51 protein-coding genes (1 of these 51 running past the window's edge) are annotated in these 57,671 nt (G+C 51.4%); 43 read left to right on the top strand and 8 right to left on the bottom strand.

Features of this window, described 5'->3' with window-relative positions:
- The 10 genes from rlmN to J0X21_RS08665 form a co-directional block, all read left to right on the top strand.
- Window positions 1-1,066, top strand: the 3' portion of a protein-coding gene (gene rlmN, locus J0X21_RS08710; protein WP_206811806.1) for a 23S rRNA (adenine(2503)-C(2))-methyltransferase RlmN. It extends 5 nt beyond the left edge of the window; 1,066 of the gene's 1,071 nt are visible here — the last part of the coding sequence; the start codon falls outside the window, past its left edge; its stop codon occupies window positions 1,064-1,066.
- Window positions 1,067-1,069: 3 nt separating this feature from the next.
- Complete coding sequence (locus J0X21_RS08705; RefSeq protein WP_206811805.1) at window positions 1,070-1,858, top strand: FhaA domain-containing protein; 789 nt, start codon at window positions 1,070-1,072, stop codon at window positions 1,856-1,858.
- Between the two features lie 10 nt (window positions 1,859-1,868).
- Window positions 1,869-2,312, top strand: coding sequence for an FHA domain-containing protein (locus J0X21_RS08700; protein ID WP_206811804.1), 444 nt, complete (start codon window positions 1,869-1,871; stop codon window positions 2,310-2,312).
- Window positions 2,299-3,018, top strand: coding sequence for a Stp1/IreP family PP2C-type Ser/Thr phosphatase (locus J0X21_RS08695; RefSeq protein WP_206811803.1), 720 nt, complete (start codon window positions 2,299-2,301; stop codon window positions 3,016-3,018). Before J0X21_RS08700 ends, J0X21_RS08695 begins: the two co-directional genes overlap by 14 nt.
- Window positions 3,019-3,023: 5 nt before the next feature.
- Complete coding sequence (locus J0X21_RS08690) at window positions 3,024-4,301, top strand: FtsW/RodA/SpoVE family cell cycle protein (protein WP_206811802.1); 1,278 nt, start codon at window positions 3,024-3,026, stop codon at window positions 4,299-4,301.
- Window positions 4,298-5,704 (top strand): peptidoglycan D,D-transpeptidase FtsI family protein, encoded by a 1,407-nt coding sequence (locus tag J0X21_RS15705; RefSeq protein WP_206811801.1) that lies wholly within the window; start codon window positions 4,298-4,300, stop codon window positions 5,702-5,704. Before J0X21_RS08690 ends, J0X21_RS15705 begins: the two co-directional genes overlap by 4 nt.
- 5 nt (window positions 5,705-5,709) lie before the next feature.
- On the top strand, window positions 5,710-7,614 hold the full coding sequence (pknB, locus tag J0X21_RS08680) for a Stk1 family PASTA domain-containing Ser/Thr kinase (protein ID WP_206811800.1): 1,905 nt from the start codon (window positions 5,710-5,712) through the stop codon (window positions 7,612-7,614).
- Between the two features lie 236 nt (window positions 7,615-7,850).
- A complete protein-coding gene (gene rsgA / locus J0X21_RS08675; protein WP_206811799.1) occupies window positions 7,851-8,789 on the top strand; it encodes a ribosome small subunit-dependent GTPase A in 939 nt (312 codons plus the stop codon).
- Window positions 8,790-8,791: 2 nt separating this feature from the next.
- Window positions 8,792-9,457: a ribulose-phosphate 3-epimerase gene (gene rpe / locus J0X21_RS08670; protein WP_407947637.1), complete on the top strand. Its 666-nt coding sequence runs from the start codon at window positions 8,792-8,794 to the stop codon at window positions 9,455-9,457.
- A 1-nt stretch (window position 9,458) separates the two neighbouring features.
- Complete coding sequence (locus J0X21_RS08665) at window positions 9,459-10,097, top strand: thiamine diphosphokinase (RefSeq protein WP_206811798.1); 639 nt, start codon at window positions 9,459-9,461, stop codon at window positions 10,095-10,097.
- 155 nt (window positions 10,098-10,252) lie between these two features.
- Here the strand turns inward: J0X21_RS08665 and J0X21_RS08660 are convergent, their stop codons facing one another.
- Both J0X21_RS08660 and rpmB read right to left on the bottom strand, forming a co-directional pair.
- Window positions 10,253-10,618 carry a response regulator gene (locus tag J0X21_RS08660; protein ID WP_206811797.1) on the bottom strand — a complete coding sequence of 122 codons (366 nt, stop codon included), beginning with the start codon at window positions 10,616-10,618 and terminating at the stop codon, window positions 10,253-10,255.
- 224 nt (window positions 10,619-10,842) lie between these two features.
- On the bottom strand, window positions 10,843-11,034 hold the full coding sequence (gene rpmB, locus J0X21_RS08655; RefSeq protein ID WP_206811796.1) for a 50S ribosomal protein L28: 192 nt from the start codon (window positions 11,032-11,034) through the stop codon (window positions 10,843-10,845).
- Window positions 11,035-11,342: 308 nt separating this feature from the next.
- Here rpmB and J0X21_RS08650 point away from each other — a divergent pair, with 308 nt between their 5' ends.
- The 8 genes from J0X21_RS08650 to J0X21_RS08615 all read left to right on the top strand — a co-directional run bounded on the left by J0X21_RS08650 (window position 11,343) and on the right by J0X21_RS08615 (window position 24,280).
- On the top strand, window positions 11,343-11,702 hold the full coding sequence (locus tag J0X21_RS08650; RefSeq protein ID WP_206811795.1) for an Asp23/Gls24 family envelope stress response protein: 360 nt from the start codon (window positions 11,343-11,345) through the stop codon (window positions 11,700-11,702).
- A gap of 86 nt (window positions 11,703-11,788) precedes the next feature.
- The gene (locus J0X21_RS08645; RefSeq protein ID WP_206811815.1) at window positions 11,789-13,321 is read left to right on the top strand and encodes a DAK2 domain-containing protein; all 1,533 of its coding nucleotides are present in this window, start codon (window positions 11,789-11,791) and stop codon (window positions 13,319-13,321) included.
- Between the two features lie 206 nt (window positions 13,322-13,527).
- Window positions 13,528-14,199, top strand: coding sequence for an L-serine ammonia-lyase, iron-sulfur-dependent subunit beta (gene sdaAB, locus J0X21_RS08640; protein ID WP_206811794.1), 672 nt, complete (start codon window positions 13,528-13,530; stop codon window positions 14,197-14,199).
- An 11-nt stretch (window positions 14,200-14,210) separates the two neighbouring features.
- On the top strand, window positions 14,211-15,074 hold the full coding sequence (gene sdaAA, locus J0X21_RS08635) for an L-serine ammonia-lyase, iron-sulfur-dependent, subunit alpha (RefSeq protein ID WP_206811793.1): 864 nt from the start codon (window positions 14,211-14,213) through the stop codon (window positions 15,072-15,074).
- A 44-nt stretch (window positions 15,075-15,118) separates the two neighbouring features.
- Window positions 15,119-17,503: an ATP-dependent DNA helicase RecG gene (gene recG / locus J0X21_RS08630; RefSeq protein ID WP_407947639.1), complete on the top strand. Its 2,385-nt coding sequence runs from the start codon at window positions 15,119-15,121 to the stop codon at window positions 17,501-17,503.
- A 171-nt stretch (window positions 17,504-17,674) separates the two neighbouring features.
- Window positions 17,675-17,794 (top strand): small, acid-soluble spore protein, alpha/beta type, encoded by a 120-nt coding sequence (locus tag J0X21_RS08625; protein ID WP_206811791.1) that lies wholly within the window; start codon window positions 17,675-17,677, stop codon window positions 17,792-17,794.
- 319 nt (window positions 17,795-18,113) lie between these two features.
- A complete protein-coding gene (gene gltB / locus J0X21_RS08620; protein ID WP_206811790.1) occupies window positions 18,114-22,778 on the top strand; it encodes a glutamate synthase large subunit in 4,665 nt (1,554 codons plus the stop codon).
- 17 nt (window positions 22,779-22,795) lie between these two features.
- Window positions 22,796-24,280 (top strand): glutamate synthase subunit beta, encoded by a 1,485-nt coding sequence (locus J0X21_RS08615; RefSeq protein WP_206811789.1) that lies wholly within the window; start codon window positions 22,796-22,798, stop codon window positions 24,278-24,280.
- Window positions 24,281-24,632: 352 nt separating this feature from the next.
- Here J0X21_RS08615 and asnB read toward each other — a convergent pair whose 3' ends face one another.
- Entirely contained in the window at window positions 24,633-26,468 is a 1,836-nt protein-coding gene (gene asnB / locus J0X21_RS08610; protein WP_206811788.1) for an asparagine synthase (glutamine-hydrolyzing), read from the bottom strand.
- A gap of 276 nt (window positions 26,469-26,744) precedes the next feature.
- Here asnB and glnA point away from each other — a divergent pair, with 276 nt between their 5' ends.
- Together glnA and J0X21_RS08600 are read left to right on the top strand one after the other, a co-directional pair.
- On the top strand, window positions 26,745-28,073 hold the full coding sequence (glnA, locus tag J0X21_RS08605) for a type I glutamate--ammonia ligase (RefSeq protein WP_206811787.1): 1,329 nt from the start codon (window positions 26,745-26,747) through the stop codon (window positions 28,071-28,073).
- A 31-nt stretch (window positions 28,074-28,104) separates the two neighbouring features.
- A complete protein-coding gene (locus J0X21_RS08600; RefSeq protein ID WP_206811786.1) occupies window positions 28,105-28,677 on the top strand; it encodes an ANTAR domain-containing response regulator in 573 nt (190 codons plus the stop codon).
- 41 nt (window positions 28,678-28,718) lie between these two features.
- Here J0X21_RS08600 and J0X21_RS08595 read toward each other — a convergent pair whose 3' ends face one another.
- Window positions 28,719-28,991 (bottom strand): hypothetical protein, encoded by a 273-nt coding sequence (locus tag J0X21_RS08595; protein ID WP_206811785.1) that lies wholly within the window; start codon window positions 28,989-28,991, stop codon window positions 28,719-28,721.
- Window positions 28,992-29,522: 531 nt separating this feature from the next.
- Complete coding sequence (gene gpr / locus J0X21_RS08590) at window positions 29,523-30,509, bottom strand: GPR endopeptidase (RefSeq protein WP_206811784.1); 987 nt, start codon at window positions 30,507-30,509, stop codon at window positions 29,523-29,525.
- Between the two features lie 227 nt (window positions 30,510-30,736).
- Here gpr and J0X21_RS08585 point away from each other — a divergent pair, with 227 nt between their 5' ends.
- The 3 genes from J0X21_RS08585 (at window position 30,737) to J0X21_RS08575 (ending at window position 32,638) form a co-directional block, all read left to right on the top strand.
- On the top strand, window positions 30,737-31,411 hold the full coding sequence (locus tag J0X21_RS08585) for a class I SAM-dependent methyltransferase (RefSeq protein ID WP_206811783.1): 675 nt from the start codon (window positions 30,737-30,739) through the stop codon (window positions 31,409-31,411).
- Between the two features lie 141 nt (window positions 31,412-31,552).
- A complete protein-coding gene (gene rsmD / locus J0X21_RS08580; RefSeq protein WP_206811782.1) occupies window positions 31,553-32,119 on the top strand; it encodes a 16S rRNA (guanine(966)-N(2))-methyltransferase RsmD in 567 nt (188 codons plus the stop codon).
- A gap of 36 nt (window positions 32,120-32,155) precedes the next feature.
- Window positions 32,156-32,638 (top strand): ATPase, encoded by a 483-nt coding sequence (locus J0X21_RS08575; protein WP_407947636.1) that lies wholly within the window; start codon window positions 32,156-32,158, stop codon window positions 32,636-32,638.
- Between the two features lie 36 nt (window positions 32,639-32,674).
- Here the strand turns inward: J0X21_RS08575 and ylbJ are convergent, their stop codons facing one another.
- Entirely contained in the window at window positions 32,675-33,829 is a 1,155-nt protein-coding gene (gene ylbJ, locus J0X21_RS08570; RefSeq protein WP_206811781.1) for a sporulation integral membrane protein YlbJ, read from the bottom strand.
- Between the two features lie 113 nt (window positions 33,830-33,942).
- Between ylbJ and J0X21_RS08565 the strand changes: the two genes are divergently transcribed.
- The 19 genes from J0X21_RS08565 (at window position 33,943) to J0X21_RS08475 (ending at window position 53,768) form a co-directional block, all read left to right on the top strand.
- Window positions 33,943-34,707 (top strand): patatin-like phospholipase family protein, encoded by a 765-nt coding sequence (locus tag J0X21_RS08565; RefSeq protein WP_206811780.1) that lies wholly within the window; start codon window positions 33,943-33,945, stop codon window positions 34,705-34,707.
- 132 nt (window positions 34,708-34,839) lie between these two features.
- Window positions 34,840-36,057, top strand: a complete 1,218-nt coding sequence (locus J0X21_RS08560) for an acetate kinase (RefSeq protein WP_206811779.1) — start codon at window positions 34,840-34,842, stop codon at window positions 36,055-36,057.
- Between the two features lie 51 nt (window positions 36,058-36,108).
- Window positions 36,109-36,618: a YceD family protein gene (locus J0X21_RS08555; protein ID WP_236006163.1), complete on the top strand. Its 510-nt coding sequence runs from the start codon at window positions 36,109-36,111 to the stop codon at window positions 36,616-36,618.
- Window positions 36,619-36,652: 34 nt separating this feature from the next.
- The gene (gene rpmF, locus J0X21_RS08550; protein ID WP_206811777.1) at window positions 36,653-36,832 is read left to right on the top strand and encodes a 50S ribosomal protein L32; all 180 of its coding nucleotides are present in this window, start codon (window positions 36,653-36,655) and stop codon (window positions 36,830-36,832) included.
- Window positions 36,833-37,054: 222 nt separating this feature from the next.
- Entirely contained in the window at window positions 37,055-37,639 is a 585-nt protein-coding gene (gene fapR / locus J0X21_RS08545) for a transcription factor FapR (protein WP_206811813.1), read from the top strand.
- Between the two features lie 4 nt (window positions 37,640-37,643).
- Entirely contained in the window at window positions 37,644-38,645 is a 1,002-nt protein-coding gene (plsX, locus tag J0X21_RS08540) for a phosphate acyltransferase PlsX (protein WP_206811776.1), read from the top strand.
- 27 nt (window positions 38,646-38,672) lie between these two features.
- Window positions 38,673-39,668 (top strand): beta-ketoacyl-ACP synthase III, encoded by a 996-nt coding sequence (locus J0X21_RS08535; protein ID WP_206811775.1) that lies wholly within the window; start codon window positions 38,673-38,675, stop codon window positions 39,666-39,668.
- Window positions 39,669-39,671: 3 nt separating this feature from the next.
- The gene (gene fabK, locus J0X21_RS08530) at window positions 39,672-40,619 is read left to right on the top strand and encodes an enoyl-[acyl-carrier-protein] reductase FabK (protein ID WP_206811774.1); all 948 of its coding nucleotides are present in this window, start codon (window positions 39,672-39,674) and stop codon (window positions 40,617-40,619) included.
- A 52-nt stretch (window positions 40,620-40,671) separates the two neighbouring features.
- Complete coding sequence (fabD, locus tag J0X21_RS08525) at window positions 40,672-41,610, top strand: ACP S-malonyltransferase (protein ID WP_206811773.1); 939 nt, start codon at window positions 40,672-40,674, stop codon at window positions 41,608-41,610.
- Between the two features lies 1 nt (window position 41,611).
- Window positions 41,612-42,355 carry a 3-oxoacyl-[acyl-carrier-protein] reductase gene (gene fabG / locus J0X21_RS08520; protein ID WP_206811772.1) on the top strand — a complete coding sequence of 248 codons (744 nt, stop codon included), beginning with the start codon at window positions 41,612-41,614 and terminating at the stop codon, window positions 42,353-42,355.
- A gap of 53 nt (window positions 42,356-42,408) precedes the next feature.
- A complete protein-coding gene (gene acpP / locus J0X21_RS08515) occupies window positions 42,409-42,636 on the top strand; it encodes an acyl carrier protein (RefSeq protein ID WP_206811771.1) in 228 nt (75 codons plus the stop codon).
- A gap of 122 nt (window positions 42,637-42,758) precedes the next feature.
- Window positions 42,759-43,703, top strand: coding sequence for an NAD(P)H-dependent flavin oxidoreductase (locus J0X21_RS08510; protein ID WP_206811770.1), 945 nt, complete (start codon window positions 42,759-42,761; stop codon window positions 43,701-43,703).
- 18 nt (window positions 43,704-43,721) lie between these two features.
- Complete coding sequence (gene fabF / locus J0X21_RS08505; protein ID WP_206811812.1) at window positions 43,722-44,963, top strand: beta-ketoacyl-ACP synthase II; 1,242 nt, start codon at window positions 43,722-43,724, stop codon at window positions 44,961-44,963.
- 110 nt (window positions 44,964-45,073) lie between these two features.
- The gene (gene rnc / locus J0X21_RS08500; RefSeq protein ID WP_407947638.1) at window positions 45,074-45,754 is read left to right on the top strand and encodes a ribonuclease III; all 681 of its coding nucleotides are present in this window, start codon (window positions 45,074-45,076) and stop codon (window positions 45,752-45,754) included.
- A complete protein-coding gene (gene smc / locus J0X21_RS08495) occupies window positions 45,744-49,355 on the top strand; it encodes a chromosome segregation protein SMC (RefSeq protein WP_206811768.1) in 3,612 nt (1,203 codons plus the stop codon). Before rnc ends, smc begins: the two co-directional genes overlap by 11 nt.
- Before the next feature lie 64 nt (window positions 49,356-49,419).
- On the top strand, window positions 49,420-50,343 hold the full coding sequence (gene ftsY / locus J0X21_RS08490; RefSeq protein ID WP_206811767.1) for a signal recognition particle-docking protein FtsY: 924 nt from the start codon (window positions 49,420-49,422) through the stop codon (window positions 50,341-50,343).
- 208 nt (window positions 50,344-50,551) lie between these two features.
- Window positions 50,552-51,589 carry an S-methyl-5-thioribose-1-phosphate isomerase gene (gene mtnA, locus J0X21_RS08485; protein WP_206811766.1) on the top strand — a complete coding sequence of 346 codons (1,038 nt, stop codon included), beginning with the start codon at window positions 50,552-50,554 and terminating at the stop codon, window positions 51,587-51,589.
- Window positions 51,586-52,224 carry a class II aldolase/adducin family protein gene (locus J0X21_RS08480; RefSeq protein ID WP_206811765.1) on the top strand — a complete coding sequence of 213 codons (639 nt, stop codon included), beginning with the start codon at window positions 51,586-51,588 and terminating at the stop codon, window positions 52,222-52,224. Before mtnA ends, J0X21_RS08480 begins: the two co-directional genes overlap by 4 nt.
- Before the next feature lie 248 nt (window positions 52,225-52,472).
- Window positions 52,473-53,768, top strand: coding sequence for an amidohydrolase (locus J0X21_RS08475; protein ID WP_236006162.1), 1,296 nt, complete (start codon window positions 52,473-52,475; stop codon window positions 53,766-53,768).
- Window positions 53,769-53,771: 3 nt separating this feature from the next.
- Here J0X21_RS08475 and J0X21_RS08470 read toward each other — a convergent pair whose 3' ends face one another.
- Window positions 53,772-54,689 carry a hypothetical protein gene (locus tag J0X21_RS08470; protein WP_206811764.1) on the bottom strand — a complete coding sequence of 306 codons (918 nt, stop codon included), beginning with the start codon at window positions 54,687-54,689 and terminating at the stop codon, window positions 53,772-53,774.
- Window positions 54,690-55,366: 677 nt separating this feature from the next.
- On the bottom strand, window positions 55,367-56,530 hold the full coding sequence (locus tag J0X21_RS16070; protein ID WP_206811763.1) for a M23 family metallopeptidase: 1,164 nt from the start codon (window positions 56,528-56,530) through the stop codon (window positions 55,367-55,369).
- 857 nt (window positions 56,531-57,387) lie between these two features.
- On the opposite strand from J0X21_RS16070, the gene J0X21_RS08460 reads away from it, so the two are divergent.
- Entirely contained in the window at window positions 57,388-57,633 is a 246-nt protein-coding gene (locus J0X21_RS08460; protein WP_206811762.1) for a hypothetical protein, read from the top strand.
- Window positions 57,634-57,671 lie beyond the last annotated feature (38 nt).

Raw genomic sequence — 57,671 nt, 5'->3', positions numbered from 1 at the left:
TACTATGAAAAGATTGGAATTACGGGCCTTAAGCGAGCAGGAGTTAACGGGGGTTTGCACCGGCCTGGAACTGAAAAAGTTCAGAGCGGGCCAGGTGTTTCAGTGGGTGCAGGGAAAAGCCGTGCAAACCTGGGAGGACATGAAAAACATCCCGGCCCAGGAACGCCTGCAATTGGCTGAAGGGTTGGATTTTCACCCTTTGGAGCTGGTGCGGGAACAGCGCTCCCATGACGGGACCCGTAAATATTTATTCCGGCTTCAGGATGGGGATACAATCGAATGTGTGCTGATGGAATATGAGCGTAAGTCTGCCCGCGACCGCCGTACCGTCTGTGTCTCAACCCAAGTGGGGTGTGCGGTGGGCTGCGCGTTTTGCGCCACCGGCCTTGGCGGCTTCCGGCGCAACTTGTCCCCAGGGGAAATCGTCGGCCAGGTTTTAGACATAACCCATCACCTGCGCCGGGAAGATCCGGAATTTAACGTCACCAATATTGTGTTCATGGGGATGGGGGAACCCCTGCTTAACTATGACAGCGTCATAAAGTCCATAACCCTCTTGAATGACGCCAAAGGGCAGAATATCGGAATGCGGCGCATGACCATCTCCACCAGCGGGGTCGCTCCCAAGATCCGGCAGCTGGCCCGGGATAACCCGCAGGTAGGGTTGGCGGTATCCCTGCATGCGGCTACAGATGAAGTGCGCGATGCCTTGGTGCCGATGAACCGCCGCTACCCGCTCAAGGAGCTGATGGCGGCCTGCCGGGAGTATTCAGACCTGACCAACCGCCGCCTTACGTTTGAAGTGGCCCTGACAGCAGACACTGCCCGGCGGTCTCAGGCGGAGGAATTGGCAGGCTTGCTTAAAGGACAGTTGGGGCATGTGAACTTAATACCGGTCAATCCGGTGGCAGAAACCGGGATGAAACGCCCCCTGGCTTCAGAATTAAAGACATTTGCCGAAGTGTTGGTAAGAAGCGGCTTAACCGTTACCGTACGCGAGGAACGGGGCACAGATATTGACGCAGCTTGTGGACAACTGCGTCGACAGTGGGAGAGTGAGTCATAGCTTATGAGCCTGTTGGAACGGTTTGAAGAGGCTGCCGAACGCTTATTTACCGGTCCGTTCAAAAAAAATCTCAGCCGGCTTCAGCCTGTGGAAATCGCCAAGGAATTAATTAAAGCGATGTACAAGCACAAACAGGTCAGTGTCTCCCGGGTGTATGTACCGAATGTGTACCGGGTTTTTCTTCATTCCGGGGACTGGGGGCCATTGGCCAGCTTCGGGGATGCTTTCCTGATTGAGCTTTCGAAATATGTTTATAAAGAAGGGAGTCAGGCGGGGTTTACGTTTCTAACCAAGCCGGCGATCGAACTGCATGCGGATGATACGGTCAAAGCCCGGGAAATGTTCATTGAAACCGATTTTGACGATTCGGTTGAGGTCAAGTGGGAGGATGACCGGGACGAGGAAGCGGATGATTCCAACTGGCCCGAAAGAACCAATGTCATTCATCATGCGGTGCAGGCAAACTTGCACTTGGCCGAGGATCAAAGCAGGAATTTAGATTACTTTCTCGAAATCATTGAAGGACCGGATACAGGAAAGATTTTCCCGCTCACTGAGGGCAGCTTTTATATCGGGAGGCATACCCAATGCGAACTGATCCTGTCCGACCCCGAGGTGTCGCGCCGTCATGCGGCCTTAACTCAGAGTGAACAAGGGTGGATGCTTGACGATCTTGGCAGTACCAATGGCACCTGGGTTAATAATCAACGGATTACCCTGAACGCAGTGGCGCCGGGGGACCGGATTCAGCTCGGACAGACGGTTATGGTGATAAAGCGCAGGACTGCATGAAGGTGGTTTTATGCAAAGTATTTTAGTCATTGGGCGGCTGGTTTTTGTTGCCCTTATTTATCTTTTTCTCTTCAGAGTTTTGACGGCGCTCTTGGCCGATCTCCAGGTCAAAGGGTTTTTTAGCCGGCCGGAGCGGGAATTCGGCCGCCTGGAAGTTTTGACCGGAAGCGAGAGCCTGCCGCGGGGCAAAACCTTTCGCGTGGACGGCAAAGGCCTCCGGATCGGGCGCGGCAAAAATAATGACATTATCCTGCCTGACCATTTTGCTTCGATGGAGCACGCCTATTTTCGCCAGTATAAAGGAAAGACGTTCATCGAAGATCTGGGGAGCACGAATGGAACCTGGGTCAACGGAGAACGCATCAACTCTCCGGTGCAGCTCGTTGTTGGAGACTATGTGAAAATAGGAAGTATTACTTTCCAGTATTCGAGGTGGCAAAATGAGAATTCTTAGTTTCAGCGAAACCGGGTGTGTGCGCAAAAATAACGAAGACGCTTACCTGGTGCTGTCAGAATACGGACTCTACGCGGTGGCAGACGGCATGGGGGGCCATTTGGCCGGAGAAGTGGCGGCGCGCACGGCGCTTCAGGAATTGGAACGGATCGCTCCCGAACTGGCTGAGCTCGCTGACGCTGAAGTGGAATCCTGGCTCATGACGGCCTTAACCCGGGCGAATACCTTGGTCTTTGAATCCTCCAGCCGCCTCCCTGAGACAGAGGGTATGGGCACGACCTTAACCGTGCTGATCGTACGCGGCTCTTTGGCCGTGATTGCCCATGTCGGGGACAGCAGGGCCTATATCTGGCGGGAGGAGAGGCTGGAGCGGCTTACAGATGACCACTCCCTGGTCGGAGAACTCCTGCGCCTGGGCCAAATTTCCGTTGAGGAAGCGGAAAACCATCCGCGCCGTCATGTTCTCATGCGGGCCATCGGGGCCGAGGAGAAAATTCAAGTGGACTGCCGCAGCCTGGAAGCGAAAGCCAAGGATGTCTTTCTCCTGTGCACAGACGGGTTTTCCAATATCTTAACGGAAGAGGAAATCGGACAGGAATTTTTAGAAGAGAGTTCGTGGGAAGAACACTTGGAGAACTTGAGGCAATTAGTGTTGGAGCGGGGAGCGCCGGATAATTTCACGGCTCTCTGCTGCATTGTGGAGTGATTGGTATGCAGCGATTGACACTCCGGATGATTATCCTGGCTATTCTCTGGGTGGGTTTGGGCCTGCTCAAACTCCAGGGCAAACTGACCCCCGACATCGTGTGGCAAGCGGGTATTTTTTCGTTCTTGCTGGTTGCAGGCAGTTTGCTGGAATACCTGCTGCATTACCGGGGGGATCCTTTTATTCTCCCTGCGGTCGAAGCGATTGTGGCGATTGGACTGGTGTTTCTGGTAAGGATCAGCCCGGAAACAGGGCTGCGCCAGTTTTTGTGGGCCAACCTGGGGCTGGTGGTGTTCTATGGCATGCTCTGGATTTTGCGTGATTACCGGCGCCTCAGCCGCTTAACCTATCTCTGGGGTTTAGCGGCGGTGGGACTGCTGTTTCTGACCCTGGTGCTTGGGGTGAGCAAAGGGGGGGCGACCAGCTGGCTGGAGGTGGGCGGCCTTACCTTTGAACCGGAGGAATTGGTCAAAGTGGCGGCTTTGCTTTTCCTGGCATCCTATCTCGGGGAACACAAGGAGCTTTTGAAAATCGGGACGGTGCAAATAGGGCGTTTCTCCATCCCGGATATCCGGACCTTGGGGCCGTTTGTGATTATGGCCGGGGTTTCTTTAGGACTGCTCGCCGCTCAGAAAAGCTTAGGCACAGCCCTGGTATTCTATACCTTGTTTGTGCTGCTGATTTATGTGGTGACTGAGAGACCCTTATATCTGGGCATCTCTCTGCCTATGCTCCTGCTCACGGGTTCTTTGGGGTATTTCTTGTTTGGGCACGTCCAGCGCCGGGTGGAAGTCTGGCTTAACCCCTGGCAGGATGTATCCGGCAACGGGTTTCAGATTGCCCAGTCTCTCTTTGCCATTGGCGGGGGCCAGGTGATTGGAACGGGCTTGGGGAACGGGATTGGCGCTTTTACCGTGCCGGCCGTCAGTACGGACTTTATTTTCGCGGTGATTGCGGAAGAACTGGGGTTTGCGGGAGCGATGGCCTTATTAAGCTTGTTCCTGGTGGTCGTGATGCGGGCCTTTGTGGTCAGCCTGAGTGCCAAAGACCAGTTCGGCCAGATTCTGGCTGCCGGGATCGCGATCTTAATCGCCACCGAGACCCTGATTATCCTGTTGGGGGTAACCAAGCTCCTACCCCTGACCGGGATTCCTCTTCCCTGGGTCAGCTATGGCGGCAGCTCCCTTTTAACTCATTTTCTTTTGTTGGGGCTTTTGGCCAACATTTCTGAAACAGCGGCCGTTCATGCAGCGCGCGCTCCGAGAAGGGAGTATGCCGCATGATCAGAGGGTTGCGCCAAGTGGCTTTGGGAATCGCCTCCAGCTTCATCCTGCTTAGTCTTGGTCTGGTTTACTGGCAGGTGGTGAAATCAGACGCCCTTTTGCAGAATCCGGCCAATCGCCGTTTGGTCATGCTGGAAGGCAGGGTGCTAAGGGGAGGAATTTTTGACAGAAATGGCGAAGTATTAGCGCAAACCAAGAAAAACAACGGAAAATCTGAACGGGTCTATCCCAAGGGTGAGGCCTTTGAACCGTTGCTTGGGTATGCGACTTTGGCTCACGGGTCTGCGGGCTTGGAAGCGGGTTTGGCCAACTGGCTCCTGGGCATGAAAAATGCAACCCCCGCGCAGGAACTGCAGCGGATGTTTAATCTGCCGCGGGCGGGGGATGATGTGGTCCTGACCCTGGATTCCCGCCTGCAAAAGACGGCCTATGAAGCTCTTAAAGGCAAGGTCGGGGCGGCAGTGGCCCTTGATCCACGCACAGGGGCGGTTCTGGCTTTGGTCAGCCAGCCGAGCTATAATCCGAACACCTTGGAAGAAAAGTGGGATGCCATCTCCAAGGGCAAGGACGGCCCGCTGCTGAACCATGCTTTTGCCTTATTCCCGCCGGGGTCGACCATGAAGGTTGTGACTTCGGCAGCCCTCCTGCGTTCAAACCTGAATGTGAGTGATCTTTACCAGTGCACCGGCTCAACGGTCATTAACGGCCAGGTGATCCGGGAACAGAATGACCGCGCCCACGGCTGGGTTAATTACAACATGGCCCTGGCGGCTTCCTGCAATACCTATTTTGCGACGCACGGGGTTGAGGCGGGGGAAGAGAGATTCCTGACCGCTGCCAAAAACTTCGGTTTTGGGCAGAAGATACCGTTTGAACTTTATGTTCCGCCGAGTCAGATCACAAACGGGGAACTGGTCCCGAAAACACTGGACCGCAATTTGCTCGCTGCCAGTACCTTCGGGCAGGGTGAGGTCTTGGTCAGCCCGTTTCATATGGCCCTGATTGCTTCGGGAATTGCCAACAGCGGGCAGATCATGACCCCCTACCTGGTAGAACGGGTTCTGGACAGCGACCAAAATATCTTATATAAGAACCAGGCAAAACCCTGGCTTACAGCCTTATCCCCTGAGGAAGCGGACAAGGTCAAGAGCGCGATGATTTCAGCGGTGAATGACGGGACGGCGGCGCCGGGGGCTTTGCCCAATGTGCAGGTGGCGGCCAAGACCGGATCGGCTGAGCCGGGCGGAAATGTTCCGACCCATGCCTGGTACATTGCTTTCGCACCGGCGGACAAGCCCACGATTGCAGTGGCAGTCTTAGTGGAACACGGGGGCACCGGAGGAGGAGCGGCTGCTCCGATTGCCCAGGCGATGATAGCCCAAGCATTATCAGAAGGCAGGTGATCAAGGTGAGCAAAATATTTGGAGGGCGTTACGAAGTTCTGGAACAGATTGGCACCGGGGGCATGGCGGTTGTCTATAAAGCGAAAGACGTACTGCTCAACCGGATTGTCACGATTAAAGTGCTGCGTGAGCAGTTCGGGAGTGATGAGGAATTTCTGCGCCGTTTCCGGCGGGAGGCTCAAGCCGCCGCCAGCCTGTCCCATCCCAATATTGTTTCAATCTATGACGTGGGCAAAGATGGGGAAATCGAATATATCGTGATGGAATATATCGAGGGGCGCAATTTGAAAGAAATCATCCGCAATTATGCTCCGCTTTCACCGGAACAGGCCATTCTCATTGCCAAGCAAATCGGGGAAGCGATCCATCATGCCCATGAGCATCATATCATTCACCGGGATATCAAGCCCCAGAACATTCTGGTGACAGCGGACGGCCGGGTGAAAGTCACGGATTTCGGAATTGCCCGGGCTGTGTCTTCGGCCACGGTGACCCATACCGGAAACATTGTCGGTTCGGTGCATTACCTGTCTCCGGAACAGGCCAAAGGGATTCAGAGCAATGAACAGTCTGATATCTATTCTCTGGGCATCATTCTGTATGAGATGGTGACGGGAAAAGTCCCGTATGACGGGGAGACCCCGATTGCCATTGCCTTAAAACACCTGCAGGAGCAGGTCGTTCCCCCGATCAAGCTGAATCCGCGGATTGGGCAGGAACTGGAGCATGTGATCATGCGGGCGGTGGCTAAATCGCCGGAGACCCGTTACCCGAGCGCCCGCGAACTGCTGAAAGATCTGGAGCGGGTTCAAGCCGGGCGCCCGGTGGAGCGGCCGCTGCCGGATCCTCCTGACATCGAAGCGACCATTGTGCACAAATCTCTGAGTAAGGAGATTGCGGAGGCTGCCCAGGGAGAAGCACCCAAGCCAAAGAAAAAGTTGAATAAGCGCCGGGTTTGGGCCGTCGTGCTGGGGGTGTTTATTGTTCTGGCAGGGGCCACAACCCTATGGGCCCGCAGTTATTTTGGAGGGGCGAGCGTGATCGTGCCCCCGTTGGAAAATTTAACGGTGCGGGATGCGGGTATCGCCTTGGAAAAACTCAAGCTCACTCTGGCGCCGAACCCGGAGCAAGAATTTAGCGATAAGGTGGAAGAAGGGAAAATAATCCGACAGACACCAACCGCAGGCTCAACTTTGAAGGAAGGAAAGGAAGTTGCGGTTGTTGTCAGCAAAGGAGCGGATAAAGCTGAATTTCCTGATCTTCTGAGCCGCGCCTTTACGAAAGACCAAGCCATCTATATGCTGCAAACGGCCGGGTTTACGGCTACCCCCACCATTGAAGAGCGTCCGGGCCAGGACGTTCCGGAGGGAGTCGTGGTGGCTCAGGACCCCGCGCCCAAAACTCCGTGGCCGAAAAGCGGGCCGATTCATTTGACTGTCAGCGGCGGACCGCTGGTGCAGACAATCCCTATGCCTAACATTGTGGGTTGGGGAGTGGAGGATGCGCAGAAAGAAATAAAAGATAAAAAGCTCGTTTGGGGCTCGGTCTCCAGTGAACCGTCTAACATTTATCCTCCCAATGTCGTAATCAGCACGACGCCTAAGGCCAATGAACCCATCGCCCAGGGAAGCGAAGTTACCGTGGTCATCTCCAGAGGACCCGGACCGGTGGCGCGTGAACTCGACCAGCGAATGATTCTAGCCAATTTGCTGCATGCGGTGCCCAATGATGGGAAAACTCATAATGTGGCCATAAAACTAAATGATTCCCAGGGTCAGCATGAGGTCTGGCAGGGAAATTACCAGGTCGGGATGACGGAAGGCGTTCCCGGTGAGGTGCGCTACTATCCGCCTGCCGTTTTGCAAATCCTGGTGGACGGAACGGTTGAATATGAGAACGAAGTCAGTTGATTTTAATTCAGGTAACTATTTGGGCAAGGTAGTCAGGAACGTTAGTCTCCAGTGGAGACTAACGCCGTTCGGCCAAGCAGCAGAGAAATTCTTCCGGCCGAACGGATCAGAAGACAGGAGTCAGAATAAGGATCCGATGTATTCTGAATTCTGACTCCTGAATCCTGAATACCTGAATAGTTTATAATTCAGGATGGTAAATATGTCTGGATCGGGAACTATGATTGAGGGAAAACATGATTGAAGGAATCTTACTTAAAGGGTATGGCGGGTTTTATTATGTGTACGCGGAAGGCCGGGTATGGGAGTGTTCCCTGCGCGGTCGCTTTCGTATCCGGGATCAGGAGTTCTTTCCCGGAGACCGGGTAGAGATTCTGCCGGCAAAGTCTGACAAAGCAGTGATTGAGAAGGTCAAGGAACGGCGCAACTCGCTTGTGCGCCCCACCATTGCCAATGTGGATCAGGCTTTCCTGGTCTTTGCCCTCACCTCACCCAAACCGGACCTGAATCTGCTTGACCGCCTCTTAATCCAGGTGACGGACGCCGGGGTCAGCCCGGTGATTGTCTTTACCAAGCTGGATTTATGGAAAGAAGCAGAGAGCCTTGAGGGGGAAGAAGTACGTTCCGGAAAGGAAAAGAGCCCGGGAACAGAGGATAAAGGGATTCAGGAAAATGTAATGGGAATATACGAAAATATCGGGTATAAGGTTCTGGCCGTATCGAATACAACCAAGCGGGGAATACCCGGGGTGGTTGCGGAATTAGCGGATAAGATCAGCGTGCTCGCCGGTCCGTCCGGTGTCGGCAAGTCGAGTCTGCTGAACGCTCTCTCTCCGGAGCTTGCACTGAAGACAGGGGATGTAAGCCGCAAGCTGGCCCGGGGACGCCATACCACCCGGCATGTGGAATTGATGGTGGCTGGCGGGGGGTTGGTGGCAGACACGCCCGGATTTTCCGTGCTTAATCTTCCGGCCATGAAGAGAGAGGAATTGCCGCACTTTTTCCCGGAGTTTGAAGCGTTCCTCGGACATTGCCGTTTTAAGAGCTGCCTGCATGATCAGGAACCGGACTGCGCTGTCAAAGAAGCCTTGGCTCAAGGAAAAATTGCGCCGTCCCGCTATGAGCATTATCAAACATTTTTGCATGAAGTGATTGCTGCTGAGAGGAGATACTAACCGTGATTGCACCTTCGATTTTATCGGCTGATTTTGCCCGCTTAGGAGAACAAGTGCGCCTGGTGGAAAAGGCCGGGGCGAAAATCTTGCATATCGATGTCATGGACGGGCATTTTGTACCCAACATCACCTTCGGACCGGCTTTGCTTAAAGCCTTGCGCCCACACTCCAGGATGCGTTTTGACGTCCACCTCATGATCGAGGAACCGGAACGTTATGTGGCGGATTTCGCAGCGGCAGGGGCTGACCACATCACCGTGCATTGGGAAGCCTCCCGGCATGCCCACCGCCTGATCCAGCAGATCAAAGGCCTTGGAGTTACAGCCGGGCTGGCGCTCAACCCTGCCACTCCGGTGGAAATGCTTCACGATATCCTGGAAGACCTGGACATGGTTTTGCTCATGAGTGTAAACCCGGGTTTCGGGGGCCAGCAGTTTATCCCCGGGGTTTTGCGCAAGCTTGAAGCCGTACGCCGTCAATTGGAGTCGAGCAAGAACCAAGCCTGTGAGATTGAAGTAGATGGGGGAATCCATACCGGGACCGCTCCTTCAGTCATTCAAGCCGGTGCCCAGATCCTGGTCGCCGGGGCAGCCGTCTTCGGTGCTCCAGACCCTGCCCGAGCTTACCGCGAGTTAGAATCCCTCAGCGAAGGCTTTGGGGGCGATTGAGTTGAGAATTGCGGTGATTGCCGGCGGGGAATGGGATGCGCGCTGGGGCAAAGAAGAATTGCAGAATATACACTTTTTAGTGGCGGCTGACCGGGGCGGAGATGCTGCCCTGGCTGCCGGGCGAGTCCCGGATCTTCTGATCGGAGATCTCGATTCTATTTCTGAGGCCGGTTTGAATCAGATCAAGAGCTCTGGGGTTAAGATAGAACAGTACCCGCAGGCAAAAGATGAGACGGATTTGGAACTGGCACTGAATCGAGCCATTGCCAAAGCCCGGGCAGCCTCTGAGACGGATATTATTCTTTACGGAGCCAGCGGCGGCCGCATTGACCACTTTATGGGAAATGTCGCTCTAATGCTTATGACTGCCCGCCAAGGTCTGCGCCTCATCTTAAAGGACAAGCAGCATGAGGCCTGGGTCATGAACGGACTTAATCATATTCAAGGAGAGCCAGGACAAAAGATTTCTCTGATCCCGCTCACGGAAAAAGCCGTGGTAACTACGGATGGATTGGCATATCCGCTCAAGGCGGAATCTCTGTGGCAGTATTCCCCCAGAGGAGTCAGCAATGTGTTTCTGGAGAAGGAGGCCACGGTCGAGGTGAGCGAAGGGTATGTCCTTGTTGTGCTGGTGAGATAACTCCCGGCAAAGCTGCTAGCCGGGGGATTCAGAGTAAAAAGCGAAGGACTGATCAGATGAACGCAGACGAACTGTGTGCCATGAACATTATCAGTTTACAGAGATGGAATTGCAGGAGATCTTGGAACGAACGCGTAAATAGACGTTTTATAAGTCTAATGTTCGTTAGTTTCAAGCAAGCTGGAGACCTGCTCGACTAAGGTTTCAATCTTTATGGGTTTGCTTAAGATCCTGGTTACTCCTAGAGCCTGATAGTGGGGAAGATACTCGGATTCCAGATAGCCGGAAATCACAAGCACAGGAATCTTTTGCATCTCAGGAACTTGTTCGAGAATAGAGAAACCGTGCATATCCGGAAGACGGTGGTCGAGGATGAGAAGATCAGGGTGAAAACTGGCGATCTCTTGGACAGCGGAAGAACCACTGGCATATTCATAGATTTCAGCTTCCATTGGTTCCAGGGCATTCTTATAAAGCTTTCGAATCGCCGGGAAATCTTCAACAATGGCAATTCTTCTCATTATTACACCTCCGACTTGTATTAAGTTAGGGAATTCGAGTTTCTTTAACAATATTCCTGCAGCGTATTATCACTAAGAATGTCGCAAAATAGAAAAACACGTCGTTTAGACGGGAAAATGATATAATTTACCTCAAAAATGCTTAGATGCATCCATTTAGCCTTCGACAGAGGAGATTAATGAAGAAAAAAAGCCCGGTAAAAACCGAGCTTTTCATTCGCTAATTATACTGCACGTTGAACTTTGCCTGACCGCAAGCACCTGGTGCAAACTTTGATCCGGGTGGGAGTACCGTTTACAAGGGCGCGCACCCTTTGCAAGTTAGGTTGCCAAGTCCGCTTGGTCCGTATATGAGAGTGGCTGACTTGAATCCCAGTGGTAACTCCTTTACCGCATACAGCACAAACATTTGCCATACTTTACGCCTCCTTTGCACCACAAAATGACACTTATATATTTTATCAAAAGATATTAATCTTGGCAAGGTTTTACCATTTATTTTGATATAGTTTGAAGTTTGATTTTTTGCGGTTTTATTTTTGCTGGAATTCAAGTTGTCTGAATTCAGCACTCAGAATGATTTTTCAAAGGATATTAGTTCAATTAATTCAATTGCTCTTGAATTTACCGCAAAATCTTTTGGTTTTTAAGCTTTTTTCTTTGAAGAAATTTCATTTCCTTGATAGAATGTTGGTGGACATAGCAAGCGGGGAGGTTCCGTTCAATGGGTAAAGAAATCAATAACAGTCTGGGGAAAATTGACATATCCGAAGAGGTCATCGCAACGATTGCCGGAGCTGCTGCGATTGAATGTTATGGATTAGTAGGGATGGCTTCCCAAAAGAAAATCACGGACGGGGTTGCGGATTTATTAGGACGGGAAAACCTGGCCAAAGGGGTTCAAGTCTCGATCCAAGACGACGTTGTCGTGATTGACCTTTTTATTATCGTAGGCTATGGCGTGAGAATCTCTGAAGTCGCAAGCAATGTGATGGAACGGGTGCGTTACACGACTGAGAACTTTACAGGTTTAAAGGTTAGCCAGGTAAACGTTAATGTGCAGGGAGTACGCATTCTGGACTAGGAATATTCGAAACAAGAGTAGGAGGATATATTTTGATACCAGATACGGACTCGGGTAAGAACATAACCGGCCGGCAATGGAAGCAAATGATTGCCGGCGGGGCCAGGGCTTTGGAACAAAAAAAGCAGGAAGTGGATGCCCTGAATGTATTTCCTGTGCCTGACGGAGACACCGGCACCAATATGTTTTTAACCATCCAGTCGGCGGCCCGGGATGCCGAGCGGACATCGGGGGAATCGGTGTCTGAAGTCGCGGCGGCGGTCTCGATGGGCTCTTTAATGGGAGCCCGGGGGAATTCAGGAGTAATTCTGTCCCAGCTTTTACGGGGGATTGCCAAAGGAGTCGAAGGGCTGAAAACAGTGAATGCCGCTCAGTTGGCTCATGCCCTGCAAACCGGAGTGGATACGGCATATAAGGCGGTTATGAGGCCGGTGGAAGGTACGATTTTGACAGTATCCCGGGAGACAGCACGGGCAGCCCTGTCCAAGGCCAAACAAGGTGGTTCCCCCCTGGAGACGTTAATGGAAGGTTATCGCAAGGGCCAGGAGGCTTTGGCGAGAACTCCGGAACTTCTCCCGGCTTTAAAACAGGCTGGGGTGGTTGATGCCGGCGGGCAAGGGTTCTTGATCATATTAGGTGGTTGGATTGCCGTGCTCGAAGGCAAGGCGCTTCAGCCCGAGAGTTTTACAGCAGCGCAGCCGGTGCAGGAACCAGTTGCTCAGGGGATTGCCCGGGTTGAAAATTTAGAGTTTCCCTATTGTACGGAGTTTCTGGTAAAAGGCAGTGCCCTTAATCCTGAGCAAATACGCCAAGACCTAAAGGACTGGGGGGATAGCCTGCTCGTGGTCGGTACGCCGGAAGTGGTGAAAATCCATAATATGCTGGCCCAGAATGAAGCTGCGGCTCATGCCCAGAAAGAACCGCCGGCACCCGTCGAAAGTGCTCCTGGAGTGCCGGACAAAGAAAACGGCCTGGTCGCTGTGACCATGGGGGAAGGGATCAGCGAGATTTTTAAGAGTCTCGGCGTGGATGAACTGGTTGTGGGCGGCCAAACCATGAATCCAAGTACGGAGGATCTGGCTGAGGCTGTGAGAAAGGTCAGAGCGAAAAACATCTACATTCTGCCGAATAACAGCAATATTATGCTGGCTGCCCGCCAAGTGCAGGAAGTTGTCCCAGAGCGTTCCGTGAGCGTGATTCCCAGCAAGTCCATTCCCCAGGGGATTGCGGCCTTAATGAATTTTAATCCGGAAGGAGAAGCTGAGAATAATCTCATGGCAATGGAAACCGGGCTGGCATCTGTAAAATCCGGAGAAGTGACTTATGCGGTCAGGGATTCTCAGTGGGATGATCTTGAGATTAAAGCAGGGGATGTCCTAGGTCTAGTGGAGGATAAAATTGTGGCGACCGGAACCAGCTTAATGGCGGTAGCTCAGGCAACTTTGGAAAAAATGGAGTGGCGGACACGGGATTTGGTTACTATATTTTATGGACAAGAAGTGGAGCCACAGGAAGTGCAGCGTTTGCAGGACTGGCTGGGGCGCGAGAATTCCGGTGTGGAAGTCGAAACCCATCCGGGCGGACAACCCCTCTATTACTACATTTTTGGCGTAGAATAGTCTTCAGCACCCTCCGGTTGAACGAGACTTCATTCAGAGGGGGATTCAACCCCCTCTGAATGTTAGTCGAGTCCATACTGGACTTAACCGCCCTTTGCTATCTTTATAGGCAGGGGACTTAGGGCGGATTAGTTCAGTGCTTACCGGAGGGTTTTATCTAATGCTGGCGGGGTACAAGCGAAGTCTATTAGGGAGGAATCCAGAGCATGGGAAAAGCGAATGTGTTTGATTTATTAGGGCCCGTTATGGTCGGGCCTTCCAGTTCCCATACCGCTGGGGCAGTACGCTTAGGTGCAATGGCTCGTAAAATTTTTAACGGTGAGTTTACTCAAGTACATATTGTGCTGCACGGCTCTTTTGCGGAAACGGGTAAAGGGCATGGGACTAATCTCGCGCTAGTTGCCGGTCTTTTGAATATGAAGCCGGATGATGAACGGATTAGCCGTTCTTTGGAACTTGCAGATGAGCGTGGATTGAAGCTGGATTTTGCTCAAGCGGATTTAGGGGATGTCCATCCCAATACTGTGAAGTTTATTCTTAAAAGTACAGATGGGCGCCAAATGGAGATTACGGGATCTTCCATCGGAGGGGGAAGAATCGTCATCAAGGAAATTGATCAATTCTCGGTCGAGATTCCGGGAGATTATCATACTCTGGTGCTCTTGCACCGGGATTTGCCGGGGGTTGTGGCACAGGTGACTAATCTGCTGGCAGCGGCCCAAGTGAATATTGCCCAGATGCGGGTTTCGCGTGAAAAAAAAGGAGCTCAGGCTTTAACCGTTGTTGAAGCCGACCAGAAGATCGATCAGGATGCCTTGGCTTTGATCAGAAAGTTGCCGAGCGTTGTCCAGGCTATGGCTATTGAACCTTTGGAATAGGGGGAATCCTCATGCTTTCGTATGAAGACTTGGTAGTACAGGCTGAAAAGAAAAACCTCAAAGTAGGCGAGATCATCATTCTGGATCAAATGGAACAGTTAGAACAAACGGAAGCACAATTGCGCAGGCGTATGAGTGAGAATCTTCAGGTCATGCGTGACTCTGTTGCATCCGGTCTTACCGGAGAGCGCAAGTCCCTGTCCGGCTTGATTGGAGGAGATGCAGCCAAGGTTGAGGCCCGGCGCCTTAGGGGAGAAAGCTTGGTGGGAGAAACCGTCAGCAAAGCGATTGCACGCGCCCTGTCAGTCTCCGAGGTCAATGCGAGCATGGGTAAAATTGTGGCTGCGCCTACGGCAGGCTCGAGCGGGGTCTTGCCAGCGGTGCTTTTAACGGTTGAGGAATTATACCAGGCTGCGGAAAAGGATGTGATCACCGCCCTTTTTACTTCAGCGGGCCTGGGCATGGTGATTGCCGACCGGGCCAATGTCTCCGGAGCGGAAGGCGGGTGCCAGGCTGAAATCGGTTCGGCTACGGCCATGGCGGCTGCCATGGCCGTGGAGCTGGCCGGAGGGACTCCGCGTGCGGGTGCGCATGCAGCGGCTATTGCTCTCAAATCCATGCTCGGGCTGGTATGTGACCCGGTGGCCGGGCTGGTGGAAGTGCCGTGCGTGAAGCGCAATGCAACCGGGGCCACTCTGGCCCTGGCAGCGGCAGAAATGGCCCTGGCCGGAGTCAGGAGCGCCATCCCGATTGATGAAGTAATCGACACCATGGAAGCGATCGGGCGGCAAATGCCCTGTTCTTTAAGAGAAACGGCCCAGGGAGGGTTGGCCGTTACTCCGACTGCCCGAAGGATTCACGCGGATTTTCTGTAGCATCATCTGGTAATGCAAAGTTTTCTTTTTGGTTGATTTGAGGGATTCTGATGAAGGCGGAAACATTAATTATCAATAACTTAAAGAAAGCCCTGCGGGCTGAGGAAAGACATGGGTTTACCAATTCCGGAGCCCTCGGAGGTTTTTCATCATTCCTTCAGGGATTGGCGGCCAGGCTGGAACGGCTCTCCCCGGAAGGAGACTGGTCGGCGCTGCGCCGGATTGCCGAAGTGTATCAGACTTCAGGGCCCAGCAGCCGGCGGGCGCTGGTCGGGGAGCTGGTTTCTTACATTGCAATATGGGAACAGTCATCGCCTGTATCAGCGTCTTCTTCCGATAATCCTGCTCCTGAGCCGGTTCTATCAGAATCTGCTTCAGTTAAAAGTATAAGAGGCTCCGCAGCAGGAGGCCAACGTCCGGCTGCCTCTGCCAACAGCAGTTTGCGCTATGTCAAAGGGATAGGACCGGAAAGAGTGAAACTACTGGCCAAGCTCGGGATCAACACCCTGCCGGAGCTCTTTCTTCATTTCCCACGGCGCTATGAAGACAGAAGACCCAGAAGCATTGGAGACCTAAAAGACGGAGATTATGCCACGGTTATCGGTACGGTCACGGCGTCCCAGGTCAGCCAGGGCAGAATCAAGGTGATTAAGCTCAGCCTCGAACAAGAGGGGAGATTGATTTATGCTGTCTGGTTTAATCAGGCGTATATCTTAAAGCAGTACCCGGTCGGCACATCTTTGGCAGTGAGCGGGAAAGTGCGCTGGAACTATAAAGTTCCGGAGATTCTGGTGAGCGACAGTGAGATGGTGGAGGGGGGCTTAAGCCCGGCTGCGATCCTTCCGGTCTATTCGGAAACAGCCAAGCTTTCGTCTAAAGTCTTGCGCAAGTTCATCCAGAGCCAGCTGGAAAAGGTAACAGACTGTTTCCCGGAATACCTGCCGCCTGAGCTCAAGGGGAGCTGGATGGCCCGGGATGCAGCTTACCGCGAAATGCATTTTCCCTCAAGCTTTCCCTCTTTGGGCAAGGCGCGTGACCGCCTAGTTTGGGAAGAAGTTCTCTTTCTTCAGCTGGCGGTAGCCCGCCTGCGCCAAACACCGCGTGAATTCAAGAGCCCGGTGCTGGCGGGCGGGAATGAGTTGGTGCAGCGGTTCCGAGCCGGACTTCCCTATAAACTGACCCAAGCCCAGGAGCGGGTGCTTGAAGAAATCTTCCGGGACATGGCTCAGCCCCGGGGCATGACCCGCCTGGTGCAGGGAGATGTTGGCTCCGGCAAGACCGTAGTCGCGATGGCAGCCCTGCTCCAAGCCGCAGGCAGCGGCTACCAGGGGGCCATGATGGCGCCTACGGAAGTACTGGCTTGGCAGCATTATCAGTCGTTAAGGGAAGCGTTTACCCCCTTGGGAATCACGGTGGTTTCCCTGCTCGGGAGCCACAGCCGGGCGGAACGGGAAGAAAATTTGGAGTTAATCGCTTCGGGCCGGGCACAAATTGTAGTGGGAACACATGCCCTAATCCAAGAAAATGTGAAATTTTACGCTCTGGGCTTAGCTGTCACGGATGAGCAGCACCGCTTTGGAGTGCGCCAGCGTTCCCAGCTCCAGGAGAAAGGGGCGTATCCTCATGTCTTGGTTATGACGGCTACCCCCATTCCCCGGACCTTGGCCTTAACATTATACGGCGATCTCCAGATTTCAGTGGTGGATGAAATGCCCGCCGGACGCAAGCCTATCATCACCCGCAAGCTCTCGGAACGGTCACGGCCCAGCATGGAGCGGTTTTTAGCCCAGGAGTTGGAGCGGGGGCGTCAGGTTTATGTCGTTTGTCCTTTGGTGGAGGAATCCGAAGCACTCGATTTAGTCTCAGCCACGGAGCAATCCGAGGATCTGAAAGCCAAGTTTCCGGACAGACGGGTCGAACTTCTGCACGGGCGCATGAAAGGTTCTGAGAAGGAGGAGATAATGCGCGCTTTTCAGGCCGGAGAGATCAACATTTTGGTCTCAACCACGGTTATTGAGGTAGGGGTTAATGTCCCCAATGCCACCGTGATGGTGATTGAGCAGGCGGAACGCTTTGGGCTCGCTCAGCTGCACCAGCTCAGAGGCCGGGTGGGGCGCGGTTCGGAACAGTCCTATTGTATTCTCATGACGGAATCCCCCCGCAGCAAGCGTTTAGACATCCTGTGCCAGAGCCAGGACGGTTTCAAAATCGCTGAAGAAGACCTGAAACTGCGCGGACCTGGAGAACTTTTAGGTACAAGACAGCACGGGCTTACAGAACTGAGGCTGGCGGATTTGGCGCATGATGGCAGGCTAGTGGAACAAGCTTATGTGGCCGCCCAAAAAATACTGGCCCAGCCTGAGAATTATCCTGAGGTATGGCGGGAAATGGAGCGTTTTCACGACCCGCGCAAAGCGGGGATCAATTAAATTTATAAAATTCTTTTCCTAGTGTGGAATTTATTTGCGGGGATAAAAAGAGCTGTTTGTTTGATACTATCTTTAGAAATACAAGCTAAAACGTAAACGGGCGGCGATGAAGGCCCGCCCGCTCAACACAAAGCGATTAAGGAAAACTAAAAACAGAGGAGGTGTAAGCACGTGGCTGACAATAACAAAACGCAAGTTAAGCTCACACCTGAACTGGAGAAGTTTAAGTATGAAGTGGCGCAGGAAATAGGGATTGCAAACCGCAAGCATAAGAAATTCCCGAACACTTAAGGAAAGATTTTCAGTCAACTATGTGGAAACTAACCCTTAAGAAATGGAACATCCAAGCCTTGTATAAGCTAATTGCGGTAAAAACGGAGTCAATGTGAAAGAAGCAGGATAAAATCCTGCTTCTTTCGCTTATATTGTATACATTCGCTAAAACAGTTGAATTTTTTAATGGTCTTTGTTAACTTTAGAATGAACTAAATATTGAAGAGCAAAGGCGCTCAAAAAGTTTTTGTACTTTAAAGGCAGTACATTCTTTTTGGAGCACTTTTTTCTTTTGCTAAATACCAAATTCTGACTAATATTGAAGAGGGTGAGTGAAATGCAAGGTTACGGTTTGCCGGAAAAACAAGGCCTTTACGATCCGGCCTTTGAACATGATGCCTGCGGTATGGGATTTGTAGTGAATATCAAAGGTGAAAAGTCGCATGAAATTATAGATGAAGCCTTAACCGTCCTGGAGAATTTAAGCCACAGGGGGGCAAGCGGAGCGGATGAGCAGACAGGGGACGGGGCCGGAATCCTGGTTCAGATCCCGCATGATTTTTTCAAAAGGGAATGTGATGTCCTGGGATTCGAGCTGCCTGAACAAGGCAGCTATGGCGTCGGGATGATCTTTGCTCACAGGTATGATGACTTCCGGAAAACCCAGATAGAAACCTTTGAAACAATCGTTCGGGAAGAAGGCCAAAAGATTCTGGGCTGGCGGGAAGTTCCCATTGATAAGACCACTATCGGAGAAGGGGCAAAAGCCGTCATGCCCCGATTCATCCAGGTTTTTATTGGCAAGGGCAGCGGCATTTCCGATGCCATGGATTTTGAGAGAAAGCTTTATACCATCAGAAAAAGAGCGGAAAAAATAATTGTCCCGATGTGCGAAGACAAGGGCGGCACCTTTTATGTACCGAGCCTTTCTTCCAAAACTATTGTCTATAAAGGGATGCTGACAGCAGAGCAGCTGCGGAATTTTTATCTTGACCTATCAGACCTTGATTTTGTCTCCGCTCTGGCGATGGTGCATTCAAGGTTCAGTACGAATACTTTCCCCAGCTGGGAGAGAGCGCATCCCAACCGCTATATCGTGCACAACGGTGAAATTAATACCATTCGCGGGAATGTCAACTGGATGAAGGCGAGACAAAAATGCATTGATTCCCCGTTGTTTGACGATCTTTCTAAAGTCTACCCCATAATAGACGAGTCAGGCAGCGACTCGGCCATGTTCGATAACAGCCTGGAATTTCTTCACCTGACCGGAAGATCACTGCCCCACGCTGTCATGATGATGATTCCTGAACCCTGGGAAAAAAATGAGCTTATGTCTAAGGAAAAGAAGGAGTTTTATCAATTCAACAACTTCTTAATGGAGCCTTGGGACGGCCCTGCGGCCATGGGCTTTACGGATGGTGTAATCATCGGAGCCGTGCTGGATAGAAACGGGCTGCGACCCTCTCGTTATTATGTAACGAAAGACAATAAGGTCGTCTTAGCTTCAGAGGTTGGGGTTATTGACATTAAGCCGGAAAAGGTGAAGTATAAAGGCCGCTTGGAACCGGGGAAAATGCTTCTGATCGATACCCAAGCCAAGAGAATTATTGCTGACGAAGAAATTAAGAAAAGTGTAGCGATGCTGCATCCCTACGAAGATTGGAATAAAAAGCATATTGTCAAGCTCAGTGACTTGCCTGTCAAGGGCGTTCATCCAGTCAACGAATCCAAGGAAACTAAAGAAGCTAATGAAAGCAAGGAACTTGAGAAAACTAAAAAAGTGAAGCAGTTAAAGATCCCTCGGGTAGAACAGGTTAGAGAAGATCTTTTGCAGCAGCAGAAAGCTTTCGGCTACACGTTTGAGGATATTACCAAAACGATTCAACCCATGGCCCTTGAAGGAGCTGATCCAGTGGGTGCGATGGGTATGGATTCTCCTTTGGCTGTCTTATCGGAGAAGCCCCAGATGTTGTATCTTTATTTCAAGCAGCTCTTTGCCCAAGTGACCAATCCCCCGATTGACGGAATTCGGGAAGAAATTATTACCTCAAGCAGTATGCTCTTAGGGGATACGGGCAATTTGCTCGATCCCAACCAGAAGGATTCAGCCAGTTTGTTTCTTGAACATCCGATTCTAACGGATGAACAGTTGAATATTATCAAGAATCTTAATCATGGCAAGCTAAAGTCAGCTACCATTTCCATGCTTTATAAAGTTTCCGAAGGAGTAAAAGCGTTGGAGCGGGCTTTGGAGCGGGTTTTCAGAGATGCGGACAAAGCCATCCGGGACGGAGCCAACATCATCATCCTCTCAGACCGGGGTGTCAATGAGGAAATGGCTGCAATACCCGCCCTTTTGGCCTCCTCCGGGCTTCATCACCACCTGATTCGCCGGGAAATCAGGACTAATTTGGGAATTGTCCTGGAATCCGGGGAGCCGAGAGAAGTTCATCATTTCTGTACGCTCATTGGTTATGGAGTCACGGCTATAAACCCGTATTTGGCCTATGAAACCATCCGGGATCTCGCTGCCAAAGGCTTACTGGACGGCCTCAGTTATGAAGAAGGGCAAAAGAACTTTATAAAGGCTTCGGTGAAAGGGATTCTTAAAGTCATAACCAAAATGGGAATTTCGACCATCAGGAGCTATCATGGAGCCCAAATCTTTGAAGCTATCGGTCTGAGAAAAGATCTTGTCGACAGGTATTTCACCCACACACCTTCTCGGCTGGACGGCATAGGGCTCGAAGAAATTGCGCTGGAAAACCAGATGCGCCATGAAAGCGCCTATGCTGAAAGCTCGCCCTATGCAGATACCTTGGAGGTTGGCGGTCACTTCCAGTACAAAGATGACGGAGAAATTCACCTCTACAATCCCGAAACCATTTATCTTCTTCAGAGAGCCTGCAGGGAAGGGGACTACTCCCTCTATAAGAACTATTCTCAAAAGATTAATGATGAAAAGATAGTTACTATAAGACACCTATTGGATTTCAAGGTGAATCCCGGTGACACTATTCCGATTGAAGAAGTGGAACCGGTGGAATCGATCGTCAGAAGATTTAAGACCGGAGCCATGTCTTACGGTTCAATCAGCAAGGAAGCTCATGAATGCCTTGCCATTGCTATGAATCGCCTGGGAGGAAAAAGCAACACGGGTGAAGGGGGAGAAAACAGCGAACGCTTCACGGTAATGACCAATGGGGATTCGAAAAACAGTGCCATTAAACAGGTGGCTTCAGGACGGTTTGGAGTAACCAGCAACTATCTGGTGAATGCCCAGGAACTTCAGATTAAAATGGCTCAGGGAGCAAAACCCGGGGAAGGGGGCCAGCTTCCGGGACGCAAGGTTTACCCGGAAATCGCTAAAGTCAGGCATTCAACTCCCGGTGTCGGGCTTATCTCCCCCCCGCCTCACCATGATATCTATTCAATCGAAGATCTGGCCGAACTGATTCTTGACTTAAAAAATGCCAATAAGGACGCGCGCATCAGCGTCAAGCTTGTATCAGAAATTGGAGTAGGAACCGTTGCGGCAGGGGTAGCCAAAGGAAAGGCGGATGTCATTCTCATCAGCGGCTATGATGGGGGAACCGGGGCTTCGCCCAGAACGAGCATCCGCAATACAGGTCTCCCATGGGAGCTGGGTCTGGCTGAGACGCATCAGACCCTGGTTCTGAACAAGCTGAGAGACCGGGTGGTTCTGGAAACGGACGGCAAGCTGCTTTCCGGCCGGGATGTTGTCATTGCCGCCATGCTGGGGGCTGAGGAGTTCGGATTTGCCACCACTCCGCTGATTGCCATGGGATGTGTCATGATGAGGGTTTGCAATCTTAACACCTGTCCTGTGGGAATTGCGACTCAAGATGCAACCTTAAGGAAAAACTTCACAGGCAAGCCCGAGCATGTGGAAAACTTCATGCGCTTTGTTGCTCAGGAAATGCGCGAGATTATGGCTAAACTCGGCTTTAGGACGATCAATGAGATGGTGGGACGGACTGACCGGCTCAAAACAAAGGAAAATGTGAGGCACTGGAAAGCCTCCCAGCTTGATCTCGCTCAGATTCTATATCAGCCATACGCAGGAGCTGATGTTGGCCGTTTCAACACCCAAGCCCAGAATCACCGGCTGGAAGAATCCATGGATATGAAAAAACTGCTCAGAATCTGCCAGCCTGCCCTGGAACATCAGAAACCGATCCGGGCCAAACTCAAGATAAATAATGTGAACCGCGTCGTTGGAACCATTGTCGGCAGCGAAATTACCAAGCGCTATGAAGAAAATGGACTTCCTGAGGATACAATCAGGCTTTCCTTTGTCGGTTCGGCGGGACAGAGCTTTGGAGCCTTCATTCCCAAAGGATTGTCACTGGAACTGGAAGGTGATGCCAACGACTATTTAGGGAAAGGCCTCTCGGGCGGCAAAATGATTGTGTATCCTCCAAAATCAGCCGACTTTGAGCCGGAAAAAAATATCCTAATCGGAAATGTTGCCTTCTACGGGGCGACTTCCGGAGAAGCCTATATCAACGGGATTGCCGGGGAGAGATTCTGCGTTAGGAACAGCGGCTTAAAAGCGGTGGTAGAAGGTGTGGGTGACCATGGATGTGAATATATGACCGGAGGGAAAGTGGTGATCCTAGGCAGAACCGGCAGAAACTTTGCGGCCGGGATGTCCGGCGGGATAGCCTATGTTCTCGATTTTAACGACATTTATTGTAATCAGTCCATGGTGTCCCTGGAGAAAATCGAAATAGAAGAAGAAATGAATGAAATCCGGGCCATGATTGAAAAACACGTGCACTATACCGGCAGCCCCCTGGGTAAAAAAATTCTCGATGACTGGAAAGCGTATGCTTTGAGATTCACCAAAGTGATACCCACAGACTACAAGCGAATGCTTGAAAATATCGATAAGGCTTACCAGACGGGCTTAAGCGGGGAAGAAGCGATAATGGCGGCTTTTGAAGAGAACTTTAAAGTGGCAGCCAAGGCTTAAGGCAAGGGGGGACTGAAATGGGAAAAACGACCGGATTTTTAGAGTATCAACGAATCGATCCGAAGAAGCGGCCTCCGCAAGAACGAATAAAAGATTGGCTGGAACTAAGAGTTCCTCAGGAACCTGAGGTTGTACAAACCCAGGGTGCCAGATGCATGAGCTGCGGCATTCCTTTCTGCCACGGCGGAGTCCTATTGAATGGTATGGCCTCGGGATGCCCGGTGCATAACCTGATACCGGAGTGGAATGAGCTCGTTTACCGGGGGCAATGGGAAGAAGCTTATAGAAGGCTGGTACGAAACAATCCTTTTCCGGAATTCACTGGAAGAGTATGCCCTGCGCCCTGTGAGGGCGCCTGCACGGAAGGGTATATCATGAAGCCGGTTGCGATCAACGGGATTGAATACGCAATTATCGAGAAAGCTTTTGCGGAAGGTTGGGTAAAACCCAGACTAGCCCAAGATACCGGAAAGAAAGTTGCGGTCGTTGGTTCCGGACCATCCGGATTGTCGGCAGCTTATTATCTGAATGCGGTCGGGCATCGTGTCACAGTCTATGAGCGGGAGGACAGAGCCGGCGGGCTGATGATGTACGGGATTCCGAACATGAAGCTTGATAAACGCATTGTTGAAAGACGGCTTGAGCTCTTGAGGGAATCCGGAATTCAATTCGTGCTCAACACTGAAGTAGGTAAAGACATTCCGGCTCAAGAACTAATAGAAACCTATGATGCGGTGGTACTCTGCACAGGAGCGACCAAAGCCCGGGGGCTTGAAGTTGAAGGAAAGGATCTCAAGGGGGTTCACTTGGCTGTTAATTTCCTCAAGGCCAATACCAAAAGCCTCCTGGATTCTAATCTGGAAGATGGCAGCTTCATTAGCGCCAAGGGCCAAAATGTCATTATCATTGGGGGGGGAGATACCGGAACGGACTGCGTCGCGACTGCACTCAGGCATGGCTGCGAGAGTGTTTATCAGTTTGAGATCCTGCCTGAACCCCCTGTTAAGAGAGACGAAAGCACGAATCCATGGCCGGAGTGGCCCAAGAAGCTGAAAGTGGACTACGGCCAGGAAGAGGCTATCCAGCGTTTCGGAGATGACCCGCGCCATTATCTGATCTCCACCAAACGGATTGTGGGCAACGAAAAGGGTGAAGTGAAGGAAGTTCACACCGTCGAAATTACCTGGGGTAAGGACCCCTCAGGCCGAATGGTCCCTCAGGAGGTCCCAGGCACTGAAAAAGTATGGCAGGCTGATTTGGTGCTTCTGGCCATGGGATTTGTGGGCCCGGAAGATACGATACCGAACGAGCTGAAGCTGGAACGGGATTTCCGCAGCAATGTCAAAGCGGAATACGGAGTCTTCGAGACCAATGTAGAGAAAGTCTTTGCCGCCGGGGACATGAGGAGGGGCCAGAGTCTCATTGTCTGGGCTCTCCAAGAAGGAAAGCTTGCTGCCCGGGCAGTGGATCAATATCTGATGGGGAGAAGCGTGATCAAGTAAAGTAGTCAGAATTCAGGAGTCAGACTCCCATGCCGCTATGCGGCACCACTGATGGATGAAAATAGCCAAGGTGCATTACCCGCTCACCACGCGCCGGAGCTGTTCGCTTGTTGATTCAGCTACAGCGCCAAACCTTAGGGTAATACCTGAAGTGAACCGTGACGCTGCTTAACGCTGAATCAACTGCGCTCTCGACGCTCCTCTGCTCTACGGTTCGCTAAGTAATTGCCCCTCGTCTATTTTCAGGGCAGAATTCAGTAGGGATTTTCTTGAAATCTCTTCGGGGTCTTATACCCTTGATCTGTACTCCGAAAATATTCTGACTACTGACTCCTGACTCCTGAGCATAAATTTACAGCTCCAGATTTACTTTGTACTCATCAAACCAATAATCAAGCTGAACGAGCCAGGCAATTAACTGCGGGGTTCCCATTAGCTGGCCGAACCAGGTCTTGTTCCCGTGACTCATGAGGCGATCCAGGACATTATTCTGCAAAAGTTCAGAGAGCGGGCTGTTTCCCGAGGCAAGGCGCTGCTGCAAGAGCTTGAGCACCAGCTCTTCATACCGGGGATTATGAGTTTTCGGATAAGGACTTTTCTTGCGCTGCAGGATCGTTTCGGGAAGATAATCTTTCATGGCTGCGCGCAGCAGGGATTTTTCCACTCCGTTTTTGAACTTGATTTCCCAGGGGACGTTAAAGACATATTCAACCAGGCGGTGATCGGCAAAGGGAACTCTGACTTCGAGTCCGGAGGCCATGCTCATTCTGTCTTTGCGTTCAAGCAAAGAAGTCATAAAGTAGTTGATGGAAAGCCAACTGGCAATCCTGGAGTTTTTCATGGTCTCTGACTCCCCGGGAAGAAGAGGGCAGGCCTTGACACTCCGGTTATAAATGTCCGACGTATATTCCAAGCCCTCGGAAGGCCGGACGATTTCAGGCCTGAATAATTGAATCCGGGTATTAGGCTCGTGAATCCAGGGGAAAAAGCCGCGGGTTAGCATTTCGGGTCGATAAAACCAAGGGTAGCCGCCGAAGACTTCATCCGAACATTCTCCGGATAAAGCAACGGTATGTTGCTTCTTCACTTCCCGGCAGTAATAGAGAAGGGAAGAATCGACATCGGCCATCCCCGGATAATCTCGATACTTCACCGAATCCGACAGCAGCATGACCAGTTCTTCGCTGGTGGCCGTAAGGATGGTGTGGCCGGTACCGAGGTGTTGGGCCAGATAAACGGCGTAATCATCATCGCTTTGCGGTTGGAAAAGGGTCTGGCTGAAATGCTCCCGGTTTCCTTCATGCTCGAAGGAATAAGTAGAAAGGGTTTTGCCTTCACGGCGGTATTTCTGTGCAGCGACGGCAGTGATGACAGAAGAATCCAAACCTCCGGAAAGGAACGTACAGAGGGGAACATCTGAGACCAGCTGCCTTTCGATGGCATCTGCGAGCAAGCCACGGGTTGTTTCAATGATGGTTTGTTCGTTGTTGGGATTCGAGTATGCCTGTAAAGCCCAATACTTGGATATTTTCAAACCTTCCTCACTGAAAAAAGCATGGGCGGCAGGGGGGAGCTCATAGATATCTTTGAAAATCGCCGAACCCTCCTCTTTTACTGGCATCAGATAAAGAAGCTGCCATAACCCATAGTAATCAAGCTGATGCTTTACTCTAGGGTGCTTAAAGAGTGCCTTGATTTCAGATGCGAACACAAGGGTATCCTGAACAAAAGTATAGAAGAGGGGTTTGATGCCAAAACGGTCTCGGGAGAGATACGCTTGCTTTTTTTTGCCGTCATAGACGGCAAAGGCGTAAATCCCATTGAGTTTCTCAGAACAAGCCTCTCCCCAGATAATGTAAGCATAGAGAACAACCTCTGTATCACAATAGGTTTTAAATGTTACTCCATAAGTACGAAGTTCGGTGCGCAGCTCTTCGGTATTGTAAAGCTCGCCATTATAAACAATGGTATACTCAAAACCACCGAAAATAGCGGACATGGGCTGCCTTCCGTTTTCAATATCAATGATTGCGAGCCGGTTATGGTGGAAGGCAAACCAATCCCCGAAAGCGGTTCCGCTTTGATCGGGTCCCCGGTGTACCAGCTCTTTGCCCATGGCAACAACGATCTTAACATCATCTGGAGTGAGCTTTTTCTTAAAATCCAGCAAGCCTGAAATCGAACACATATTCTTTACACCCCGCATCTCAAAAATGACAAAGAGGTACTCGTGCAGAGTACCTCTTTGTCTCTCTTACACGATATGCAAAGCAAAGGAGAAAGGTTCCGCCGGCATGTATACATTGACAGAAACTTCCTCCGGAGTTATGATTACAATAAGTAAGAGGCATTATCCTAAGGCATCAAAATGTTTGGTATGATAGGTATAGAACAAAGGCGTTCTAATGACCCTAAGTAGTGGTCTTAGTACGTCTTTTATTATATTGAAGAAAGGAGTACTCATATGCAATTTACCAAGGAAGATTGTCTTAAGTATGTGGAAGATAACGATGTCCGGTTCATTCGCCTGCAGTTTACGGATATTTTCGGGCGCATGAAAAACATTGCCATCACGAATAACCAGCTTCGTCATGCCTTCGAAAACGGAGTGATGTTTGACGGTTTTGCGGTGGCAGGGTTTACGGGGGTAGAGGCTTCCGATATGTTTCTCTTCCCTGACCCTGCTACCTTCTCGGTGATTCCTTGGAGACCCCAACAAGGGAAGGTGGCGCGAATTATTTGTGATATTAAAAACCATGACGGGTCCCAGTTTGAGGGAGATCCTCGCTATGTTTTGAAGCGGATATTGCGCAAGACTTACGAACTGGGCTATACCTTTCAGGTGGGGCCGGAATGTGAATTCTTTCTGTTCCATACCGATAACCAGGGGCAGCCCACGACCAGTTCTCATGATACCGCCAGTTACTGTGATTTAGCCCCTTTTGATCAGGGGGAAAATGCCCGCCGGGAGATTTGTATGGTCTTAGAAGAGATGGGATTTGAAATAGAGACCTCGCATCACGAATCAGCTGCCGGACAACACGAAATTGATTTTAGATACACGGATGCACTGACGGCAGCCGATAATATCATGACCTTCAAAATGGTCGTAAAAATCATAGCCCAGCGCAACGGCCTTCATGCCACCTTCATGCCCAAACCCCTGCCGCATGTCAATGGCTCCGGGATGCATATCAATATGTCGTTAGCTCGAGGGGGGCATAACGTTTTTATGAGTCAAGAGGACCCCGGAGATATCTCAAAGACGGCCAAGCATTTTGCAGCCGGACTCTTAAATCATGTCAAAGGAATTACCGCAGTCGCCAATCCGCTTGTGAATTCCTATAAACGCTTGAGACCCGGCTTTGAAGCGCCCGTCCATATTGCCTGGTCACATATGAACCGGAGTCCCTTGCTGCGTGTTCCGGCTCCCCGGGGCGAGGGAACGAGACTGGAACTCAGAAGCCCGGACCCGGCCTGTAATCCATATTTGACCTTAGCCTTAGTCTTGGAAGCGGGGCTTGACGGAATCCGGAATGAACTGAAATTAGCTCCCCCTGTTAATGAAAATATCTATAGTTTAACTCCTGAGCAACAAGCACAGCTAAAACTAGAGCGGCTGCCCTCTAATCTTTTAGCTGCCCTGGAAGAAATGAAGAAAGATTCACTAATTCGAACGACCTTGGGAGAACATATTTTCAGCAAATACACCGCAGCCAAGGCCTTGGAATGGGAGGAGTACGACAACTCGATTCACTCCTGGGAAATTGACCGCTATCTCAAATCTTTTTAGAGCCGTATTCCCTGCACGAAGGGGTGATTAAATGAGCGCAGGGAGTGTTCTCATTGTCAGTGGTAAACCAGAGAGTGCCGGCAGTATGGAATCGATGCTGGTCAAAGAAGGATTTTATCCGGTGTACTGCGCTCATTCAGCCAATGAAGCGCGCAGGCAGTTTATAAATATGCAGCCGGATTTGCTGATTATCAGCACCCCGCTTCCGGATGAGCAAGGAATAGACCTGGTTTTTGATGCCCATGAAAGAACTTCGGCCGGAATCGTTGTCATCGCCCGGCCTGAGCATCTGTTTGATATGCAGGCGAGCTTGGAAAAAACGGGTGCCTTGATTTTGCCCAAACCCATCAACCGCCTCACTTTGCTGCAAACGGTGCGGTTTGCCCTGTCCGTACGCAATTCTTTAACCCAGCTGAGAAGTGAGCGGGATAGTTTGAAAAAGCGAATGGATGAACGCAAGGTGATTGAGCAGGCCAAGTGGACGCTGGTGGAAAAGTTAAGTATGAGCGAACCTCAAGCCGCTCGGCTCATACAAAAGAGGGCAATGGACTTGCGGCTTCCGCAAATTCAAGTGGCGGAAGAGATTATTAAGAAGTATGAGTAAGTACGAGGAGTCAGGAGGGAGTTAAAAAGCACCAGATATCCCTAGTAGTGATGTCTGTGATGAATTTTAAGCGGCTGGGTTTTATCATGGTCCTGAAAAAAATGGGTTCCGAAGGATACTTTCGGGATGTACCCGCTTTGGGTGTAGCCTAGCTCTCCCAAGATGGATACCTGATTGATCTCCGAAAAAGAGACAAAACGGCGATAGCTCTCAATCTCTCTGACTTGAAATACGACATTGTCGCCCATGCGCAAATATTGGATTACTTCATCGAGCGCTTCCAAGCCGGTGCTTACCCGTTCGGGGTGTTCCATCAGCTGCACTCCTTTCCGACAATGCGTTTTGGTCTCTGAAGTATTTGCAGTGCTTAAATGCAACGAGAAATGGCGGTTCCTGTAAGCAATAAAAAATGGCGCTTCCGAGACGCTCTGAAAGAGCGGTCTCAAGCGCCATTGCTTTTAACCTAATGCTATTATTTATATCCCAAGCTAATACTACCTGATGGATAGGCCTGTATTCAAGAGAACAGGCCAAAGAATAGTGTATGCTTATTCTGAGTTCTGACTTCTGACTTCTGACTTCTGCCCTGTAACATGCCGGCAAGCTACCTTGCCCGCTCACCACGCGCCGGAGCTGCTCGCTTGTCGACTCGCTACCGCGCCAAACCTTTGGTAATACCTGGAGTGAACCGTGGCGCGGCTTCACGCTTCGTCGACTGCGCTCACGACGCTCCTCTGCTCTACGGTTCGCTCCGCAAGGTAGCTTGCCTGTTACATTCATCAGTGGTGCTGCGTATCAGCATGGAATTCTGACTTCTGACTCCTGTCTCCTGTCTCCTGCTCTTGCTATTGCAGATACCGCTCATACTCTTCCCGGCTGATTCCCGGATGCAGGCAGATGCCCAAGGCTCCTGCAATAATGCGGGCGGTTGTTTGAATTAAGGTATCAATTTCTTTCGGGGTCACCATTAAGTTTTCATTGTAGGGCGAGAGAACCTCATTCATGATATGATGCACGGCCTGAGGGTTAAGTCCTTTATACAGCTTATACAGAGTCGGACTGGTTTTAAGCTGTTCCATCAAAGCTTCGAGGGTGTTGCTGGCGATGACTGCAGCATTAACCACCGTTGGGATTCCGATGGCTACAACCTTGCAGCCAATGGATTCTTCGTTGATTCCAAGGCGGCGGTTGCCGACACCTGACCCGGGGTGAATCCCTGTATCGGCCAATTGGATGCTGGTGCCGATGCGCTCCAGTGAACCTGCGGCCAGAGAATCAATGGCAATCACCAGATCCGGTTTGACGTGCTCTACCAGCCCTTTGATGATTTCTGCGGTTTCAATTCCGGTTAAGCCCAGAACTCCGGGGGCAATGGCACTGACTTTGCGCAGTTTACCCTTTAATTCTTCCGGGGAATACTTAAAGAGGTGCCTTGTGACCAGACTTTTATCCACGACCTCGGGTCCGAGGGCATCCGGGGTGGCGTTCCAGTTTCCAAGGCCTACGAGCAAAATATTGGCGTCTTCGCTTAGCTTCATTAAATCTATGAGCTTCTTGGCCAGAATTTCTGTGATCTCTTCATGAACTGAAAAATTGTTCTGGCGGATTTCAGGGGCGTCAATTGTTATGTACTGACCGCGGGGGCGCCCCATTTCTTTGACCCCTTCTTCGGTTTCAATGGTGATAGAGGTGACGACGGCATGCTCAAAATGTTCCTCGTCCATCCGGACGCCGGGAATTTCTTCCCCGAGTTCCCCGCGTAAAATCTCATGGGCTTCAACCACTAAGTCTAAATTGACATGAAAGTCTCGGTAAAAATCCGATTTTTTCATATTTTATCATTCCCTCCTTTGCTGGAAAAAAGGCCACCGGCCCGCGGACCAGTGACCAAAGAGGAGAAACATAAGGAAGAACTGGATGGGGGAAAGGCACATTAAAAATTGCCTGCTCGTTTAGTATGAAACGACTTTTACAAAGATATGCAATGAAATACAGGATTTCGACCGAAATGGTTTTTTTGTGATATACTGGGTAAAAGTGCTTTGAGGAGGAGAAATACGTGAGTCAAGATTCTTTATTTGATAAAGCGGCTTTAAGTTATGATGAATGGTATGAAAGCGAGTTAGGGCAAGCCGTTGATCAGGTTGAACGGGCAGGAATTGATCAAGCTTTTACTCCTTCCGGATCAAATATTCTTGAAGTAGGGTGCGGCACCGGGAATTATACCCTGACCTTAGCCGAGCGGGGTTATACGGTGACGGGACTCGACGTTTCAGCGCCAATGCTGGCTATTGCCAAAGATAAAGCCGACAAAGCAGGATACAATGTGCACTGGATTGAGGGAGATGTCAGCCAGGTTTTGCCTGAGCTGGGGAAGTATCACGGGATTCTGTCCGTGACGGCCTTTGAGTTCATTCCGAAGCCGGCAGAAGTCTTAGCCGATTTATTTACGCATCTGCTTCCGGGAGGGTGTCTGGTAATTGGCATCATTGCGGCTGACAGCCCCTGGAGCGAGCTTTACCGGCAGGCAGCGGCAGCCAATCCGGAATCTGTGTTTGCCCAGGCCAACTTTTACAGTGAAGCGGATATTCGAGGCTGGAAGGTTGGTGCCAATCCGGAGATAAGCAAAGCTCTCTTTTTCCCGCCGGCTGTTGCAGGTATGAAAGAAGCCTTCGAATATGAACAGATGCAAAAATTTGCCCCCGGATTTTTAATCGCGAAATGGGTCAAATAATCTGATATAATAGACCCTAGGGTTATTATTTCGGGATAATGAATTCAGTAGTCAGAATTCAGGAGTCAGGAGCGTAAGTTCGGTGACGAGAATCTCCTGAATACTATTTACTGATTAGTTACGACCCCGGAGGGGATTAACATGCGCATTATTGCGGGAGAGATGCGTGGCCGCCGCTTGAAAAGCCCGGAGGGAGATCTTACCCGGCCTACCGCTGATAAAGTCAAAGGAGCTATCTTTAACGTGCTGAGGGACAAAGTCGCGGGCGCCAGAGTCTTAGACTTATTCGCGGGGACGGGCAGCCTGGCGTTGGAAGCGCTTTCCCGGCATGCGGCTTCGGCGGTTTTGGTGGAACAGAATGAGAAAGCGCTGAGGGTCCTTAAAGAAAACCTAAAAATCGCAGGAGCTGAAGAAAAGGTTGAACTGATAGCGCTGGATGCTTTTCGTTTCCTCAATACCCGGCGTGATCAAGTCTTTGACCTCATTTTTCTGGATCCGCCCTACCACCGGGGTTTGATGGAACGCGCTCTCCAGGAGCTGGCCGAGCCCTGCCGCTTAAGTGCGGACGGGGTAATCGTGGCGGAAACGGCCAAAGATGAAGAGTTGAACACGATCCCGCCGGAGTTTGAACTGAGGCAAACGGGAGAGTACGGGGATACCAAAGTATGGTACTTACAACGCATTCCCAGTGATTCGGGATTAGAATAATACTTATACAAACTGAAGGTAAAGGAGAGGATGGCATTGGAAAGCGATGTGATGAAACTGTTAGACGAGTTAGAGGAAATTGTGGACCGCGGGACCAAGATTCCGATGACAGGCAAGGTATTGGTGGATGACACAGTGATCTTTGAAATTCTGGATAAAGTGCGGGCAGCCTTGCCGGAAGAAGTTCAAAATGCCAAATGGGTGCTGTCCGAAAGACAGCGCATCTTAAACGAGGCCGAAAGCGATGCCCAAAAGATGGTCGAACAGGGTAAAAGCTATGTAGAGAAAATGGCGGAAGAAAGTGAAATTGTGAAACAAGCCCAAGCATATGCCGAAGATATTGCCCGCCAGGCTCAAGCTTTTGCCCGGGAAGTCAAAGTGGGCGCCATCCAGTATGCAGACGAGCTCTTGCAGAAAGCGGAAGCCAGTCTCTATGACACCATCCAAGCCGTACGGCGCAACCGGGAAGAACTTCAGTCCGTCCGAGATGAGCGGCGCAAGCCGGCGGTAAACGAGTAAGCATCCTCGGTACCGACCTTAGAATGGCCACAAAAACTAAACCCGTCTCCGTCCTCTGAACAGAAAGGATAATATAATCATACCGGCGAGTATAAATATGAACCACTCCAGGGAATACCAACTCATAATCCAATAATCTTTAACTGTAAAAGATACAGGGATTGCGGTCTGAGCGGGGATATCGACCAATCTTAGAAACAGCTGGCTGAAGATGACGGCAAATGTCCCCTGTAAGGTGCGTCCGAGTACAAAGGCGGAGAAGCGCAAGTCGGTCAGGCTGGTAAAGCTCATGACCTGAAAAAAAGCCGAAAGTCCGCCCCAGCCCATCACAAAGGCCAAGGCAGCTACTTGCTGATTCAAGCTGGAAAAAGCGCTGATGGTACTCCGGCAACCTATGGTGATTTCCAACAGTCCTTCCAAGAGCGCTTTTACACCTGCAATGGGTAAGAACCTGCCCAAGACAGGCTCAAGAATGATTGACAGGATATCCGTGACATGCCAAACGCTTAAAAGGTGGATAATGACCGAGAAGAAAACGATAAATCCGCCGACCGCCAAGATGGTTTTTCCGCTTTGGCTAATGGCATCCCCGAGTATCTGGCCGAAAGGGCGCGCGTCATCTTCCTGAGCCTTTTTCATTTCCTGCCAGGCGCGGCGAAGGCTTACCTTTTGCCATTGGGAGGCAGGATTGGGCTTAGGACGGTAGAAACGAAAGATTAAACCAACCAGCAGATTGGCTATATAAACCGACCCGGCTAAAACCCCTCCCAGAACCGGCTGCCCCAGCATGCCCGCTGCCACCGCTCCCAGCATAAAGCCGGGGCTGGGATTGCTGGTGAAAGCGAGAAGGCGTTCTCCTTCTTCTCGGGTGATTTCTCCGCGCTGGCGCAAACGGGCCGTCAGAATCGCGCCGATGGGTATGCCTGAGGTGTGGGCCATCGCTAAGACAAAGGAGGCCTTTCCGGGCAGGCGGAAAAGAGGCCGCATCAGGGGCTCAAGCAAAACACCTAAGAAATGAACAAAACCTTGTCCCATTAACAATTCAGACAGGATAAAAAACGGGAAAAGCGCAGGAAGGACAAAGCGCCACCAGAGGGAAAGCCCTGCGATGGCCGCTGTGACAACTTCCTGGGGATAATAAAACATGGCCAAAGCCAAGAAGAAAAGAACCAGGACACGGACTGCAGACATGCTCACCCTCCGAATTAAGGTTAGTTCATTACATAAGATGTATATGGGACGAAAGTGAAAGCTAGACCTGAACGGTTCAAGGCATCACGTCTCAGGGGAAGGAGGTTGTTAGAATGGGAGGGAAGACTGCTTTAGTGCTCGGAGCCGGGGGTGCCCGCGGTTTCGCTCACCTGGGGATTCTTCAAGTTCTGCGGGATGAGAAGATAGATTTTGATTATGTGGTGGGGTGCAGTGCCGGCGCGATCTTTGGAGCCGTATGGGCGGCAGGTTTAGACTTGTACCGGGTCGAGCGGCTGCTTACGTATCCGGGGTTTACCAAGAAATTGTTTGATTTGTCGGTATCACGCGATGGCTTAGTGAAAGGAGATAAAATCCTGGAGGTCATGCGCTTGCTTCTAAAAGATGCGGTATTTTCTGAGCTGCCTATTCCTTTGGCCGTGATTGCTACCGATATCGAAAACGGAGAGATAGTTGTATTTCGTGAAGGCAGTGTAGCCCATGCCGTGAGGGCCAGCATCTCTATCCCCGGGTTTTTCAAACCCTACCGTTACCAGGGACGGTTGCTGGTGGACGGCGCGGTCATTAACAGGCTCCCCTTGGATATTGCCCAAGCGATGGGTGCGGAGAAGATTCTGGCGGTTGATGTAAAAAAAGGTTTATCCGGCAAGTTGACCAGTGTGGTAGATATCTTGCAGCAATCGATTGAAATCTTGGAGGAGGAAGTCTTTCGCTCCCGTTCTTTAGATGCGGATTTCCTCCTGCAGCCGGAAGTGGCCCATATTGGCTCTCTTCAGTTTGACCGGGCTCCGGAAGCGATCGAAATCGGCAGGCAGACAGCCATGGCGAAATCTTCTGAAATCCGGCGATTTTTTGCGTAAAGCATTGAAAAATGAAGAAACTGTGCTAAAATCAATGAGGTATTTAGGGAAGAATCATACGAGAATGGAAGATTTTAATTTTTGGCCTTAGGGAAAGAATAAGTACATAACACTAAGGAGATGGAGACGAAGTTGAAGATCTTAGTTATTAATTGCGGCAGTTCATCGTTAAAGTATCAATTACTGGATATGGATACCCATCATCCGTTGGCCAAAGGCTTAGTGGAGCGAATCGGGATGGCGGGGTCGGTGCTCACGCATCGCACTGCAGCAGGTGCAGCAGCTGTTGCCAAAAAAGTCATCGAAGCCGATATCCCGGATCATAAGGTAGGGATAAGTTTAGTGCTGGAAGCTTTGGTTCACCCGGAATACGGGGTGATCAAAGGACTGGAAGATATTTCCGCCGTAGGGCACCGGGTGGTTCACGGCGGGGAGAAATTCTCCCATTCAGTCATCGTAGATGAAGAGGTCTTACAGGGGTTGCGTGAATGTATCGAACTTGCTCCCCTGCACAATCCGCCGAATATTGCAGGAATAGAAGCCTGCCGTAAACTCATGCCGGGAGTTCCGCAGATTGCAGTCTTTGATACGGCTTTTCACCAGACGATGCCCCCGTATGCTTATTTATATGGCCTGCCCTATGAACTCTATGAAAAATATAAAATCCGCAAGTACGGCTTTCACGGAACCTCTCATAAGTACGTCAGCCAACGGGCTGCCATTCTTTTATGCAAACCTCTGGCTGAGCTCAAACTAATCAGCTGTCATTTGGGAAACGGAGCCTCGATCGCAGCCATTAAAGGAGGAAAATCCATCGAGACTTCCATGGGTTTTACCCCGCTTGAAGGGTTGATGATGGGAACGCGTTCCGGAGATCTCGACCCCGCAATTGTTGCCTTTATCATGGAAAAGGAAAACTTAAGCTCGGATGAAGTCAATGATTTTCTTAATAAAAAATGCGGGGTGCTTGGAGTTTCTGGAGTGAGCAGCGATTTTAGAGATATCGAAGAAGCTGCCCTTAAGGGAAACTATCGCGCTCAACTGGCCCTCCAAATCTTTGCCCATGATGTCAAAAAATACATCGGGGCTTATGCCGCTGTCTTAAACGGAGTGGACGCGATCATCTTTACTGCGGGCCTAGGGGAGAATTCCGGCAGCATGCGCGCAGATATCTGCGCGAACCTGGATGCCTTCGGGATTGAGCTTGACCTTGAAAAAAATAAAATCAGAGGGGAAGAAGTAGACATTTCGGTCCCTGATGCCGCTTGTCGCGTCCTCGTCATTCCCACCAACGAAGAACTCATGATCGCTTCAGATACCGAAGCGCTTGTGTCAAAGACTTTTCCTTGACAAAGAAAAATGTGCCAACTATAATATTCTATGTGTATCGAGGTGGTATCAATGAAAGTTAATGTAGCCCAGCTTTTGCGCGCTGAAGGGGCAAGCGCTCATTATGATTTGCAGGAAGAATTTCCTCCCTTTCAGTTTGACGGCGACGATCTTGTCTTTGAATCCCCGGTACATGTTACTTTGAAAGTAAGTAATTCGGGCAAGGAACTCCTGGCAAGCGGCCGGATTCAAACCCAATTGCGCGCACATTGCAGCCGTTGCCTGGAAGAGATGAGCTATCCGCTGGATCTTGAATATGAGGATGAGTGGGTCTCGACCGAGAAGGCAACAGAGGATCAGCTTGAGAATGCTTTGCTGTTCGATAAAGAACAGGTGGAGCTGGACGAGCGGATTCTGGAGCAGATCGTGTTATCTCTGCCGATGAAGTTTACCTGCAAGCCGGACTGTAAAGGATTGTGTTCCCACTGCGGCACCAATCTCAACCTGGGGGAATGCAGCTGCAGCGAAGATGACATTGATCCGCGCCTGGCAGCACTGGCCAAGTGGCACCCGGCGGAGTAACCGGATCAGATAGGAAATTAAAGGGGGTGTAACCATGGGTGTTGCTCAACATCGTCAATCTAAATCCAGAGTGCGCAAGCGGAGGGCTATGTGGAAACTGACCGCGCCGAACCACGTCGAATGCCCTCAATGCCACAAACCGAAACTTCCCCACCATGTATGCCCCTCCTGCGGATATTACAATGGCAAAGAAGTTGTCAATGTCGCGGAATAATCTTTCACACTGAACTAACATTCAGTGGGGGTTGAATCCCCCTCTGAATGAAGTCTCGTTCAATCCGGACTTGTGCCGGAAGCATTCAAAAGGAGCCTTAGCAGAGGCTCTTTTTAGTTTATTGAGCGGGCAAGGAATCTTGCCTTATCTATTGCTAACTTTGGCTTAATCCTTTATAATTGTGACCAGGTCACAAGAAAGATTAGGAAATTGGTGATTGATTTGACCCGTTTTCGCAAACTGGAACGGCGTGAGGCCTTAAAAACAGCGCTTTCTCAAAATCCGTTTCTGACCGATGAAGAATTGGCCCAGACATTTGGGGTGAGCATTTCTACGATCCGGCTGGACCGGGGCAAGCTCGATATTCCGGAAGTGCGCCTGCGCACCTTGGCGGTGGCGCATGAATCTTACAGCGCCCTCAAAGCATTGGGAGAGCAAGAGATTATCGGCAGCCTGGTCGATTTGAAAATCGGAGAGTATGCCCGTTCAGAACTGCTCATTGATGAAAGCATGGTCTTAAAAAAAGCCAGAGTTGCCAGAGGCCATCACCTGTTTGCCCAGGTTAACTCGCTGGCCATTGCGGTGGTTGATGCCGAAGTGGCTGTGACCGGGAGCACCCGTCTTAAATTCGTCCGCCCGGTGCATCTGGGGGAAAGAGTGGTGGCTGAGGGAAAAGTCAGCAAGCGCAAGGATAATAAATACTGGGTTGAAGTGCTGGCGAAAGTCGGGGAAGAACAAGTGCTTAAAGGCCGGTTGTTCGTATTTGCTTTTCCGGAAGCAGCGGAAAGTAGCAGCGGGAGGGAGTGAGAGCATGAGGATTGCCTTGGATGCGATGGGCGGGGACTATGCACCGGAGGAAATTGTCAAAGGAGCTGTGCGCGCGGCGCAGGCTTACCCCGAGACGGAGATAATCTTGGTCGGGCCTAGCGCCCGGATTAATCCCTTGCTGACCAATGCACCGAAGAACATTTCCATCGAAGAAGCCTCGGAAGTGATTCGGATGGATGAACATCCGGCTCAAGCCGTACGCAAGAAAAAGGATTCCACGATTGTAGTGGCGACCCGTTTAGTCAAGGAAAACAAAGCGGATGCCGTCGTGAGCGCGGGGAGCACCGGTGCCCAGATGGCCGGCGCCCTGCTGGGGTTAGGCAGAATCAAGGGTGTGGAAAGACCTGCTATTGCGACCGTGCTTCCGACCCTTGACGGGGGAAAGCTAGTCCTGGATGTCGGCGCCAATCCGGATGCCAAACCGGAACACTTAGTGCAATATGCTCAGATGGGCAGTATTTATGCCAAGCAGATCATGGGAATTGCGAACCCCCGGGTGGCTTTGCTCAATATCGGCACAGAAGAAAGTAAGGGCAATGAGTTGACCCAGCAGGCTTATCCGCTGCTGCAGGCATCTAGCTTGAATTTCAGCGGCAATATTGAGGGCAGGGATGTCCCGTATGGGCGGGCTGATGTCGTGGTCTGTGACGGCTTTGTGGGCAATGTGGTGCTCAAGACTGCTGAAGGCTTGGCGGGTGCATTGTTTGAGCTGATTAAAGAGAAAATTACCTCGAATCCGGTGAGAAAACTGGGGGCACTGGCCGTAAAGCCCGGTCTGAAAGAAATTGCCCGCATGATGGATTACGCCGAGTATGGGGGCTCTCCCCTCTTGGGTGTGAAAGGAATCAGCATTGTCTGCCATGGCAGCTCCAAAGAAAAAGCCATTTTTAACGGCATCCGGGTGGCCGGGGAATGTGTGCAGGCCGGCCTGACCGAGCTCATCGCCCGCGAGATGGCGGTTGAGTCCCAAGACATAGATGGATAACACTAAGAGAAAAGAGGGTGTTGATTAATGCGTCAGGTTGGAATTGCAGGAACTGGGTCATATGTCCCGGAAAAGGTTTTAACGAATTTTGACATGGAGAAAATAGTAGATACCAGTGATGAGTGGATTGTAACCCGGACGGGAATCAGAGAAAGGCATATGGTGGATGAGGATACGCCGGTGTCGGAACTGTGCTATCAGGCGGCACTCCGGGCCTTGGAAGATGCTAAGGTATCTCCGGAAGACCTGGATCTCGTGATTGTGATGACGGTGACTCCGGACCACTATTTTCCGGCGACGGCTTGCCTGGTTGCCGACCGTCTGGGAGCGAAGAAGGCGGCTGCCTTTGATCTCGAAGCGGGCTGCAGTGGTTTTCTGTATGGAGTAACCGTAGGCAGCCAGTTTGTGGCGACCGGAATGTATCAGAATGTCTTGGTGATTGGGGCAGAGACCTTGAGCAAGTTGTTAAACTGGGAAGACCGGACAACTTGCATTCTCTTCGGTGACGGAGCGGGGGCAGCGGTTTTGCAGCCGGTTGAAGACGGGTATGGTTTCTTAAGCTATGAGCTGGGTGCGGACGGCTCGGGCGGGCCGCTTTTGATTGTTCCGGCCGGCGGATCCAAGCAGCCGTCGACCTCTGATACCATCTCCAATAAACTGCACACCATTCACATGGCCGGCAGTGAGACCTTCAAATTTGCCGTGCGCACCATGGGTGAAGCCTCGATCCGGGTCCTGACCAAAGCGGGTCTGGCCAAAGAAGATGTAGACTTTCTGGTGCCGCACCAGGCGAATATCCGGATCATTGACGCAGCTATGAAGCGATTGGGGATTGGCCAGGACAAGGTGGTCGTAAACCTGGATCGCTATGGCAATATGTCGGCTGCCTCGATTCCGGTAGCCTTGGATGAGGCGGTGCATACCGGACGCATTAAGTACGGAGATATTGTGGTTATGGTTGGGTTTGGGGCAGGCTTGACCTGGGGGGCCATCGTCATGAAATGGGCCAAGAAAGGGGAATAAGGGATGATCAGAACCAAGCTTTGCGACTTAGTGGGCATTGAATACCCCATTTTTCAGGGGGGTATGGCCTGGACTGCGACCGGAGATTTGGCGGCAGCTGTTTCCGAAGCCGGGGGGCTGGGAATCATAGGCTCGGGTCAGGCTCCGGCGGACTGGGTGCGCCGGGAGATTCGCAAAGTCAAGGACACAACCGCTAAACCCTTTGGCGTCAATATCATGCTGATGTCACCCTATGTGGACGAAATTATGCATGTGATTGTGGAGGAAAGAGTGCCGGTGATCACCACCGGTGCCGGGAATCCGGGCAAATATGTCGGGATGCTGAAAGAAATCGGTACCAAAGTTATTCCTGTGGTCGCATCTGTTGCCCTGGCCAGGCGCCTGGAGAAAGTGGGCGTGGATGCCCTGATTGCGGAAGGGATGGAATCAGGCGGGCATGTCGGAGAAATCAGCACCCTGCCCTTGGTGCCGCAAATTATAGATGCGGTGAAGATTCCGGTGATTGCGGCCGGTGGCATCGTAGACGGGCGCGGGTTGGCGGCAGCGCTGGCCTTGGGCGCGGAGGGCGTGCAGATGGGTACCCGCTTCATGTGTGCGGATGAGTGTACGATTTCCCCCAAGGTTAAAGAGATGATTCTGAAGGCCAAAGACAGGGACACAGCCGTTACCGGGCACAGCACCGGACACCCGGTGCGCTGCCTGGAAAATAAATTTACCCGGGAGTTTTCACGCATGGAACGGGAGCAAGTCCCCGCAGCGGAACTTGAAAAACTCGGTGCCGGGCGCTTGCGCCTGGCTATGGTTGAAGGGGATACGGAAAACGGCTCGGTCATGTCCGGGCAGGTCGCAGGGGCCGTGAAGAAAATCGAACCGGCAGCCGAGATCATCCGTGATGTCATGGAAGGTGCGGAGCGTGAACTGAAGCGGCTCGCACAGCTAATCAGCTCTTAACTTCTAAGATATAAAACCGGCAAGTTCCCTTGCCCAATATATGGAGGTTCGGATGAGTAAGTTCGCTTTTGTTTTCCCGGGTCAAGGTTCCCAGTATGTCGGGATGGGCCGGGAACTATGGCAAACTCCGGCCGGGCAAGAAGCGGTTGCGACTGCCCGCGCAGTTTTAGGACAGGAGTTTCTGGATATCATCGCCGAAGGCCCGGCAGAAATATTACAGCAGACGGCCAATACCCAGCCTGCCATCTTGCTTGTGAGTGTCGCGGCGTGGCAGCTGCTGGCCGAGGAGGGGATCAAGGCGGACTATCTGGCCGGTCACAGCTTGGGAGAGTATTCCGCCCATGTGGCAGCGGGAAGTTTATCCCTGGCTGATGCCTTGCAGGTGGTGCGCAAGCGCGGGGAACTGATGCAGGACGCGGTTCCGGTTGGGGAGGGGAGCATGGCCGCCATCCTCGGGCTGAACACCGAAGGGGTGGAAGAGGCCTGCCGCCGGGCGTCTGAGCTCGGTGCGGTTTCCCCGGCCAATTATAACTGCCCTGGGCAAATCGTGATTTCCGGATCGGCCCCGGCTGTATCCCGGGCGATGGAGCTGGCCAAGGAGTTGGGAGCGAAACGGGCCATGCCCTTAGCCGTAAGCGGTCCCTTTCACTCGGAGTTAATGACGCCGGCGGGCAACCGCTTCAGGGAGGTGCTTTCTGCGGTTCGGTGGCAGGATCCGGAACGGCCGGTAATTGCCAATGTGAACGCCTCTCCGGTCACCGCCTCCGTCCAAATTATCGAATCCTTGGTCAAGCAAGTGAGTTCCCCGGTGCGTTGGGAGCAATCCATCCGCTATCTGGCCGCCGAAGGGGTGGATACCTTTGTTGAATGCGGTCCGGGCAAAGTATTAACCGGGTTGATTAAAAAGATTGCTCCACAATCCGTGCTTTTGAATGTAGAAGACCTCTCTTCCTTAGAAAAGTCACTTGCATATTTAAAGGAGAGTCGATAAAATGATTCTGAATGACAGCGTGGCCATCGTGACCGGCGGAGCGCGCGGAATCGGGAGGGCAATCGCTCTCGAACTGGCGCGGGCCGGGGCTAAAGTGGTGGTCAATTATGCAGGCCGGGCCGACAAAGCGGAAGAAACCGTTCAGCTCATCCGGGAGGCGGGGAGCGATGCCCTGGCCGTACAGGCAGATGTCAGCCAGGCGGCTGAGGTTGAACGTTTGCTGAAGACAGCGACCGAAGCTTTCGGCAAAGTGGACATCTTGGTCAACAATGCCGGCATTACCCGGGACAACCTGATCCTGCGCATGAAAGAAGCGGATTGGGATGCGGTTTTGGATACCAACCTTAAAGGGATGTTTTTGTGCACCAAAGCCGTGAGCAAAGGCATGCTCAAACAGCGCTCCGGGGTTATTATCAACATTTCTTCCGTAGTCGGGTTAAGCGGCAATGCCGGACAAGCCAATTACGCGGCTGCCAAAGCGGGAGTGCTTGGGTTTACCAAGTCTATGGCCAAGGAACTGGCTCCGCGCGGGATCCGGGTTAACGCCGTGGCTCCCGGGTATATTATGACTGACATGACGGAAACATTAGCGGAAGAGGTTAAAAACCAGATACTGGGGGGAATTCCCCTGAGCCGGATCGGAAATCCCGCAGAAGTGGCCCAGGCGGTCTTATTCCTGGCTTCTCCGGCAGCATCCTATATCACAGGACAGACTTTGTGTGTTGACGGTGGTATGGTGATGTAGGCATGTCCTCATTCTAAGTACAACACTCCAGTGGAAGGAGGTGAATAATTAGAATGCCCATTTTCGATAAGGTAAAGTCAATCGTTGTCGATCAACTCGGGGTGGATGAGAGCGAGATCACCTTGGAAACCTCCTTCGAAGAGTTAAATGCGGATTCCTTAGATATCGTTGAACTGATTATGGCTCTGGAAGAGGAGTTTGACTTGGACATACCGGATGAAGACGCTGAAAAAATCCGGACAATCGGTGACGCAGTAAACTATATTAAGGAAAACAAGTAGCAGCCCCAAGGTCCCGTAGAATACTGCGGGGCTTTCTTTTAAGAAGAGCAGAAAGCATTCTGTTAATATATAAACGGATTCCGAGAAATAGGATGCTGTTAAATATTAAGGAGGAACTTGGCGTGAAAATACCTGAACTGCGCCTGGCTGATTTGGTTGCAAAAGTCCCGGTGATTCAAGGCGGGATGGCGGTGCGCATCTCCATGGCGCCGTTGGCGGCTGCGGTGGCCGAAGAAGGCGGGATCGGGCTGATTGCAGGAAGCGGGCTGTCTGTGGCCGAACTGAGAGCGGAAATCCGGGAGGCGCGCCGCCGCACCAAAGGAATTATCGGAGTGAATATAATGTTTGCCGTAAGAGAATTTGCCCAGTTGGTTAAAGGGGCGCTGGAAGAGAAAGTCGATCTCTTGGTTTCAGGGGCCGGTTTTTCACGCGATATGTTCACCTGGGGCAGGGAGACCAACACCCCGGTTGTGCCTATTGTTTCCTCAGCCAAGCTGGCTAAACTGGCGGAACGGCTGGGTGCTGCCGCCGTGATCGTTGAGGGAGAGGAAGCGGGAGGCCACTTAGGCACAGACCGCTCCATGCGCGAGATCCTGCCGGAAGTCAAAGAAGCGGTGAAAATACCGGTAATTGGCGCAGGCGGAGTTGTGAACGGCGAAGACGTGGCCGAGGTTTTAAAGCTGGGTGCTGACGGGGTCCAGATGGGAACCCGCTTTGCCTTGAGTGAAGAAAGCAGTGCCGCCCGGGAATTTAAGAACTATTTATTAAACGCCAAGGAAGAGGATATGGTGATTGTGCACAGCCCGGTGGGTTTGCCTGGGCGCGGAATCCGCAATCCTTTCACCGAGAAATTGAAAGCCAATGCCGATGTCAAGCCCCAGGGTTGTGACGGCTGTCTTAAGGAATGCGAGCACACTTTCTGCGTGCTAAAACGATTGATTCAGGCGCAATCGGGAGACGTGGAAGAAGGATTGATTTTTTCCGGGTCCAAATTTCATAAGATCAAAGAAATATTGTCTGTACACCAGATATTTGAAAACCTTAAGCGAGAGCTGCTCCAAGCATAGGGATAAAGGAGGACGACGATAGTGAAGCACCGCGCGGTGATTACGGGAATGGGAGTAATCTCCCCGGTTGGCAACAACCTGGAGGAGTTTTGGGATAATTTGGTCAACGGGAGATCGGGCATTGATTTTGCCACCCGTTTTGATACCAGCACCCTGCCGACGAAGGTTGCCGGGGAAGTGAAGAATTTCGAACCGACGGAATGGCTGGACAAGAAAGAAAGCCGGCGCATGGACCGCTTCGCCCAGTTTGCCGTGGCGGCATCCAAGATGGCCCTGCAGGATTCAGGGCTCGATTTGGAACAAATCGACCGGGACCGGGCCGGGGCTGTTATCGGATGCGGCATCGGCGGCGTGATTACCTTCGAAGAGCAGAAAGAAGTTTTAATGGCCAAAGGACCGGGCCGGGTCAGCCCGTTTTTTGTGCCGATGCTGATCAGCAATATGGCGGCCGGGCACATTTCCATCACTTTTGGCTTGCAGGGGCCGAGTTTAACGGTCACCACGGCCTGTGCTTCGGCCACGGATGCGATTGGCCGGGCCTTGCGCCTGATTCAGAGCGGGGAAGTGGATGTGGTCTTAAGCGGGGGGACGGAAGCGCCCCTGACTGAACTGGCCTTTGCCGGCTTCTGCTCGATGAAAGCAATGTCCACGGAAAAAGAAAACCCGGCCGAGGCTTGCCGGCCGTTTGACCGGCGGCGCAGCGGGTTTGTGATGGGGGAAGGTGCCGGAATTCTAGTTATTGAATCCCTCGAACACGCCCAGAAGCGGGGGGCCCATATCTATGCGGAATTGGCCGGATATGGCGCTACTTCCGATGCCCACCACATTACGACTCCGGCTCCGGGCGGGGAAGGAGCGGCCAAAGCCATGCGCAAAGCTCTGACTGATGCGGGCTTAAGTCCGGAAGAAGTGACCTATATCAATGCCCACGGCACCGGCACGGATGCTAATGACGCCACGGAAACGGCTGCCATCAAGGGAGTTTTCGGGCCGGCGGCGGCCAAAGTAGCCGTCAGCTCGACCAAATCCATGACCGGGCATTTGATGGGCGCAGCCGGCGGGGTGGAAGCCATTATTTCAGCCTTAGCCATTGAGCGGGGAGTAATTCCTCCCACCATGAACTACGGGGAACCTGACCCGGAGTGCGACTTGGATTACGTTCCGAATGAAGCGCGCAGCGTTGAAGTCAAAGCTGCGATGTCCAATAACCTGGGCTTTGGCGGCCATAATGCGACCATAATTCTCAAGAAATTTGTATAGAGTAAGGGGTGCCCAGTGTGAAAAAGCACCGCCGAAATTCCGGAGTGCGCTTGGATAAAGCGGGCCACGGGGAAACAGAGACAGGATCCCGTAAGCGGGTCGGCTACCGCCTGACCCATAAGCTGGGACTGGAAGGCCAGCCGGATCACCTCCTAGTGACGGCTTTGACCCATCCTTCTTTTCTCTTTGAAAACCCGGATTCCGGGAAAGAAAATAACCAGAGGCTTGAGTTTCTGGGGGATGCGATCCTGGATTTCATCGTCGGGGAATACCTTTATCTCAATTACCCCGATAAACCCGAAGGGGAGCTGACCAAGATGCGGGCCGCCGTGGTCAATGAGACCACCTTGGCCCGCAAAGCGAAAGAAATCGAGCTTGGCACCGAGCTTCTGCTGGGGCGGGGGGAGCAAGCCTCCGGAGGGAGAGAGCGCCCCTCGATATTGGCCGACGCCTGGGAAGCGGTGATCGGGGCCATTTACCTCAAATACGGTTTGGCTGAAGCGCGCCGGATTGTCATCGGCCTTTTAAAGCCTGCGATTGAGGAAGTGGCCAAAGGAAATTACGGGGATTATAAGACCATGCTGCAGGAGAAAGCGCAGCGGGAAGAGCAGGAAGTATCGTACCGGATTCTGGCCGAAGAGGGGCCGGATCATTGCAAAGAGTTTACGGCGGGGGTTTATCTCAACCGCAAACTGATGGCCACCGGGAGCGGGCGTACCAAAAAGGAAGCGGAACAACAGGCCGCACAACAAGTTTTGGAACAATGGGGGAGGGAGAGCAATGGGCGCTGAACTCCCTGTTTTTTTGAAAGAAATACAAATTCAGGGGTTTAAGTCTTTTGCCGACCGCATCCGGCTCGAACTGAGCCCCGGATTAAGCGTGATCGTGGGACCGAACGGGAGCGGCAAAAGCAATGTAGTGGATGCTTTGCGCTGGGTTTTGGGGGAGCAGAGCGCCAAAAGCCTGCGTGGCAGCAAAATGGAAGATGTGATTTTTGCCGGGAGCTCCCGCCGCCGTTCGGTGGGCATGGCAGAGGTCACGCTGGTGTTTGACAATACGAGCGGGCTCTTTCCCTTGGACTTCCGGGAAGTTACGATCACCCGGCGGGTTTACCGGGACGGGGAAGGGCAGTATTTTATCAATAAGGCACCCTGCCGCCTGAAAGATATCCATGAGCTCTTTATGGATACCGGAGCGGGCAAAGAGGGCTTTTCCATTATCGGGCAAGGCCGGGTGGAAGAAATATTGAATTCCAAAGCGGAGGACAGGCGCTTTCTGATCGAAGAAGCAGCCGGAATCAGCAAGTACCGGTTACGCAAACGGGAAGCGCTGAAGCGGCTTGAGGATACGGAGCGCAACCTGGAGCGACTTGAGGATATCAAACAGGAGCTTGAAACTCAATTGGAGCCCTTGGGGGCTCAGGCTGAGGCGGCCAGGCGCTGCCTTGAACTGGCGGAGGAAAAGCGCCGCCTGGAAATCGAGCTGGCGGTGTCGGAACTGAGCGGGGTGGAGGAGAAAGCGGCCAAGGCCCGGCAGGAGCAAGCCGGATTCATCGACGCCCAAGCCCAGGCCCAGGCAGAACTGGCCCGCGCGGAAGCCCTGGCCTTGGAGGACAGACTGGCTTTAAACCGGGCGGAAGAGCGCCTTCAGGAGCAGCAGCAGGCGGTATTTGCCGCGGAGCAGCAGAGCCAGCGGGCCGAGGCTGATCTGAAGCTCATTCAGGAGCGGGCTCAGCATACCTTCCAGCAGCTGCAGCGGGCAGCGGCCGAGTGCGGGGAAGAAGAAAAGAAGCGCACGCGGATTCAGGAGAAGATTGAGTCCCTGGCCGGACGCCGCAGCGTGCTCAAGGCTACGGTTAAAGATGCTTTGGCTCGGCTTAAAGACAAAGAAGAGCGGCTGCAGGAGCTGAAAGACAGCCACGGAGTAAATGAACTGGAGCGCTTGAAGGCGGAGCTATTTGAGGTTCTAGCTGCCCAAAGCCGCTGTTCCAATGAACTCACGGAATGTAAGCATAACCTGGCAGCCGTCAACCAAGAATTGGAACAAATCTCAGCGGAGGGCGGCGCCAAAAAAGCTCAGGTTCAGGAACTGACCGCGAGCGAGGCGGATTTAGGCTCATCTCTGAAGCAGATTGAACATAAGGAAGAGGAATACGCCCGGCAGCAGGAAACCTGCCGGCAAAAGCTGGCTGAGCTGGAACAGGCCTTAACGGCCGAAAACCGGGCCGAGCGGGATTTGGGCCGGCGGCTGGAGCAGACCAAGGCCAAATACCAGGCGCTGAAAGCACTGGAAGATTCCCTGGAGGGGTACCAGCGCGGGGTGCGCGAGGTGCTCCTGGCGAAAAAACAGGGAGTAAAGGCCTGCAGCGGCCTTTGCGGCACGGTAGCCGACTTGGTAAGCGTTGAAGGGCGGTACGAACTGGCCGTCGAAACAGCCGCAGGCGGCAGCCTGCAAAGTGTGGTTGCGGAGAGTTTGGATGCAGCTAAAGCCAGTATTGCCTACTTAAAGGAGCAGAACCTGGGGCGGGCGACGTTTCTGCCCCTGGATGTGATACAGGGGAGCAGATTGGAACCGGAGCGCGCGGTCAAGAGCGACCCCGGCTTTATCGGCGTGGCCGCTGCCTTAGTCGAGGCGGCGGAAAAGTACCGTCCTGCCGTGGACTTTGTCTTAGGGCGCACCTTGGTCGCAAGCGACATGGAGACGGCAACCCGGATTGCCCGTGCCAGCGGGTATAAGGTCCGGATCGTCACTTTGGACGGGGATCAGATTTATCCAGGCGGCTCCCTTACCGGGGGCAGTGTCCAGCGCCGGGGCCCCAATTTCCTGACCCGGGCGCGCGAGCTTAAAGAATTGGTGCAAGCGCTGGCAAGCCTTGAACAGCAGAAAGAGATACAGGAACAAAAGCTGGTCCGGGTGCGTGCGCATCTGGAACAGGCAGAGTCGGAACAGGGGGCTTTGGACAGCACAGGCAGAGAACTGAGGGAGGAAAAGGCCGTCCTCGGCACGCAGATGGAACAAGTGCGCCAGCAGCTTAAAAGGCTGGGCGATGAACTGAAGCTTCTCGGGCTCCGCCGGCAAGAGAGTGAAATGCGGCAGCAGGAAACAACGGCTGCCTTCAACCGGGCTGAGGCTGCCTTAGCCGAGATTGAAGAGCGGGCAGGTACCCTGCGCCAGGATTTAGCCCGCCGGGAACAACTGGCCAAAGAGACGGCCGCCGGGATTGAAGTGTTGACCGGCGAACTGACGGAGAGCAAGGTTCAAGCTGCCAAGTGGGAGCAGGAATTGGCCCAGGCTGAAGCGCTCCTGTCCGCAGAACGCCTGGCCCTCGAAGAGACTGAGAACGCCCTCGCGGCCAGGCAGGCTGACGAAGAGAAGCTCCGCCAGGCACTCGCAGTGATTGAGAGAGAGCAGGAACAACTCGAACAGGGTCTGGCGGATGCCCGGGAAAGGTTAAGATCTGAACAGGAAGCCCTGGTTCGGGTAAGGCTGGAGAAAGAAGCGCGCTCGGCGGCGGGGGTTCAGCGGGAGGAAGAACTCCTGAGCAGGCGCCGGGAGGTGCAGGAACTCGAGCAGAAGCTGCACGCGCTGGAAGTGCGCTTAGCCCGCCTGGAAGCGGAATGGGAGAGCGGTCTTAAACACCTGGCCGAGGACTTTGAGCTTAGCTGGGAAGAGGCCAAAGAGCTGAAGAACAGTCAGAGCCAGGAACGTACGGCTTACAGCCGGGAACACCTGGCCCAAAGAATTCAGGAAATAAGAACTGCAATCGAAGAAATCGGGCCGGTCAACCAGGCGGCTATCGAAGAATATCCCAAGCTGGTGCAAAGGCATGAGTTTTTAACGGCCCAGCACCGGGATCTGGTCGATGCCCACCGGACTTTGCGCGCCTTAATTGCGGAACTGGATAAAACGATGAGTGAGCGCTTCCAGGTTGGGTTTGAGGCGGTACGCGAGGCTTTCAGCGAGGTGTTTAAGGAACTCTTTCACGGGGGACAGGCTGAACTGCGGCTGGTGGACCCGGATAATCTGCTGGAAACGGGGATCGAGATCGTGGCCCAGCCTCCGGGCAAGAAGCTTCAGCTTTTGTCCCTGCTCTCCGGCGGGGAAAGAGCCTTGACAGCCATCGCCCTGCTCTTTGCCTTATTGCGGGTGAAGCCAAGCCCGTTCTGTGTGCTGGACGAGATTGAGGCCTCGCTCGATGATGCCAATGTTGCACGTTTTGCGGAATATCTCAGGCGTTTGTCTCATTCCACGCAATTCATCGTAATCTCCCACCGCAAAGGCACCATGGAAGCGGCGGATGTCCTGTGCGGCATCACGATGGAAGAATCCGGGGTGTCCAAGCTCTTGACGGTGAAGATGGAGGAGCCGTGGGATGAGAATGCTTCGGCTTAATTGAGCGAAGGGAGGAATTGTGATAAAATAGCGGCAAACATCCCTCTAGGGAGGAAGGCATAATATGGCAGGATTTTTTGCCCAGCTGAAAGCCGGGTTAACGAAGACACGGGAAAACTTCGTGCAAAAGGTGGAAGAACTGTTTACCGGCCGTACGAAGATAGATGAAGATTTATATGAAGAATTGGAAGAACTTCTAATTCGCTCCGATGTGGGGGTGAATACCTCCTTAGAGCTGGTCCGGCGTTTGCGGGAAGAGGTGAAAAAACGGAAAATATCCGAGGCCGGCGAACTGCAAACGGTGCTGAGAGAACTGATAGCCCAGTTGCTGGGCGAGCAGCAGTCCCTTAATTTAGCCGCAGGGGGACCAAGCATTATCTTAGTGGTGGGAGTAAACGGGGTCGGAAAAACCACCACCATCGGCAAACTGGCCAACCACCTGCGCCAGGAAGGAAAAAGAGTGCTCCTGGCGGCGGGCGACACCTTCCGGGCGGCAGCCATCGACCAGCTGGAGGTATGGGGCGCGCGCAGCGGCACGGAAGTGATCAAGCAGAAAGAAGGGGCAGATCCTGCGGCTGTGGCTTATGACGCCATCCAGGCTGCCAAATCGCGCGGGGTGGACGTGGTGATTATGGACACGGCCGGACGCCTGCACAATAAAGTAAATCTGATGGAAGAACTGCGCAAGGTGAAGCGGGTAATTTCCCGGGAAATCCCGGAGGCTCCCCATGAAGTCTTGTTGGTGCTGGATGCTACCACCGGCCAGAACGCTTTGCAGCAGGCCAAACTGTTTCAGGAGGTGGCCGGAGTTACCGGCATCGTACTCACCAAGCTGGACGGGACGGCCAAAGGCGGGGTGGTGCTGGGAATTCAGGGAGAGATCGGAATTCCGGTGAAATGGATCGGAATCGGAGAGGGCATGGAAGACCTGCGCCCGTTTATTCCGGAGGATTTTGCGGCAGCGTTGTTTGCTGGGGCGGAGGGGTAGGATTGCTATTTTGCCTGATTAATAGGTCAGTACTCAGAAGTCAGGAGTCAGTACTCAGGAATGAGAGAACCGGTGAAAACATTTTGAGGACTTCCTGGTATGGCTAAAGGTGCGATAGTTAGTTAACAAGGTAGAGCAGTACGGTTGTTGTCCTACTGCAGTCTTACAGGCGGCAGCAGGGTCTGTATTTGAGAAAGGAGGTCGGGAAGTGAAAGCGATCGAATGGATGGGCAATGGGCTTAGGATTCTCGATCAGACGAAACTCCCGCTTCAAACTCTTTTTAGGGAAGCAAAATCGTATGAAGAGGTAGCGGAAGCAATTGAACGCATGGAAGTGCGCGGGGCCCCGGCGATCGGTGCGGCCGCTGCCTACGGCTATGCTCTAGGGGCGATAAATTTTAACGGTCCGCGTGCGGAATTTGATGACTATATGGAAGCAGTCAAAAACCGGTTGGCGGCGACCCGCCCGACAGCGGTTAATCTGTTCTGGGCCTTACGGCGGATGGAGGACCGTTTGCGGGAAGAGCGCGATAAGGAAGACCTGGATGAAATCAGGCAGGCTTTGATCGCCGAAGCTGACAGCATCGCTGAAGACGACCGGCGCATGAATCGCTTGTTAGGAGAGCACGGCAACTCTTTGGTTCCGGAAGATGCCGATATTCTGACTCACTGCAATGCGGGAGCTTTGGCAACCGTCGAGTACGGTACGGCTCTCGGAATTATCCGGGCAGCGCATGCTTCCGGGAAGAAGATTCATGTGTATGCGGATGAGACGCGCCCGTTTTTGCAAGGAGCACGCCTAACCACCTGGGAATTGATGCAGGATAAAATTCCGGTCACCCTGATCGCGGACAATATGGCCGGAAGCTTAATGCAGCAAGGAAAAATTGACCTGGTGATCGTCGGGGCAGACCGGATTGCAGCCAATGGGGATACAGCCAATAAAATCGGCACTTATTCCCTGGCCGTCTTAGCCCAGGCGCACAGCATTCCCTTCTATGTGGCGGCTCCTACCTCGACGATTGACTTAAAAGTTCCGAGCGGGCAGGAGATTCCGATCGAAGAGCGTTCCCCCCAGGAAATCCGGGAAGTGTTCGGGGTGCCGGTGGCTCCGCCGGATGTGGAAGTATACAATCCCGCTTTTGATGTTACGCCGGCCAAGTATATTACCGGGATCATTACGGAGAAGGGAATTGTGTCTCCGCCTTACTCCGTCAACCTGCTTAAGGTGATGGTGCGCTCATGAGCCTAAAGCAAGAACTGCTGCAAACGGGACGGGAAGTACTCGCCAGCGGACTGGTGGCGGGCACCTGGGGCAACCTTTCCGTTTGGGATGAGGAAAGACTGGGTTTCTGGATTACTCCGAGCGGCATGGATTATCTGACACTGACCGAGGATGACCTGGTTCTGCTGGATGCCAAGGGCCAGGTCTTAAAGGGTGTGCGCAAGCCCTCTACGGAATCCATGCTTCATGCTTACATATACGAACAACGGCCAGACGTTATAGGGATTATCCATACACATTCCGTTTATGCCACAGCCCACGCCGTCACCCGAGCGGAGATTCCGGCGGTCGTGGAAGACTTAGCCCAGATTGTGGGCGGGGCGGTAGCCACCGCTGACTATGTATTCCCCGGCACGCGGGAATTAGGGGTGGCGGCTGTGCGCGCTCTTGGGCAGAAAAATGCGGTCCTTCTCGCCAACCACGGGCTGGTGGGTGTGGGACCGAGCCTTAAAGAAGCCTTAAAAGTCTGCCAGATCGTCGAGAAGGCCGCACACATCAACCTTATAGCGCGCCTGCTCGGCACTCCTGTTTTGTTAGACCAGGAAGATATTGATAAGATGCGGTATGGGTATTTGCATCGTTATGGGCAAAGGTAAGGTGGCGGCTGCAAAGCACGCTTACCACGCGCCGGAGCTACTCGTTTGTCGGCTTCGCTAACGCATCCGAAACCCTTTGGTATTACTGCATGTAAACCGTCGGTGCGTTTTATCGCTACGCCGACTGCTCTCGCTTAACGCTCCTCTGCTCAAACGGTAACCTAAGCTTTTGCAGCAGCCACCTGGGGGTTAAAAAGTTAGTGGTTAATATGCTTGTCGGGAAACTAATTTGCGGGGAGGGTTTCGGTATGAAAATTTTGCTGCGTGGGATGGTTCTGCCGATGACGGGGGCAGATGTTTTTTATCGGGACGGAGAGATTGCTATCGAGGGAGACCGGATTCTCTCGGTAGGGGAGCGGGGCTCAGCTCCGGCCGGTTTTGAACCTGACAGGATACTGGACTATCCGGATGATGTGTTTATGCCGGGGCTCATCAATACCCATACCCATGCGGCGATGACCCTTTTGCGCAGTTATGCCGATGACCTGCCATTGATGCCCTGGCTGGAAACCAAGGTCTGGCCGTTTGAGGAGAAGCTCACAGATGAAGACATCTATTGGGGCACGGCTTTGGCTTTGTGCGAAATGATCCGCTCCGGCACCACCACCATGCTCGACATGTACGCGTCGATGGACCAGGTCGCGGAAGCGGCACTCAAGGCCGGAACACGGGCTGTCATATCCCGTGGCCTGATCGGGAACGGGCCCAACGGACGCAAAGCCTTAGCGGAGAATATAGAGCTGATTCAGCGTTATCATAAGGCAGGGGAAGGGCGCATCCGGGTGATGTTCGGCCCGCACGCTCCCTACACATGCTCCGGGGATTTTCTGCAGGAAGTTAAGGCAGAAGCTGACCGCCACGGGGTCGGAATCCACATTCATGTGGCGGAAACCCAGGACGAAATCAAGATTATCCACGACCAGTACGGCAAAACCCCGGTCGAGTGGCTGGACGGGCTCGGGCTTTTCGGGGGGCAGGTGGTGGCCGCCCACTGTGTCCACTTAACGGAAAAGGATATGGAGATTCTCGCTTCCAAGGGAGTGGCAGTGGCCCATAATCCGGAAAGCAACATGAAACTGAACAGCGGCACGGCCCCGATCCCTGAACTGCGGGCCCGCGGCATTACTGTAGGTTTAGGCACGGACGGGGCTTCCAGCAATAACAACCTTGATCTTTTCGGTGAAATGCGTTCCGCGGCGTTCCAGCAAAAGCTAAAGGCCGGCCCAACCGCACTGCCGGCCTATGAAGTCCTGGAAATGGCCACTATCGGCGGGGCCAAGGCTCTGGGTCTGGAAGAAGTGGGGATGCTGGCTCCGGGCTTTAAGGCTGACCTTATCAGCATTAACCTGGATCAGCCGCATTTTTACCCACGCTTTTCTATCCCAGCCCACCTGGTGTACTCGGCTCACGCCGGGGATGTCCGCACCGTTATCGTAGACGGCAAGATTCTCATGGAAGAAAGAAAACTCCTCACCCTGGACGAGAAGCGGATTTGCCAGGAGGTTGAGGAGCGGGCCAAACGGATTGAGGGAGAATTGGCTTAATAACTATTGATTTAACGCATTTCTGATAATTTCTTTGAAAGATTTGCCTTGGTCGACTAAACTTTGAACTTGTTGTTCGGTAAATCCTTTTTGTATCAAGTTAGCCATCAATTCTGTATTTGGGAAAATAAAATCTAATTCTTCAGGCGTAATATTCAACATCTCATTAAAATCGTATCCTAGGTTTCCCAGGATTAAGCTCATGTGAGTATCAATACCACGTTTATTTAGTTCTTTTGTTTGAGTGTCCGTTGGTTGGAATTGTCCAGCACCATCCAAGGGGGTTCCTGGTGCAAAAATCTGAGCAATTACATCTGTGGGGAGATTAAGTATTTCTTCCCTTGTGTAACCTAAATTACCTAATGTTCTAAGCATACTCTCAGTTAGTCCTTTTTCTCCTGCCTTTTTAATAAATTGTTCCGTTTCTGCATACTCAGTCACTAAGTTTTTAATATTAGAATAAATTGAGTTTACCGCTTCTAGTGAGGTTTTATCAGTTTCATTGATATATAAAACCGTCCTATTATTGCTCTGCAAAGTCTTCGCATCGGCTAATAGTAATTCTTTATCCGAAGTTAGAATGATATATAATTGGACCTTATCATTCTTTTCCTTCATAAACTCTAATACATAAGTAGAAATTAGGGAGAATTTCTTACCATTATCCAAGGAGGTCTTTTCTTCTTTTACACTCATTTTTGAATAGGTAATTTTATTTAGATTATAAAGGATTGAAGTAATAAGTGATGGATTCATAATTTCCCTTGTGGGTGATGAATTACCTATGGTTAGCTTGATTAAATGGATTTCATCTCTGTTTAACGGATTAATTTGATTAAAAGTGCTTTTCTCTTGAGAACATCCTACCAAAAGTAAAATTAACCCCAATATTATTAATAAAAGTCTTTTATTATTGTACAATACTTTATCTCCTTTCAAAGGCTGGGTATAAATCGTTCAAAAATAGAACTCCGTCTATTTCAACAACTTCTAAATCTATTGTGTAGACCCAAGTGATGTCGCCTTTTTATCACATACTGCCATGAGGTAACTATTATCCTTTTCCTTCGGGAACAAGTTCCCGCAAAGAAGCTAGGTCTCATTGCTTTGTATGCTCCATACCCCTTTCCAATTAAAACATACACTCTTTTTGCATTTTTGTCTCTTGCAATTATAGAGATTTTCTACACTTCTTTTACTAACTTGTCGCTATCGACTTTTTCTATTGATAAAAGAACCGATTTTCTTCCATTGATTGACAGCCAACGCCAAATCACAATATATTTCTATTGGTCGATATAGCAAAATCAAGTCGGGCCTAGGGAGAGTGTGAATAGGCTCTTTGTCTGCAGGCTTATGTTTCTACTACCGGGGAACGCATTCGCTATCTCTTTGCGATATTGATTGAACAACCGTTACAGAGTCTGCTCCTTTATTCCCAATATCTGTAGAAATACCGGGAATACTTCGCCTATTATCTACAATAACTTTTACGGGTTCAAACTTTTTACTTGATTTGTTATATCACCTTATTTATTACATATTTGAAGATGGATAACAAATACATGTACCCATCTTCATCTTAAAAAACTGTGTGATTAGTCCCACATTAACCAGAGCAAAATTCCATATGGTCTGGTTGACGATAGAGTTTCACCTGATCCAGGATTACCAGAAGTTTGTCTGCCGTTTCTTACTTCGACATGTACATGTGAGTTACTAATTGAACCAGATTGATATAAACCCTGTTGAGCAAAAGAGGTATCTTTGCTAACATATTCTCCATTGCTAAGACTAACATTTTTTAAATGCATATAAATTACGGTAACATCATAGAAAGGATTGTAAACTGCAACCGTGGTGCCACCTAATTCAGATGCTTTGTTATTTATAACCCCTTCTGCGAGACTCCAAACAGGCGCTCCTTCATATCTTCTGTAATCAACGCCTTCATGAACGATATTACCGCTACTGCTTTCGGTAAGTTCTCCAAATAAATTATATGCATACTGGTCATTTGACAATGTAATCCCTTGGCTTGGACCTGCGAAAAGGTGTTTCCCTATTGTATAAGCATTTTGGACATAACCCGATACCTCGGTTATATGGTTAGATGTAGCAATCGACGAATATTCTGTATCCATTGAATCTTTGTGAAGGTAAACATAAGAACCAGACTCTGAGGCGTTAATATCTTCTTTGTTAAATCTTGTATAAAGATTAGGTGTTATAGTTTGAATCCTAAAACGACTTTGAATCCTAAAACGACTGCTTACTGGATCTAAATATATAGAAGATTTAGATTTTTTGATAGTCTCTTTTATAGTGGAGATTGGCATTTTTGCAATTTCTTCTAGGGTGTAATTATTTGATATCAATGCTAAATCACTTAAAGTTAAACCATTTTGTTCAAAACGCAAAGCTTGTTCATTTCGAATAAATTCCGTTTTCTTAAAGCCATCCATTACTTCTTTTTTGCTAACAAGATAAGGTTGGATATATTCGGGATTAACTATATGACCAAAAAGCAATATATCACTGATTTCGCGTCTTGTAATAGATTTGATTTTATCTTCCGTAACTCCATAAGCTTTCAAAAGAGCTTTTTGTTTCTCATTAATACTAGGGTGACTGTTTCTTTCTCTTTCTATTTCCGCCATTGTTAATTTACTGGGATCCAGATTAGCTGCATTTGCTATTGGGGAAAAAATCAATGACATTAGAATTAACAAAACACCCATTAAACCAATATACTTTTTCACTTAAATTACCCCTCTCATCGTTAAGTGCGCTCTCGGAAAATCTTCCGAAGACAGAGCTCGTAAGTTGTATCCGGAGTTTTCCTTCGCTGAGTTAAGCCTGGACTCTGCCCATGATGCCTCTCCCATTTCCTGTTTACTTGATTCGTGGGACATCACCCCCATTATTGCTGCTAATCCCCGAGAAAATCTGACCCTGAGCATGAGAAGTTTAATCTTACACCACCGGGAGTACCTATCTGCAAATGTGGATTTCCGATGGCTTACAATGGGCGAAACCTTAAACGCAGGAGAACCAAATGGCGTTGTCCGGTAGCGGTCGGGAAAGCAGCTAGGTGTCAAAACCCTAAGCCATGTTCTTCTTTACCGTATGGCCGTGTTGTTTATACGACGTTTGAGGAAAATCTAATACTCTTTAGGGCCCCGCCACGTGACTCAGCCATCTGGAGGAAGAAGTACAAGAAACGTTCATCCTCGGAGCGTTCCTATAAACGTAAGAAGTGTGACTACCACCTTGAAGATGCCAGAGTACGCAGTACGAAGCATTGGTATAATTCCTGTGTAAAACATATAGTCATTTAACGTCTTGTAAGGCTACTATTTAGAAATAAATAAATTGAGAGTAGTGAAGTATCGTGTAAAGCTAGAGTTTTTCATGGCTTTATGGGTCAATATGGTGTTTTAATCGATCCGATATCGTGCCGAGCTAATGCCATTTCATTATGATCACTTCCTTGCAATATACGATTTTTTGGTCTTCTACCATATAGAGTATCTGAGGACATATTTTGGTTACATCTTTTCGGAGAAAATGTTAAAATATTTTTAGAATTCCTTACCTTGAGAGAGGGGGAGAGGCTGTGTCCAATATCGAAGACCAAAACCCGATTTCCATAGAGATGTTCGAAAGATTATGCGAAGCACACTATGCGGATATCTATTATACTGTTTGTTACATTACCAAAGACCCGCTTCTTGCCCAGGATGGGGTACAGCAAGCCGCCGAGTACCGGGGTGCTTACCTCATCATTAGCAACCGTTTTGATCTCCCTAATGAGGCGTTAAAAGTATATTTGAAGAGGTGGCGCATCGGCGTGTCCAGCTAAGGACACAGAATCTAGTCGGTGAAAGTCCGATCGGGAGA

Source organism: Paradesulfitobacterium ferrireducens (assembly GCF_017310645.1).
GTDB lineage: Bacteria > Bacillota > Desulfitobacteriia > Desulfitobacteriales > Desulfitobacteriaceae > Paradesulfitobacterium > Paradesulfitobacterium ferrireducens.
Note: the sequence above shows the minus strand (reverse complement) of the source record. Positions and strands in the feature narration are given on the sequence as shown.

Coding starts and splice junctions, on each gene's coding strand:
- gpr (WP_206811784.1), bottom strand. CDS start 30,509: ATGAAAAAATCGGATTTTTACCGAGACTTTCATGTCAATTTAGACTTA.
- plsX (WP_206811776.1), top strand. CDS start 37,644: ATGAGGATTGCCTTGGATGCGATGGGCGGGGACTATGCACCGGAGGAA.
- rsgA (WP_206811799.1), top strand. CDS start 7,851: ATGATTGAAGGAATCTTACTTAAAGGGTATGGCGGGTTTTATTATGTG.
- J0X21_RS08695 (WP_206811803.1), top strand. CDS start 2,299: ATGAGAATTCTTAGTTTCAGCGAAACCGGGTGTGTGCGCAAAAATAAC.
- sdaAB (WP_206811794.1), top strand. CDS start 13,528: ATGGGAAAAGCGAATGTGTTTGATTTATTAGGGCCCGTTATGGTCGGG.
- rsmD (WP_206811782.1), top strand. CDS start 31,553: ATGCGCATTATTGCGGGAGAGATGCGTGGCCGCCGCTTGAAAAGCCCG.
- glnA (WP_206811787.1), top strand. CDS start 26,745: ATGCAATTTACCAAGGAAGATTGTCTTAAGTATGTGGAAGATAACGAT.
- J0X21_RS08595 (WP_206811785.1), bottom strand. CDS start 28,991: ATGGAACACCCCGAACGGGTAAGCACCGGCTTGGAAGCGCTCGATGAA.
- fabK (WP_206811774.1), top strand. CDS start 39,672: ATGATCAGAACCAAGCTTTGCGACTTAGTGGGCATTGAATACCCCATT.
- J0X21_RS08475 (WP_236006162.1), top strand. CDS start 52,473: ATGAAAATTTTGCTGCGTGGGATGGTTCTGCCGATGACGGGGGCAGAT.
- J0X21_RS08700 (WP_206811804.1), top strand. CDS start 1,869: ATGCAAAGTATTTTAGTCATTGGGCGGCTGGTTTTTGTTGCCCTTATT.
- rpmB (WP_206811796.1), bottom strand. CDS start 11,034: ATGGCAAATGTTTGTGCTGTATGCGGTAAAGGAGTTACCACTGGGATT.
- ftsY (WP_206811767.1), top strand. CDS start 49,420: ATGGCAGGATTTTTTGCCCAGCTGAAAGCCGGGTTAACGAAGACACGG.
- fabG (WP_206811772.1), top strand. CDS start 41,612: ATGATTCTGAATGACAGCGTGGCCATCGTGACCGGCGGAGCGCGCGGA.
- J0X21_RS08600 (WP_206811786.1), top strand. CDS start 28,105: ATGAGCGCAGGGAGTGTTCTCATTGTCAGTGGTAAACCAGAGAGTGCC.
- J0X21_RS08480 (WP_206811765.1), top strand. CDS start 51,586: ATGAGCCTAAAGCAAGAACTGCTGCAAACGGGACGGGAAGTACTCGCC.
- J0X21_RS08650 (WP_206811795.1), top strand. CDS start 11,343: ATGGGTAAAGAAATCAATAACAGTCTGGGGAAAATTGACATATCCGAA.
- gltB (WP_206811790.1), top strand. CDS start 18,114: ATGCAAGGTTACGGTTTGCCGGAAAAACAAGGCCTTTACGATCCGGCC.
- ylbJ (WP_206811781.1), bottom strand. CDS start 33,829: ATGTCTGCAGTCCGTGTCCTGGTTCTTTTCTTCTTGGCTTTGGCCATG.
- sdaAA (WP_206811793.1), top strand. CDS start 14,211: ATGCTTTCGTATGAAGACTTGGTAGTACAGGCTGAAAAGAAAAACCTC.
- asnB (WP_206811788.1), bottom strand. CDS start 26,468: ATGTGTTCGATTTCAGGCTTGCTGGATTTTAAGAAAAAGCTCACTCCA.
- acpP (WP_206811771.1), top strand. CDS start 42,409: ATGCCCATTTTCGATAAGGTAAAGTCAATCGTTGTCGATCAACTCGGG.
- J0X21_RS08535 (WP_206811775.1), top strand. CDS start 38,673: ATGCGTCAGGTTGGAATTGCAGGAACTGGGTCATATGTCCCGGAAAAG.
- J0X21_RS08565 (WP_206811780.1), top strand. CDS start 33,943: ATGGGAGGGAAGACTGCTTTAGTGCTCGGAGCCGGGGGTGCCCGCGGT.
- J0X21_RS08555 (WP_236006163.1), top strand. CDS start 36,109: ATGAAAGTTAATGTAGCCCAGCTTTTGCGCGCTGAAGGGGCAAGCGCT.
- rpmF (WP_206811777.1), top strand. CDS start 36,653: ATGGGTGTTGCTCAACATCGTCAATCTAAATCCAGAGTGCGCAAGCGG.
- J0X21_RS08615 (WP_206811789.1), top strand. CDS start 22,796: ATGGGAAAAACGACCGGATTTTTAGAGTATCAACGAATCGATCCGAAG.
- J0X21_RS15705 (WP_206811801.1), top strand. CDS start 4,298: ATGATCAGAGGGTTGCGCCAAGTGGCTTTGGGAATCGCCTCCAGCTTC.
- J0X21_RS08645 (WP_206811815.1), top strand. CDS start 11,789: ATGATTGCCGGCGGGGCCAGGGCTTTGGAACAAAAAAAGCAGGAAGTG.
- fabD (WP_206811773.1), top strand. CDS start 40,672: ATGAGTAAGTTCGCTTTTGTTTTCCCGGGTCAAGGTTCCCAGTATGTC.
- J0X21_RS08705 (WP_206811805.1), top strand. CDS start 1,070: ATGAGCCTGTTGGAACGGTTTGAAGAGGCTGCCGAACGCTTATTTACC.
- J0X21_RS08660 (WP_206811797.1), bottom strand. CDS start 10,618: ATGAGAAGAATTGCCATTGTTGAAGATTTCCCGGCGATTCGAAAGCTT.
- J0X21_RS08690 (WP_206811802.1), top strand. CDS start 3,024: ATGCAGCGATTGACACTCCGGATGATTATCCTGGCTATTCTCTGGGTG.
- smc (WP_206811768.1), top strand. CDS start 45,744: ATGGGCGCTGAACTCCCTGTTTTTTTGAAAGAAATACAAATTCAGGGG.